Consider the following 57,233-nt stretch of genomic DNA (forward strand, 5'->3'; position numbering starts at 1 on the left):
GTCGATCAGCCGGGCCATGCACTCGATCACCTCGCCCGAGCACCAGACCCGCTCGCGCCACCTGAAGCAGCTGTTCTCGCGCTACGAGCGCAGCCGCGACCTGATCAGCGTCGGCGCCTATGCGCCGGGCAGCGATCCGGTGCTCGACCAGGCCATCCAGTTGCATGACCGGATAGAGAATTTCCTCCAGCAACAAATCAGCGAACGGGTGACCATGGGCGAGAGCTTGGCCCAACTTACCTCTCTATTCGACTGATTGAAGCGGGCAACCGCCTCCTATAATTGAGTCACCATGGCTTCCAAAGCGCAACTTGAAACACTGATGGACCTGGCGCGCCGGGAATCCGACGATGCCGCCAAGCGGCTGGGCGTTGCGCTCAAGGCCATCGACGAGGCCAAGCAAAAGCACCAGATGCTGGTCGGCTATCGCGACGAATATGCGAAACGCTTCGAAGCGGCGCAGGCGGCCGGCATCACGCCCATGGCTTACCGCAATTTCCAGGCCTTCATGGAAAAGCTGGACGTGGCGGTCAAGGGCCAGCTGGACATGATCAAGCACGCGGAATACCGCGGCGAGCAGGAAAAGGCCGCCTGGCAGGCCAGCGAACGCAAGCGCATGTCCTACTCCACCCTGAACGACCGGGCGGCGGCCGAAGCGCTCAAGCTCGAAAACAAGCGCGACCAGAAGCAGATGGACGAACACGCAGCACGGCAGGCCTACTACAAACGCTGACCCATTTAGACGCAACCAACCGACACGGCGCGATCATGCAAACCCAGAATCTCCAAATTCCTACTCTGAACGCCAACGCAGTGGCGGCGCCCAAGGTGAACCTGAATCTGAATGCCGGCGGCGCCGACAATTCCTTCCAGCGCGCCCTGTCGCGCGAGATGGACCAGCGCCAGGCCAATGCCAACGACAACGCCAACAACGGCCCCAACCTCGGCGCCAAGGCGCCCGAGCGCCCTGCCGCCTCGCGCCCGTCCGCGCCCAAGCAGGCGGAGCAGGCCAAACCGGCCCAGCCGCAAAACCAGCAAGCCGACGCCGCCGATAACAACCAGGCCGTCGCCAAGAACGACACCCAGGCCGCGCCCGCCGCGCCGGCGCCCGCCAAGAGCACCGCCAAGGACAGCAGCGCCGACGAGAGCGCGGACAGCGCCGCCAGCGACGCCCAAGCCGCCGCCCAGGCCGATCCGGTCGCCGACATGCTGGCCCTGGTGGCAGCGTTCAACCAGCCGGCAACGCCAGTGGCCGCACCGGTCGCCAGCGCAGCCGACACCTCGGCAGCCGCCACCGGCGCCGTCAGCGCCGCCGAGCTGGCCGCCCAAGCCGCAGCAGCAGCGGCCGCAGCAGCAACATCTGCCGCCAGCGCGGCCACCGACGAGGCCAGCACCGCAGTGGACGCCAACGCGACCGCCACCCTGCCCGCCGCCGCCACGCTGGATGCGAACAAGCTGGCCCCCGACACCTTGAAAACCGCCCAGAGCGGCGCCGACGACCATGCCGCCGCCGATTTCAAGGCCGCCCTGACGAAAGCCGGCTCGACCGTTCAAACCGCCGCCGACGCCGCAGCTGCCGCCGCCGCAGCAGCCGCCAAGGCCGCCACCACCGCCAGCACCACGGCCGCCGCCACCGTCGCCGTGAGCGCCGCCCCGGCCAAGCCGGCAGCGGCCGACAGCAAGCCGGTCAGCGCCATACCGGACGGCCCGGTCATCGATACCCTGTCCGACACCACCGACGCCGCGCCGGCCACCCCGGCCGAACCGGCCGCGCCGATCAAGGTCGGTCCCGGCATGGAAAATCCGGACAACGTGGCGCGCGCCACGCCGCGCCAGTCCGATCCGCTGCAACCCGTCTTCAACGGCAAGACCACGCAGCCGACCGAAGCGGCGCCGGTGCTGAAGGAAGCCGCCCCGGCCATCACCATCGCGCCGACCGCGCAATCGGCGCTGGAAGCGGCCAAGGCCGCCGTCACCGCCGTGCCGACGGACAAGCTCAGCAGCCGTGTCGGCACCCAGGCCTGGGATCAGCAACTGGGGCAGAAGATCATCTTCATGGCCGCCGGCGGCGAGCAAAGCGCCACCATGGAATTGAATCCGCCCGACCTCGGCCCGCTGCAAGTGGTGCTGAGCGTGAACAAGGACCAGGCCACCGCCGCCTTCAGCTCGGCCCAGCCGGAAGTCCGTCAGGCGCTGGAAGCGGCCATGCCCAAGCTGCGCGAAATGATGAGCGAAGCCGGCATCCAGCTGGGCAACGCCACCGTCTCGGCCGGCATGTCCAACCAGAGCAACGGTTTTAACCAGCAGGCCAGCTCGGCCCAGAACGGCGGCGGCAACCGCTCCTCCGGCGCCAGCTTAGTCGGCGACAGCGGCGGCACCATCGAGGCGCCGCGCAGCGCCCCGCCGGCGCGCCGCGTGCCGGCCGGCGCGGTCGACACCTTCGCCTGATCCCGCCGCGGCCACGACGAAAACCGGGATCGGCCACCCTGCCTCCCGGTTTTGTTGTTTGTTTCACTACGGAAACCTCAAGCAGCACCCGGATCGCCCTTCTTTTCGACGTATGCTATGCCGCAGTCCCAACCGATAATGACATAATGGCGTCATGATCCACTTCCGCACCGTGCAAGGGCAATTTTGAAAGCGAACCCAAAAATGAAAGCCGATCAGAAAGTTGAAGCAGCGCCTGCGGGTGGCGGCAGCAAAAAACTGATCATCATCATCCTGGCCGTGGTCCTGGTATTGGGCGCGGCCGGCGGCGGTGCGGCCTGGTTCTTCTTGCATGGCAAGGCCGACGCCGGCGAGGAAGAAGCGCCGGTCAAGAAGGGCAAGAATTCCAAGAAGGTCAAGGCCGGTCCGCCGGAATACGTGCCGGTCGAGCCGTTCACGGTCAACCTGCAACCGGGCGACAGCGGCGCCGACCAGTACCTGCAGATTGCCTTCACGCTGGAAGTGGGCGGGCTGGAAGAGAAGGAAAACGTCAAGAACAATATGGCCAAGGTGCGCAGCCGCATGCTGTTGCTGTTGTCGAGCAAGCGCGCCATGGACATCAATACGCCGGAAGGCAAAGTCCAGCTGGCCAAGGAAATCATCACCCAGCTCAAGGAGCCCTTCGAAGACCGCGGCTCGTCGCAGGACATCGAAGATGTGCTGTTCACCTCGTTTATCATTCAGTAAGTAGATCGTCATGGCTGATAATTTTCTCTCCCAGGAAGAAGTCGATGCCCTTCTGAAGGGCGTCAACGGCGACCAGGACGACGTCCAGGCGCAGGAAGATGTCGCGGGAGTACGAACGTATAACCTGGCCACCCAGGAACGTATCGTCCGTGGGCGCATGCCGACGCTGGAAATTATCAACGAGCGCTTCGCCCGCCTGTTGCGCGTCGGCCTGTTCAACTTCCTGCGCCGCAGCGCCGAGGTATCGGTCGGTTCGGTGCGGGTTTCCAAGTATTCCGAGTTCATCCGCAACCTGGTGGTGCCGACCAACCTGAACCTGGTGCACATGAAGCCGCTGCGCGGCACCGCGCTGATGGTGTTCGACCCGGGCCTGGTGTTCCTGCTGGTGGACAATCTGTTCGGCGGCGACGGCCGCTTCCACACCCGCGTCGAGGGCCGCGACTTTACCCAGACCGAGCAGCGCATCATCCTGCGTATCCTGGACATCGTGTTCGAGGCCTATACCAAGTCGTGGGAACCGGTCTATCCGGTCGAGTTCGAATACATCCGCTCGGAAATGAACACCCAGTTCGCCAACATCGCCACCCCGAACGAAGTGGTGGTGGCGTCGACCTTCACGGTGGAGCTGGGCTCGGTCTCCGGCCAGATCCACTTCTGCATGCCGTACTCGATGATCGAGCCGATCCGCGATTCGCTGACCTCCAGCCTGCAGGGCGAGGCGCTGGAAGTGGACAAGCGCTGGATCCGCCTGATGACGCAGCAGATCCAGATCGCCGAGGTGGAAATCGTCGCCTCGCTGGGCACGGCCAAGGTCAATTTCGACGAAATCCTCAATATGCGCGTGGGCGACATCATCCCGCTGACCATCCCGGAACTGCTGTCGGCCACGGTCGACGGCGTGCCGGTCATGGATTGCAGCTACGGCGTGATGAACGGACAATACGCGCTCAAGGTGGAGAAATTGCTCGCCAATGCCGATAACATCAAATAACACCGGCGCAACCGCCGCCGGCGACCGCAATACAGGAGAGAAGCATGTCGGATAATCAAGACGATACGATGGACGACGACCCATGGGGCGCGGCGATTGCCGAGCAAGCCCAGGCGGAAGCGGCCGCGTTGGAAAAACAGCAGTCGCAGGCGGCCAGCGCCGCCGTGTTCACGGATTTTTCCAGCACGCCGAGCAAGACCGAAACCCATAACGATATCGACTTCATCCTCGATATCCCGGTGCAGCTGACGGTCGAACTGGGGCGCACCAAGATCGCCATCAAGAACCTGCTGCAATTGGCGCAGGGCTCGGTGGTCGAGCTGGACGGCCTGGCCGGCGAGCCGATGGACGTGCTGGTCAACGGCTGCCTGATCGCCCAGGGCGAGGTGGTGGTGGTGAACGACAAGTTCGGTATCCGCCTGACCGACATCATCACGCCGTCCGAACGTATCCGAAAACTGAATAAATGAAGCACGGACTGACCTTCCCTCTGATCCTCGCGGCGGCCTTGGCCGCCGCGCCTGCAATGGCCCAGCGCAGCGTGTCGGGCACCATCGGCGGCCAGCATGCGGCCAGCGCGCCGGTTGCGGCCACGGCGGCACCAGCGGCCACGCCGCCGGCCGCCGAAACGCCTGCCGCCGCAACCGCCACCACGGCAATGGCAGCCCCGGCCGAAGCGCCCGCCGCTGCGGCCCCGGCGGCTACGGCTGCTACTGCGCCTCCCGCCCCCGCCGGCCCGCTGGCGATGACCATCCCCACCCCGCAACCGTCGGCCACGTCGGCCGGCGGCGGCCTGCTGCAAACCACCTTCGCGCTGATCTTCGTGCTGGCCCTGCTGATCGGCCTGGCCTGGTTCCTGAAGCGCTTCGGCCCCAAGAACTTCGGCGGCGGCAACAGCAACGTCAAGCTGGTCGGCGCGCTCAGCGTCGGCGCGCGCGAGCGCATCCTGGTGGTGGAAGTGGGCGAACAATGGATCGTGGTCGGCGCCTCGCCGGGCCGCATGAACGCGCTGGCCACCATGCCGCGCCAGGAAAGCAGCGAGCCGGCCGCCACGGCCGCGCTGCCGACCGCCAACTTCGCCGAATGGTTCAAACAAACGATCGACAAGCGCAATGGCAAATAAGCAGGCCGGTTTCACCCAGGCTACGGCCATCAAATCCCTGTTGATGCTGGCCGCGCTGGCGTTGCCGCTCGCGGCCGGCGCCGACTCCAGCATCGGCATCCCGGCCTTCAACGCCGCGCCGGCGCCGGGCGGCGGCACCAGCTACACGCTGCCGATCCAGACCATGCTGCTGATGACGGCGCTGACCTTCATCCCGGCGGCGCTGTTGTTGATGACCAGCTTCACCCGCATCATCATCGTGCTGTCGCTGCTGCGCCAGGCGCTGGGCACGCAGTCGGCGCCGCCCAACCAGGTGATGGTCGGGCTGGCGCTGTTCCTGACCCTGTTCGTCATGGGCCCCACCTTCGACAAGATCTACACCGAAGCCTACCTGCCGCTGCAGGAAAACAAGATCAACATGAGCGTGGCCATGGACAAGGGCGCGGCGCCATTAAAAACTTTCATGATGAAGCAAACCCGGCAGGCCGACCTGGCCTTGTTCGTGAAATTGTCGCGCAGCCCTGCGCTGCAAGGGCCGGAAGACGTGCCGCTGCGCATCCTGGTGCCGGCTTTCGTCACCAGCGAGCTGAAAACCGCGTTCCAGATCGGCTTCGCCATCTTCATTCCATTTCTGATTATCGACATGGTGGTCGCCTCTGTACTGATGTCGATGGGGATGATGATGATGTCGCCGGCCGTGATCTCGCTGCCGTTCAAGCTGATGCTGTTCGTGCTGGTGGACGGCTGGCAACTGCTGCTCGGTTCGCTGGCCCAGAGTTTTTACTAGGAGAGCGCCATGACACCCGAAAGCGTGATGACCATGGGCCGCCACGCCATGGAGGTGACCCTGATGATCGCCGCCCCCATGCTGCTGGTGGCGCTGATCATCGGCCTGGTGGTCAGCATCTTCCAGGCCGCCACCCAGATCAACGAGGCGACGCTGTCCTTCATCCCCAAGCTGGTCGGCATCTTCGTGGCGCTGGTGGTGGCCGGGCCGTGGATGCTGGCGGTCATGCTCGACTACATGCGCGAAGTGTTCGGCGGCATCCCCGGCCTGGTCGGCTAGACATTTTGCCAATATGTAACAATTTACGATTCAATAAGAAGTTGACTTAAAATAAGAAGGTTGATGCTCGGTGGAAATAAATAGGGAAAACGCCTCATGATTTCGTTCTCCACTGCCGATATCAATCTGTGGATCGCCGGTTTGCTGTGGCCGTTGACGCGCATCCTGGGCCTGCTGGCGGCGTCTCCGCTGTTCGGCAATTCCAGCGTGCCCACCTCGGTCAAGATCAGCCTGGGCGTGCTGCTGGCCATGGTGGTGGCGCCGGCCGTGCCGCTGCTGCCGGGTGCGGACCCGATGTCGCTGGCCGGGCTGCTGATCCTGGTGCAGGAAATGCTGATCGGGCTGGCGATGGGCTTCAGTATCCGCATCGTGTTTGCCGCGGTGGAGATGGCGGGAGAAATCTCCAGTCTGACCATGGGCCTGGGGTTCGCGACGTTTTTCGACCCCAACACCCAGGGCCGGTCGTCGGCGATCAGCCAGTTCCTGGCGCTGGTGGCGACCATGACGTTTTTGGCGGTGAACGCCCACCTGGTGCTGCTGTCGGTGCTGGTGGAAAGTTTTTACACGCTGCCGGTGTCGGCCTCGCCGGTCTACGGCGGCGGCTTCAAGCAACTGGCCGACTGGGGCGGCAAGATTTTCAGCACCGGTGTGCAGCTGTCGCTGCCCATCGTTGCGGCTTTACTGATTACCAACGTTGCGCTGGGCATACTGACCCGCGCGGCGCCGCAACTGAATTTGTTTGGCATCGGGTTTCCGATTACTTTAGGTGTAGGTTTGCTGGTCATCGCCATGACGCTCCCGTACTTGGCGACGCCCGTGCAAAACCTGTTTTTGGAAGGCGTGGAACGCGCGCGGCTGATGCCGCGCACCTGGTCGCAGCGCCCTGACGCGGTCAAACCGGCAAACTTGCCGGTTCGGCCTCCGGGGCCGCGCCCATAGCGAAATTCAATAGCCAACCAGTGTTTTTTGGTTTCCATGAGGCAATTACGAGCGTATCATGGAAGCTCCCCGGGAGAACAATGCAATGACTTCGATCGTTACAGATTTCACAACAGACCAGATCGTCAGCCTTTCGACTGCGCAGATCGGCCTGTTCACGACCGAAGATATGCAGGCCCTCAATTCCGACCAGCTCGGCGTGATGAGCAGCACCCAGGTGCGCGCGCTGACCACCGCCCAGCTGGACTTCCTGAACACCGACGCCCTGCCCGGCCTGACCACCGACAACGTGCCGCTGCTGACCTTGCAGCAGGTGGGCGCGCTCAACACCGGCGTCATCGCCGCGCTCAACACCGCCCAGCTGGTGGCGCTGACCACCCGCGAAATGCAGGTGCTGACCAGCGTCCAGCTCAACCGACTCAATTCCGACCAGGTGCAGGCGCTGGAAACGGCCGATGTGCGCGCCCTGCTGACGGCGCAGGTGGCCGTGCTCGGCTCCGACCAGGCCGCCAGCCTGAGCAGCGACCAGCTCGCTGGGCTGAGCTCGGCCCAGCTGCGCGCGCTCAGCACCGGCGCGCTGGCCGCCATCGCCACCGGCCAGATCCTGCTGCTGCCGACGCTGTCGCTGGCGCAGCTGACCACCGACCAGGTCAACGCGCTGACGCCGGACCAGCTGGCGGCCATCACCACCGACCAGATCGCCGGCTTGAATTCGCTCCAAGTGAGCGGCCTGTCGACCACCGCGCTGGCCGGCCTCGGCAGCGACCAGATCGGCGCGCTGGAAACCCGCGACCTGGTCTGGATGACCAGCACCCAGATCGCCACGCTCAGCGCGACCCAGCTGGGCGGCCTGAACTCGGACCAGATCCGCACGCTGCGCAGCAACGAAGTGGCCGCGCTGACCACCGACCAGATCCCGGTGCTGAGCACCGACCAGATCCTGGCGCTGCCGACGCTGGCGGCGCTGACCTCGGCCCAGATCGCCGCGCTGAGCACCGAACAGCTGGCGGCGCTGCGCACCGCCACCGTGGCCCAGCTGACCAGCTCGCAGCTGGCGGCGCTGCAGGCCGGCCAGGTGGCGGCGCTGACCACCGACCAGATCGTCGGCCTGAACACCGCCCAGGTCGCCACGCTGACCACCGCCGTCATCGCCGCGCTGACCACCGAACAGCTGCTCAACATGGAAACGCGCGACTTCGCCGCGCTGACCACGCGCCAGGTCCGCGCGCTGGGCAGCGACCAGCTGATCGCGCTGACCACCGCCGAGATGGCGGCCATGAGCACCGCCGCCGAAGCCGCGCTCTCGAGCGACCAGCTGTCCGTGTTCAGCTCGGACCAGATCGCCGGCCTGAAATCGCTGGCGCCGCTGAGCGCCGGGCAGTTGCAGGGCTTGACCAGCGACCAGGTCAGCACCCTGGAAACCAAGGACGTCGCCGCGCTCAGCAGCACCCAGCTGGCGGCGCTGCGCATCGACCAGCTGCAAGTGCTCAACAGCGACCAGATCATCGCGCTGTCGACCGCGCAATTCGCCAGCCTCAACACGGCCACGCTGAACCTGCTCACCACCGACCAGATCCAGCAGATCGAAACCCGCGACATCGCCGCGCTGCGCTCGACGCAGGTGGCGCGGCTGGACACCGACCACCTGGCCGCGCTGACCAGCGACCAGTTCAACGCCCTCACCAGCAGCGCCATCGGCTCGCTCACCACCGACCAGATCGGCGCGCTGACCACCGACCAGCTCAATTCCATGGCGACCCTGGCCGGCATGAGCAGCAAGCAGATCGGCTCGTTCACCACCATCCAGCTGTCCTCGCTGTCGACCCACAACCTGGTCACCCTGGCCAGCAGCCAGCTGGGCGTGCTCAACGCCACCCAGATCCAGTCGCTGACCAGCGCGCAGATCGTCGCGCTGAGCGGCGCCCAGTTCCGCGGCATCAACACCACGGCGCTGGCGGCGCTGACCACCGACCAGATCAGCTGGATCGAGACGGCCGACATCGCCGCGCTGACCACCAAGCAGATCGGCAAGCTGACCACCAGCCAGATCATCGCGCTGTCGACCGACCAGATGGCGGCGCTAACCTCGGCCGAGACCGCCTCGCTGACCAGCGACCAGGTCGCCGTGATGAGCTCGGAGCAGATCGACGCGCTGCGCAGCCTGACCGCGCTGACCACGCCGCAGATCCGCGCGCTGAGCACCTACCAGATCGGCACGCTGAGCACGGCCGACATGAGCAGCCTGACCACGCGCCAGTTCGCCGCGCTGACCAGCGACCAGTTGCTGGCGCTGACCACCGACCAGATCGTCGCGCTCAACAGCGCCCAGATCAGCGCGCTGAGCACGGCCGCGCTGGCCACGCTGAGCACCGACGCCATCGCCGCCATCGAAACGCGCGACATCCGTTTCCTGCGCACCGCGCAGCTGGTGCGCCTGAGCACCGCCCAGGTGGCGGCGCTGACCACGGCGCAGCTGGCCGCCTTCACCACGGCCGAGATCCGCTCGCTGACCAGCGACCAGATCAGCGTGCTCAACAGCGACCAGATCAACGCCCTCAGTTCGCTCGCCCCGCTGATCTCGCGCCAGATCGGCGCGCTCACGACCGACCAGATCGCGCAACTCACGACCGACGACTTCGCCGCGCTGCAGACCAGCCAGATCGCCGCGCTCAACGCCGCCCAGGCCGCCGCGATCAGCACCGACCAGATCGTCGCGCTGAGCCCGGTCCAGGTGCGCGCCCTGAACACCGACGCGCTGGCCGCGCTCAACACCGCCCAGATCGCCGCGCTGACCGTGGGCGACGTCGCCGGCCTGAGCACGCGCCAGATCGGCGTGCTGAGCACGCAGCAATTGCTGGGCCTGAGCACGGCCCAGCTGGCCGCGCTGACCTCGGCCGAGGTGGCCGCGCTCAACACGCTGCAGGTGGCCGCGCTGAACAGCGACCAGATCGACGCGCTGACCGCGCTGAGCGCGCTGGGCAGCAAGCAGATCGCCGTGCTCACCACCGAACAGATCGTCACGCTGAACACGCTGGACCTGCGCTCGCTCAAGACCAGCCAGATCGCCGCGCTCAATTCGCGCCAGGCCGGCGCGCTCACCAGCGACCAGTTGCGCGCGCTGAGCGTGGCCCAGCTCAACGCCATCTCGACCGCCGTGATCGCCACGCTGACGACCGACCAGATCGCCGGCCTGAGCAACGCCGAAGTGGCCGCGCTGAAGACCGCGCAGCTGAAGGCGCTGACCACCGACCAGATCGCCGCGCTGACGACCGCCCAGATCAGCAGCCTGAACACGCAGGAAATCGCCGCCCTGACCACCGACCAGAAAACCGCGCTGACCACCGCGCAGCTGGCCGCGCTCAGTTCGCTCGCCAGCTTCAGCACGGCGTCGATCGCCGCCCTCACCACGGCCCAGATCGCGTCGCTGCCGCTGGCCATCCTGGCCGGCCTCACCAGCGCCCAGATCGCCTCGATGACGACCGACCAGATCGCCGCGCTGACCACCGATGAAATCGTCGCGCTGACCAGCGTGCAGGTGCGCGCGCTGAGCACGCTGCAGCTGGGCGCGCTGACCTCGGACCAGGTGCCGGCAATCGAAGTGGTCGACCTGCAGGCGCTGAACACGCGCCAGATCGTCGGCCTGAGCACCGACCAGCTGGGCGAGCTGACCAGCACCCAGTTCGGCGCGCTGAGCACGCTCGCCATCGCCAGCCTGACCACCGCCCAGATCGCCGGCCTGTCGACCGACCAGGTGGCCAGCTTCGCCACGCTGGCGCCGCTGACCAGCCGCCAGATCGCCGCCCTCACCACGGCCCAGATCGCCAGCCTGGCGCTGGCCAAGATCGCCACGCTGAAAACCAGCCAGATCGCCGGCATGACCAGCGCCCAGGTGGGCGCGCTGACGACCGACCAGATCGTCGCGCTGAGCACGGCCCAGGTGCGCAGCCTGAAGGCCGCCACCCTGGCCGCCATGTCGACCGACCAGATCGCCGCGATCGAAGTGGTGGACGTGGCCGCGCTCGGCTCCAGCCAGATCAACGCCCTCACCAGCGACCAGCTGGCCGCGCTCACCAGCGACCAGTTCGCCGGCCTGAGCACCAAGACCCTGGCCGCCATGGCCAGCAACCAGATCGCCGCGCTGTCGCTGGCGCAGATCGACAGCCTGGCCACGCTGGCGCCGCTGACCACGCGCCAGGTGACGGCGCTCACCACCGCCCAGATCGCCAGCCTGGGGCTGGCGCAGGTCGCCACCCTGAAGACCAGCCAGCTCGGCGCGCTCAACAGCGTGCAGGCGCAAGCGTTGACCACCGACCAGGTCGTCGCGCTGGAAACGTCGCAGGTCAAGGGCCTGGCCACCAGCGTGCTGGCCGCCCTGACCACCGACCAGACCGTCGCGATCGAGCTGGTCGACATCGCCGTGTTGCGCAGCAACCAGATCGCCGCGCTGCGCACCGACCAGGTGGCGGCGCTGACCCTGGCCCAGCTGGGCGCCTTCACCTCGCAGGAAATCGCCGCGCTGACCACCCGCCAGCTGGGCGTCATGAGCACCGCCCAGATCGCCGCGCTGGGCAGCCTGGCCGGCCTGGGCACCAAGCAGATCAGCGGCCTGACCAGCGACCAGATCATCGCGCTGACGCCGGGCCAGATCGCTGCCATGAAGACCGCGCAGATCGCCGCCTTCAACAGCCTGCAGATCCAGTACCTGACCAGCGACCAGGTGCCGGCGCTGACCACCGCGCAGGTGCGCGCGCTGTCGAACGCCGTGATCGCCGCGCTGACCACCGACCAGCTGCTGGAACTGCCCGGCGCCGACCTGATCGCGCTCAAGACCAGCCAGCTGATGGCGCTCACCAGCGACCAGCTGGGCGCGCTGTCGCTGAGCCAGTACGGCACGCTGATCTCCAGCGAGGTCGCGGCGCTGACCACCAAGCAGCTGAGCTACCTGACCAGCGACCAGATCGCCGCGCTGGCCAACCTGACCGCGCTGACCACGCTGCAAATCGCCTCGCTCAGCACCGACCAGCTGGTCACGCTGCAGCCGGGACGCTTCGCCTCGCTCAGCACCCGCCAGCTGCAGGCGCTCAACACCCGCCAGCTGAACGGCATCAACAGCGACCAGATCATCGCGCTGTCGAGCACGCAGATCCGCGCGCTGAGCACCAGCCTGCTGGCCGGCATGAACACCGACCAGATCGACGCCATCGAAGCGCTGGACTTCGCCGCCATGACCACCGCGCAACTGCGCTCGCTGACCACCAGCCAGATGGCGGCGCTGCTGACCGACCAGCTGCATGCGCTGAGCAGCGCGGCGATCGCCGCCTTCTCGCAGAACCAGCTGCTGGCGCTGAGCACCGCCCAGGCCTCGGCGCTGGGCAATCTGTCGGACTACACGACCTTGCAGATCGCCAGCATGTCGACCGACCGCATCCAGGCGCTGACGGCGACCGACTTCGGCGTCATGAACACCAAGCAATTCGCGGCGCTGACCTCGATCCAGCTGTCGGTGCTCAACAGCGACCAGATCGTCGCGCTCAGCGGCCCGCAGGTGGGCGCGCTCGGCACCGCCGCGCTGCGGGGCTGGAACAGCGACCAGATCGCCGCCATCGAACTGGGCGACATCCCCTCGATGAAGACCGAGCAGCTGCTGTCGCTGCGCAGCGACCAGCTGCTGGCCTTGACCACCGACCAGATGGGCATGCTGACGACGCGGGAAGTGGCGGGCCTGTCGGCCAACCAGATCGCCCTGCTGACGCCGGCGCAACTGGCCGCCATCACCAACATCCGCGGCCTGACGACGGACCAGGTGCGCGCGCTCGGCAGCGCCCAGCTCGTGGTGCTGACGCCGGACCAGATCGCCGCGCTGAGCACCCGCCAGATCGGCGCGCTGAGCAATACCCAGGTGACCGCGCTGACCAGCGACCAGATCATCGCGCTGACCACCGGCGAGATCCTGGCGCTGAACACCCGCACCCTGGCCGCGCTGACGTCGGACCAGATCGCCGTGCTCGAGGCGGCCGACCTGGCCGTCATGAAGTCGATGCAGATGACGGCGCTGACCACCGACCAGATAGTCGCCCTCACGACCGACCAGATCGGCAGCTTCAACACCGGCGCCATCAGCGCGCTGACCCTGAACCAGACCCGCGCGCTGAACACCGCCCAGATCGTCAACCTGAGCGACGTCCAGGTGCGCGCGCTGAGCACGCGCAGCATCGCCGGCCTGAGCACCGACCAGCTGGACGCGATGGAAGTGGGCGATTTCGCCGGCCTGCGCACCACCCAGATCCGCGCACTGACCACCGACCAGCTGGTGTCGCTGACCACCGACCAGCTGAGCGCGCTGAACACGCAACAGGTCGCCGCGCTGAGCTCGGCCCAGCTGAACGCGCTGACGCCGGCGCAGTTCCTGCTGCTGGGCAAGCTCGGTTCGCTCAACACCAGCCAGGTCTCGGTGCTGACCACCGACCGCATCGCCGCGCTCAGCGACGACCAGCTGGCGGCGCTGACCACCATCCAGATGGGATCGCTGAACAGCCGCCAGATGGCCGCCTTCGACACCCACCAGATCCAGGCGCTGACCGTCAACCAGTGGCGCGCGCTGAACACCTCGGCGCTGCGCGGCCTGTCCAGCGACCAGCTGGCGGCGATGGAGGTGGAAGACCTGGCCGGCCTGAAGACCAACCAGGTCGCCTCGCTGAGCACGCTGCAGATTTCGCAGCTGAGCATCGACCAGATGGGCACGCTGACCACCGCCGAGCTGGGCGCGCTGACGGACGTCCAGATCCGCGCGCTGGCCACCGAACAATTGAACGCCCTGAGCACCCTGGGCAACCTGCGCTCGCAGCAGATCGCCGCCATGTCGACCTACCAGCTCAGCATGCTCGACGTCGACCACCTGGGCACGCTGAAAACGTCGCAGATGGCGGCGCTGAGCAAGCTGCAGGTGCAAAACCTGAGCACCGACCAGATCGTCGCGCTGACCGGCGCCCAGCTGCGCGGCATCAGCCTGGCCGGCCTGGGCGGCCTGACCTCGGACCAGATCGCCGCCATCGAGCTCGACGACGTGGCCGGCCTGAGCAGCGTCCAGCTGAACGCGCTGACCAAGTCGCAGTTCGCCAGCCTGACGCTGGCGCAGATCGGCAGCCTGGTGACGCAGCAGATCGCCACGCTGAGCGCGAGCGAAGTGTCGGCGCTGTCGACCGCCCAGATCAACGCGCTGCAGACGCTGGGCGTGCTGACCGCCGGCCAGATGGCGGCGCTGACCTCGGACCAGCTGGCCGGCATCGACGTCGACCACTTCGGCAGCCTGCGCTCGGCGCAGATCGCCGGCCTGACGCTCAAGCAGCTGACCCTGCTCAACACCGACCAGCTGGGCGCGCTGACGGCGCCCCAGGCGCGCGGCCTCAACGTGGCCTCGCTGAGCACCGACCAGATCAAGGCGCTCAGCGTGGACGCGGTCTCGATCCTGAACTCGGCCCAGCTGCAATCGCTCAAGACCAGCCAGCTGGGCGCGTTGACGGGCGACCAGTTCGCCGCGCTGTCGACCAAGTCCCTGTCGACCCTGGCGGTGTTGCAGATCCGCGGCCTGGGCACCGACCAGCTGGCCGCGCTGGGCACCCTGGCGGCCTTCACCACGGCGCAGATCGGCGGCTTCACCTCCGACCAGATCAACGCCATGTCGGCCGACATGGTGACCGGCATGCGCACCAACCAGATCGCCGCGCTGGGCGCGGTGCAGGCCGCCGGCCTGACCACCGCCCAGATCTCGACGCTGGACCCGACCCTGGTGGCGGCGATGTCGCTGGCGGCGCTCAACGCGCTGAGCTCGGACCAGATCCAGGTCATGGACGGCAACGATATCGTGGCGCTGAAAACGGCCCAGCTCAACGGCCTGACGGTGGCCAGCATGGCCAAGTTCAGCGCCGGCCAGATCGCCCTGCTGTCGACCCAGCAAATCCGCTCGCTGAAGACCACGCTGATCAAGGCGCTGACGGTGGAGCAGATCGCCGCGCTGAGCATACCCGACGTCGCCGCGCTGGCCGCGACGCAGGTGTGCGCGCTCAGCACCGACCAGCTGGCGGCGCTGACGCCCGACCAGCAGGCGGTGCTGCCGCTGGGCAGTCCGCTGATCCTGGACCTGAACGGCGACGGCATCCACACGCTGGGCATCGGCGCCGGCGTCAAGTTCGACCTGTATGCCGACGGCGAGAAGATCAACACCGGCTGGGTCGGTTCCGGCGACGGCTTGCTGGCGCTCGACCGCAACCACGACGGCACGATCAACGATGGCAGCGAGCTGTTCGGCACCGCCACCAATAGCAGCGGCGGCAAGGCCAAGGACGGCTTCGCCGCGCTGGCCGACATGGACAGCAACCACGACGGCGTGGTCGACGCCAGGGATGCGCAGTTCGGCGACTTGCGGGTGTGGGTCGACGCCAACGCGGACGGCGTCAGCCAGGCCGGCGAGCTGAAGACGCTGGCCGAGCTGCACATCGCCAGCCTGACCGTGGGCGCCACCAAGGTGAGCGAGCTCGACAACAACAACTGGGTCGGCCTGCGTTCCGGCTACACCAGCGACGACGGCACGGCCGGCCAGATGGCCGACGTCTGGTTCCTGGCCAGCCGGGCGGCGCGCACCAGCGCGCTGACGCAAGCCATCAGCGGTTACGGCCAGCAGGCCGGCGCGGTGGATGGCAACGGCGCGACCGGCCAGCTGACACCGGCGGCCGCGCCCGGCCTGGCCGGCAATGTCGCCGCGCTGGCCGAGCAGATGAAGCACTACGACGCCACCACCAGCCTGAGCGGCAGCGCCACGGCGGGCGAGCAGGACTGGTTCCGCAAGCAAAACACCGCAAGCGGCATCCTGGCGGCGAAATAACCCAGGGACCTGACCCCGGATGTAAAAAGCCCCATCGGCACTGAGCGCGATCTTGAGCGCATTCAGGCTGATGGGGCTTTTTTTCGTCTGCGCCAGCGGCGCCGGAATCAGGTGATGTAGTTGAACAGCGACAGCCCGGCCAGGCTCTTGAACGATTTCTGCGCCGCGTCCAGCGTGGTCTGCTGCTGGGTGAACAGCGAGATCGCCTTCACCGTGTCGACATCCTGCAGGTTCGACAGCGTGGTGGCGTACTGCAGATTCAAATCGTCGCCGGAGCTGTCCAGGTAATCCAGCTCCTTCAGACGCGACCCGACCTCCGACTGGATCGACAGCATATTGTCGGTGGCGTTGTCGATATCCACATGCGCCTGGTTGAGCTTGTTGTTCAGGCTGGCCTGCCCCGCCGGGCCGTCGCCCGCCGCGCGCAAGGCGGCGATCAGGTCGGTCACGGTGGTGAAGATCGATTGCTTGGTGCTGGGCTGCACCGTGAAATTATCCTGGTCGGCGGGGTCGCCCTTGACGTCGAACTGCACGCCGTCGAAGGTGATGTTCTGGCCGCTGACATAGGGCTGCGGCACGGCCGGCACCGGCGCCGCCGGCACCGGCTGGTTCAGGGTCAGGTCGGTGACGGTGTAGGTGGTGACCTTGGGCACGCCCGGCGTGCCCGGCACCACCTGGAAGTCGACCTGGTATTTGTGGCCGGTCAGCTGGGTCGCGTCCTTGACCGAGCCGGCGCTGATGATGCCGGAACCGCCGCGCGTAAAGTTGGCCGGGTCGGCGCCGGTGACAAAGGTGCCGTTGCCGGTCGCATTGTTTTCAAACACCGACGAGCCGGAGTCGCTGATCGGCAGCTTGCGGGTCGAGCCCACCTGCAATTCGCGCTGGCCCTGGTCACCCTGGTAGGCGGCGCCGGTGGCGGTCTGGGTGAACGGCAAGGTGGTCGACTTGTAGCCCGAGAACACATAGCCGCCAGTGCCGTCGGCGGTGTTGGCCTGGCCCAGCAGATCGGCCAGCCGGCCTTCCAGCTCGGTCGCCAGCGACTCGCGATCCTTCTGCGTCATGCTGCCGTCGCCGGCGTTGACGGCCAAGGTCTTGATGTCCTGCAAGATCGAGGTCGAGCTGGCCAGCGCCACCGTCTCCATCGACAGCGTGCCCTTGGCGTTGGAACGGTTGGTGACCAGCTGGGTGTTGATCGACTGCGACTGCGTCACCTCCAGCGCGCGCGCGGTGGCGATCGGATCGTCGGCGGCGGTCAGGTTCTTGCGGCCGGTCGAGAGCTGCTGCTGGGTGCGGGCGAGCGCGGTTTGCAGACTGCTGATCTGCCCTACGCCGACGTCGTAGATCGTCTGGGAGCTGATGCGCATGGACATGATAATTACCTAAGGTTGAGCAATACATCAAACAGGGTGCTGGCCACTTGCATGACCTTGCCGCTGGCCTGGTAGGCCTGCTGGTAGCGTAACAGATTTGCCGCTTCCTCATCCAGGTTCACACCGGAGACACTCTGCTGCTGGGTGGTGGCCTGGGCCACGGCGGCGTCGGCGGCAGAGCCGCTGATCTGCGCCTCGCGCGCCTTGTTGCCGACGAAGTTGACCATCTGCGCGTAGGTGGTCTGGTAGGTGGCGTTGCCGTTGTCCAGGATGTTCTTGGTTTGCAGGCCGGCCAGCAAGGCGCCGTTGCGGCTGTCGCCGACGCCGCTGACATTGGGGCCGACGGTGAAGGTGTCGAGGTCGGCCGGCGTGCCGCTGATGTTGAAGTTGACGCCGCCGAAGCTGATCGCCGCGCCGTCGGTGTACGGCACCGTCGGCGTCCCGGCCGGATACACGGTGGCCACGCCGTTGACCGTCACCGTCACGTCCTGCGCCGGCGGGAAACCCGACAGCGAACCGGTCGCCTTGTCGTAGGTCAGCGTGACCGGCGCGGCCAGCGCGTTGCCCGGCGTCAGGTAATTCGGATCCACGGTGCCGGCGCTGATCTTGGCGTTGCCGGCGTTGGTGGTCGGCGCGGCGGTGGCGATCGGCGCCGCCAGCGCGATCTTGGTGCGGTCGGTGATGGCGACGCTGAACTGGTCGGCCGCGTTGTAGGTCGGCCGCACCAGGAAGTTATCCTTGGTCACCGGCGCGCCGGTGATGGTGTAGTCGACGCCGTCGATGGTTTGCGGCACCGCCTGCGGGAAGGGATTGATCTGCGTGATCTGGCCGTCGCTCAGGCGGGTGACGTTGAAATTGGTGCCGTCGTAGTCGACGCTGTAATCGCTGGCGGTCAGCTTGCTGGCGTCGGTGACCACGGCGGTGACGCTGGCCGTGCTGACCGGCGAGTTGTGGCTGTTGGGGCCGACATAGGCGTTGATCGGGTTGAAGAACGGCGTGCCCTGCGCACCGTTCTGGTCCTGGCCCAGCACGTGCTGGGCGTTGAAGCTGACCGCCAGCCCGGCCGCCACCTGGCCCAGCGAGTTTTGCGCGCGGTCCATGGCGCCGTTGCGGAACGAGACCAGGCCGCCCAGCTGGCCGCCGGTCAGCACGCTCTCCGGCAAGGCGCTGAAGACGCCGCTGTCGCTCTGGTAGCCCACCGTCACGCGGCTGGCGTCGGTCGGCGAGGTGGAGGTCGCCAACTGGAAGGCGGTGCCGCCCACCACCAGCGGCTGGCCGGTGCCGAACTCCACCGTCAGGGTGTTGTTGTCGCCCGGGATGACGGTGGTCTTGATCAGCTTGTTGAGCTCGGTCAGCATCTGGTCGCGGTGGTCCAGCATGTCGTTGGGCGCCTTGCCGTCCGTGGTCAGGCCGGCGATGGTCTTGTTCAGCGCGGCGATCTGGGTGGCGTAGGAATTGATTTCGCCGACGTTGGACGTGATCTGGCCGTTGACGCCGGAGGCGATTTCCGACAGGCGCGCGCTCAGGCCCTGGAAGCGCGACGCCAGCGATGAGGCGGTCGACAGCATCGCCTGGCGCGACGCGGCCGAGGCCGGATTCGAGGTGGCGTCTTGCACGCCGTTGAAGAAGTCCTGCAAGGCCGGCGACAGGCCGGCGGTGGGATCGGCCAGCAGGTTGTCGATCTGGCTGATCTGCTTGGTGTAGGCGTCGAGCGAGGCCTGGTTGGACTCGGCGTTGCGCAGCTGCACCGCCAGGAAGTTGTCGTAGTAGCGGCGCACGGCCGTCACCTCGGTGCCGGTGCCGACGAAGCCGAAGCCCTGGTCCAGGGTCGCGGTATCGGACTGGATGGCGCCCTGGCGGTTGTAGCCAGCCACGCCGGCGTTGGTGATGTTGTTGCCGGTGGTCGACAGACCTACCTGGGCTGCCAACAAACCGCTTTTGCCGATACTGAGAAGACTGGACATGATGTTTTTACTCTATCTGTAAGGTGGTAACGGCAGGCCGTCGCCAAACTTGATTAGCCCGCCAACGAACGCTTGATGATGCTGGTGAGCTTGTTCGCGTAATTCGGGTCGGTGGCGTAGCCGGCCTTCTGCAAGCCGTGGGCGAAGCTGCTGGCGTCGCCTGCGCTGGCCAGCACTTTTTCGTAGCGCGGATTGCTGGCCAGCAGCTTGGCGTAATCCTTGAAGCTGTCGCTGTAGCTGTCGTAGGCGCGGAAGCGCTCGACCTTGGTCTGCGCCTTGCCGTTGACGTATTCGGTGGTGGTGGCCTCGACCACCTTGCCCTTCCAGTCGCCGCCGGCCTTGATGCCGAACAGGTTGTGGCTGTTGCTGCCGTCGCGGCCCTTGATCTCGCGCTTGCCCCAGCCGCTCTCCAGCGCAGCCTGGCCCAGCATGAACTTGGCCGGGATGCCGGTGGCGCGGCTGGCCTCCTCGGCGTCGGCGCCGAGTTTTTGCTGGAAGCTGCGCACATGCGGTGCCTGGCTGCCCTTGTTGGCGTTGGTGGCCGGTACAGCGCTGTTGTCGTCGACCGAGCCGACAGCACCGGGGCCGCCGGCCGCCGCGATGGCGCGCTGCAATTTGGCGTCCATCAGGCTGGACAGGCCGCCGAAGCTGCCGCCGTTGGCGCCGCTGCTGCTGTCGCCGGCCTCGTTGCCGATCGCCAGCGCCTGCTTGTCGGCGGTCTTGGACAGCTGGCGTATCAGCATGTCCGACAGGCCGATGCCCTTCTTGGCGATATTCTGGCTGGTCTGCTGGTCCAGCATGGTGGTGAACATCTTGGTCTGCTGGCTGTCCATCATGCCGTCCTGCGGCGTCGCCTCGCGCATGCTCTTCATCATCATGTTGACGAACATGGCTTCGAACTGCGTGGCGGCCGTCTTCAACGCCTCCGGGCTGCCGGCCTTGGCCGACTGGCGCAGGCTGCCCATGTCCTTGAGGTCAAGGGCGAACTTGCTGCTGAGGTCGTTGGAGGTGTTTGGACTGGTCATGGCGCGCCTCGCTTAGATGATTTCCAGCTCGGCGCGCAGCGAACCGGCCGCTTTCATCGCCTGCAAAATAGCCAGCAGATCCTGCGGCGTGGCGCCGATGGCGTTGAGCGCCTTGACCACCTCGGCCAGCGAGGCGCCGCCCTTGACCATCATCACCTTGCCGCTGTCGGCCTTGATGCCCACCTGCTGGTTCGGCGCGACCACGGTGCGGCCGCCGGACAGCGGGTTCGGCTGACTGATCTGCGGATCGGCGGTCACCGAGATCGACAGGTTGCCGTGCGAGATGGCGCAAGTGTCCAGCGTGACGGCGCGGTTCATCACCACCGAGCCGGTGCGGGCGTTCATGATGACCTTGGCCGGCTGCTCGGCCGGGTTGACCTGCATGTCCTGCAAGGTGCCGATGAAGCTGACGCGCTGGTCGCTGCTGCTGGGCGACTGCACGCGGATCACGCGGCTGTCCAGCGCGTAGGCGATGCCGGAACCGTATTTGTCGTTGATGGCCTCGACCACGCGGCTGGCGGTGGCGAAGTCGGCGGTGTTCAATTCCAGCTTGATGAAGTTGCCCTCGCCCAGGCTGGAGGCGACCGCGCGCTCGACGGTGGCGCCGGCCGAGATCTTGCCCACGCTGAGGTGATTGACCGTCAGCGAGCTGCCGCCCGCGCCGCCGGCGGCGACGCCGACGCCGCCCACCAGCACATTGCCCTGGGCCATGCCGTAGACCTGGCCGTCGGCGCCTTTGAGCGGCGTCATCAGCAGCGTTCCGCCGCGCAGGCTCTTGGCGTTACCCATCGACGAGACCGTGATGTCCAGCGTCTGGCCCGGCTGCGCGAACGGCGGCAGCGAGGCCGTCACCATCACGGCGGCGACGTTTTTTAATTGCAGCGACGTGCCTTGCGGCAGGTTCACGCCCAGCTGTTGCAGCATCGAGACCACGCTCTGCACGGTGAACGGGGTTTGCGTGGTCTGGTCGCCGCTGCCGTCGAGGCCGACGACCAGGCCATAGCCGATCAGCTGATTCTGCCGCACGCCGGCGATGCTGACCAGGTCGCGCAGGCGCTCGGCGTGGGCCGGCTGCACCAGCAGCCAGGCCGCCGCCAGCAGCAGCGTCATGGCCGTCAGCTTGCCCAGGCCGGCAAAGCGGCGCGTGGCGTCGATGATGTGTTGGGAGCTGTCCATGATCGCCATCAGAAAGGTAACAGGCTTTGGAAGAAGCGCGAGGCCATCGACGTCATCTCGGCGCGGTCGATCTGGCTGTTGGTGCGGTACTCGACCTTGGCGTCGGCCACGGCGGTCGACTGCACGGTGTTGCCGGTGGCGATATTGTCGGGATTGATCATGCCGGAGAAGCGGATGAATTCCACGCCCTTGTTCATCGCCACCTGCTTCTCGCCGGCCACGATCAGGTTGCCGTTGGAGAGCACCTCGACCACCGTCACGCCCATGGTGCCGGTGAAGGTGTTGCTGGCCGACTGGTTGTCGCCGTCGGCGTACTTGCTGGCGTTGTTGGCCGCCAGCGTGGCGCCGAAGGTCGATTGCAGCGGATGCGGCACGCTGGCGCTGACGCTGCCGGACTTGTTGCCCGAGCTGGCGCCGGCTTTCACGGCCGAGGTTTTCTCGGTGATGACCAGGGTCAGCACATCGCCCACCTGGCGCGCGCGGCGGTCTTCGAAGATCGGCCGGAAGGCGGCGTTCTGGTAGATCGCGCCGTTGGTCGGCGCCGCCTGCAGCTGGGCGCTGGTCAGCGGACGGGCCGACATCGGCATCTGCACGATGGAGGTCGGCGTGGTCATGCAGCCGCTCAGGGCGACTGCTGCAGCGGCGGCAATGATGATGGCGTATTTCATGTTCGACTCCTTACATCTGCGACAGCTTGGCCAGCATCTGGTCGGAGGTCGTGATGGCCTTCGAGTTGATTTCATAGGCGCGCTGGGTCTGGATCATATTGACCATTTCCTCGACCACGTTGACGTTCGAGGTTTCCACATAGCCTTGCAGGATGACGCCGGTGCCGTTGGTGCCGGGGGTATTGGTTTGCGGGTTGCCGGAAGCGCCGGTTTCCACGTACAGGTTCTCGCCCTTCGATTCCAGCCCGGTCGGGTTGATGAAGGTCGACAACTGGATGCTGCCGATCTGCTGCGGCGCCACCTGGCCCGGCAAGGTGACCGAGACGGTGCCGTCACGGCCCACGGTGATCGATTGCGCGGTGATCGGGATGGTGATGGCCGGTTGCAGCACGAAGCCGCTGGAGGTGACCATCTGGCCGTTGTTGTCGCGCTGGAAGGAGCCGTCGCGGGTGTAGGCGGTGGTGCCGTCTGGCAGCAGCACGTTGAAGAAGCCGTTGCCGTTGACCATCAGGTCCTTGTCATTACCGGTCGACTGCGGATTGCCCTGGGTGTGCACCCGTTCGATCGCCACCGGCCGCACGCCGGTACCGAGCTGCATGCCCGACGGCAGGTTGGTCTGCTGCGACGACTGGCCGCCAGGCTGGCGGATGTTCTGGTACAGCAGATCCTCGAACACCGCGCGCGACTTCTTGAAGCCGTTGGTGCTGACGTTGGCCAGGTTGTTGGACGTGACATCGAGCGCGGTCTGTTGCGCTTCCATGCCGGTCTTGGCGATCCACAGTGAACGTATCATGATGCTTCTCCCGTTGCTCGGATGGGAGCCGTCAAAACCGACAGCTACTCATCCCACGCAACCATTATGCGGGAGAGGTCATCAACTCAAAGCGAGGATCTGGGTGGCTTTTGCGGCGTTATTCTCGGCGTTCTTCAGCAAACTCATTTGCATCTCGAACTGCCTTGCCAGGCTGATCATGTTGACCATGGAATCGACCGGATTGACGTTGCTGCCCTCCAGCGCGCCGTCGACCACGCGCACCGCCGGGTCGTTGTCGGCCGGCGTGCCGCTGACTTGCCGGAACAGGCCGTCGTCGCCGCGCACCAGGGCCTTGGGGTCCGGGTTGACCAGCTTGATCCGTCCCAGCACATTGGCCGGGCCGGGCTTGAAATCGGTGGAGATGGTGCTGACGGTGCCGTCGCCGGCCACCATCACCGTGGTGTCGGGCGGGATGGCGATCGGGCCGCCGTCGCCCACCAGCGTCTGGCCGCTGGTGGTTTGCAGCAGGCCGTTCTCGCTGACCTTCAGGCTGCCGTTGCGGGTATAGGCTTCCGAACCGTCGGCCGACTGCACCGCGATCCAGCCCTGGTCGCGCACCGCGATGTCCAGCGCACGGCCGGTGGTCTGGATCGGGCCGGCGCGCATGTCCGCGCCCACCGTGGAGTTGACCACGAAGGCGCGCGTCTGCAAGCCGTCCGACACCACCGGCACCGCCCGAAACGTATCGAGCTGCGCGCGGAAGCCGGTGGTGGTGGCGTTGGACAGGTTGTTGGCAACGGTGGCTTGCTGATCCATCACGTGCCGCGCACCTGTCATCGCGGTATAAACCAGGCGGTCCATGGCTTACTCTATTAACGGAGATTGACGAGGGTTTGCAACACCGAATCCTCGGTCTTGATGGTCTGCGCATTGGCCTGGTAGACGCGCTGCGCGGTGATCATGTTGACCAGTTCGGCCGTCAGGTCGACATTCGACACTTCAACCGAGCTGGCGCGCAAGGAGCCCATCGAGCCGGCGTTCGGCACCCCAACCTGCGGCGTGCCCGAAGCCGAGCTTTCCGCCCAAGCGTTGTTACCCAGCGGAGTCAGGCCGTCGACGCTGGAGAAGTTCGCCATGGCGATCTGTCCCATCGGGCGCGATTTGCCGTTGCTGTACTGACCCAGGATCACGCCGTTGGCGTCGATGGCGTAACGCTGCCACGAGCCGGCCGAGTAACCGTTCTGCACTGAACCCAGGTCGTTGGTGACGCTGCCGTACTGGGTGGTCTTGTCGAAGGTGGTGGCGACCGTCATCGGCTGCTGGGCGCCGGTGTCCGGGAAGATCGGCAGCTGGATATTAAACGGCAGCGTTTGCGGCGTCGGTTGCATCAAGGCCATCGCCTCCGGGTCCAGCACGCCGGTCTTGGTGAACAGCAGCGTACCGGCCTTGACGGCTGGCACGGTGATGGCGGCGGCCAGCTTGGCGTTGATCTGATCCGGCGTCATGCCGGTGATGGAACCGCTGCTGGTCGGATCGAGCGCGGTGATGGCGGCGGCCAGAGCATCCAGCTGCGCCTGCGAGGCTGCGGCGGGCGGGGTGCTGGCGGCGGTGGTCATCACGGCGCCGGCCGCGGTCGCATAGGATCCCGCCGCCTGGGCGATGAGCAGCGGGTCCGGCGGCGTCGCGCGCACCTGATCGTTATAGGCCAAACGGGCAGCGGCCACAGTCGGATCGCTGTTGATCGCGGCGGCCACGCCGGCCGAGACGATTTCCTTGTTGTCGGCGGCGGCGTACACGTCCCAGGTATTGGCGTCGGTCTTGACGTAGTAGGTCGTCATGATGTGCGAGGTGCCCAGGCTGTCGTACACGTTCAGCACGGTCTGCTTGTTGTAGCTGGTCGGATCACCGGCGTCGAACGGAATGGTGGCCGGCACCTTCTCGGCCGAGCTCAGGTTCAACTGGAAATTGGCGGTGGTGGTTTGCACCGGCGTCAGGTCGGACTTGTCCAGGGTCAGCGGCACCGGAGCGCCGAGCTGGATCACTCCGGCCGAGTTCGACAGATAGCCGGTCAGCTGCGCGCCCTGGGCATTGATCAGCGTGTGGGTGTTATCTTCGTGGAACTGGCCGTTGCGCGAGTACTGCACCGCGCCGTTGACCACTTCGCGGAAGAAGCCGCCACCGTTGATCGAGATGTCCAGCGGGTTGTTGCTGGTCTCGATATTCCCCTGGGTGAATTGCTGGGCCAACTTGGCCGTCGTCACACCGATGCCGGGATTGTTGCCCGACACGCCGTTCAGCGAGTTGGCGTACAGGTCCGCAAACTGCGCCTGCGAGCCCTTGAAGCCAACCGTGCTGGCGTTGGCGATGTTGTTGCCGATAACGTCCAGCGATTTGGATGCTGCGTTCAGGCCGCTAAGTCCTTGTTGGAACATGGTATTCCCCTATGCTAGGTGTGACGTGTGAACTGCGTTACAAAACTTCTTTAACATCGGACATGGCGAACTGTCCGAGCGAGGTATTCAATTTGACGCCGCCGCTGCCGGTCGACACGCTGGCCACGGCCGCCAGTTGCAGCGCGGTCGAGTCGGTCAGCGTCTTGCCGGCGCTCACCGCCTTGACGGTGAAGGTGTAGGCGCCGGCCGGCGCGGCGGTCTTGCCGTCGGTGGTGCCGTCCCAGGTGATCGGGTAGGTGCCGACGTCGGTGCTCTTCATGCTCATGGTGCGCACCGTGGCGCCGCTCTTGTCCTGGATCGAAATCGTCACGCTCTCGGCGGGCGAGGCCAGGTCGACGCCGAACACGCTGGTGCTGGTGCTTTTGCCGGCGTCGTCGGTGCTGGTCGACAGTTGAATGCCGGCGCCCGCCACCAGCACGCCCTTGCCGATCAGGTTGGTGGCGGTCAGCGATTGCGACGCGGCCTGGTCGGTGCGCAGCGATTCCAGCGTGGCGTTGACCTTGTTGATGCCGGTCACCGTCGACAGCTGGGCCAGCTGGCTGGTCATGGCCGCGTTGTCCATCGGGTTCAGCGGGTCCTGGTTCTGCAGCTGCGTGACCAGCAGCTTCATGAACTTGTCCTGGTCCGCGCCGATGTCGTTGGACGTGCTGGTGCTGGAACTGCTGGTGTTGCTGGTGGTGTTGAGCGCCGCCGTTACCGGCGTGTCGATCACTGAGCTGATAGTCATGATTGCCTCTTAAAAATTACTGGCCGATGGTCAGGGTTTTGAGCAGCAGCGTCTTGGCCGCGTTCATGGTCTCGACGTTGGTCTGGTAGGAACGTGAGGCCGACAGCATGTTGACCATCTCGTCCACCACGTTCACGTTGGGCATGGTCACGTAGCCCTTGTCGTCCGCCATCGGATGCCTGGGATCGTACATCTGCTTCATCGGCGACTGGTCTTCCACTACCTGCTTGACCCGCACCCCGGTCGAGGCGCCGCCGTCGGCCGGCGTGGTCGCTTCGAACACCACCTGGCGCGCGCGGTAGGCCTCGCCGCTGGCGCTGGTGGCGCTGTCGGCATTGGCCAGGTTGGAGGCCACCACGTTGAGCCGTTGCGCCTGGGCGCTCATGGCCGAACCTGAAACATTGAAAATATTAAACAGCGACATGATCAGTTACCTCCCTGTATCGCCGCCATCATGTTCTTGATCTGGGCGTTGATTGCGGTGATGCCGGCCTCGTAGCGGATGGCGTTGTCGGCGAACTGGTTGCGCTCGACGTCCATGTCGACCGTGTTGCCGTCGACCGCGCCCTGCACCACGCCGCGGTACAGCAGCGGCGTGCCGTCCGCCATGCTGGTGCCGTCTTGTTGAGGGTTGGGGTAATGCTTGCTGGCGGTGGTCTTCAGCGTGGCGTTGGCGCTCGGGCTGGCCTTGTCCAGCGCGGCCTGCATGGCGCTGGAGAAATCGATGTCGCGTGCCTTGTAGTTGGGCGTATCGCCGTTGGCGATATTCGAAGCGAGCACGCTCTGCCGCTGAGAGCGCAGGCCCAGCGCGGCTTCGTTAAAGCGCAGATAATCGTCGAGTTTCCCAACCATGGCAGCTCCCAATGGACGTACTTGTTATGACAGGATCGATGATACGGAGTTGCCGGTGGTAACCATCGAGCGATAAGACAGCGCTTTTCGGTCCTATTCAAGGCTTCAAGTCCAGGCCGCCAAACTATGATGGCAATATTGAAGGGGACTCTCACACCATGAAACGACTGCTCATCACTGCCGCCCTGCTGGCCCTGCTGCCGGCGGCCCAGACTCAGGCTCAGCAAGCCGCGCCCCTGCGCCAAGACGCGGCCGCGCTCAAGCGCAGCGTCGAACAGTTCCTGCAAGTACAAAGCGGCGGCCTGCCCGGCCAGGTCACGGTCGCCGTCGGCGCCGTCGATCCGCGCATGAACCTGGCCGCCTGCCCCGATCCGCAAGCCTTCTTCATGCCCGGCGCACGCGCCTGGGGCAAGACCACGGTCGGCGTGCGCTGCGTGGCGCCGGCGGCCTGGACGATCTATATCCAGGCCACCGTCACCGTGGTCGGCGAATACATCGCCAGCGCCGCGCCGCTGGCCCAGGGCCAGGCCATCGAGGCCGGCCAGCTGGTGACCCTGAAGGGCGATCTGACAACATTGCCGGCCGGGATAGCCACCGACATGGGCCAGGTGATCGGCCGCAGCACCAATATTTCACTGCCGCCGGGCACGCCGCTGCGCCTCGATACGCTGCGCAGCAAGCCGGTGGTGCAGTCCGGCCAGCTGGTGCGGCTGGTTTCCAGCGGCAACGGTTTCAGCGTGTCGGCCGAGGCGCGCGCCATGAGCACGGCGGGCGACGGCCAGGTAGTCCAGGTAAAAACTTCCGGTGGGCAACAAATCACGGGGATCGCCAAGGCAGGCGGGCTGGTGGAGGTGGCGTTTTGATCGAACGCCAGGGGTCTTGAGGTACGGCAACGCTAAAGTTTTGGCGTCAGCCGCCGTTACATACTCAGATCCCGGAGTTTCGTACTCCTACCAGAGAAGGATAATGCTGTGAAAATTAACGATACATTGAAGAGCACGACCGGCTTGCCGTCGTCGACTCCGGCTTCCACCTCGACTGCGCGCGGCGCAGACAAGGCGGCAGCCCCGGCGACGCCTGCAACGTCCGACAACGTGCGCCTGTCGCCGCAAGGCCAGGCATTGGCGGCCAGTGCGGCCGGCGGCGCCAACGCCGTGTTCGACACCAAAAAAGTCGAGCGCATCAAGCTGGCAATAGCCGACGGTCAGTTCCAGGTCAACTCGGAAAAAGTAGCGGATGGCTTGCTGGATACAGTCAAGGATCTGCTGCACTCTCGCAAACGATAGGTCTACCATGTCAACCGCTACCCCGCTGAACAGCCTGCGCGAAGAAGAACACATCATGACGACCCTGCTGGGCGTTTTGAAACAGGAGCAGCAACATCTGGTGGCGGCGGAAATCGACGGCCTGACGGCGGTCACCACGAAGAAATCGGCACTGGTCACGCAGATGACCCTGTTGTCGGCCCAGCGCCACCGCGCCTTGGGCAAGGCCGGCTACCCGGCCGAGGAAGCCGGCATGGATGCCTGGGTTGCCGCCAGCGGCGCCGACGCCGCCGAAGCTTCCGTCCTGTGGCAGGCACTGCAGCAACACGCCCGCGAAGCTAAGGAACTGAACCGCATCAACGGCATGCTGATCAACAAGCAAATGAACCACACGCAAGGAGCGCTGCAAGCGCTGCGTCCGCAATCGGCGGGCGCGAACAACTTCTACGGCCCTGGCGGCCTGTCCACTTCCCTGCCCCGCAGCCGCGGCTTCCTGGCCGGCTGATTACTGCGCCGGCGCCTGCGTCGGCACTTCCGTTACCGTATCCGGGATACCGGACAAGATCGTGACCGCCACGCGGCGATTGCGCGCGCGGCCGATCGGGTTGTCGTTCGGCGCCACCGGCACGTTCGAGCTGAAGCCCACCGCCGTCAGGCGTTCCGGCGCCACGCCGGCGTCGATGAACAAGCGCACCACGCTGCTGGCGCGCACCGCCGACAGTTCCCAGTTGGACGGGAACAGCGTGTTGCGGATAGGCTGGTTGTCGGTGTGGCCTTCGACCTGCACCTTGTGATCGTCGTTTTTCAGCAGGCCGGCGACGGCGCGCAGCGCTTCGGTCGATTCGTTGGTCAGCCGCGCCTCGCCCGGATCGAACAGCACCGAGGCATTGATCTCGACGCTGACGCCGCGACTGTTTTGCGTGACGCGCACCTTGCCCTCCTTGACCAGGGGCGCCAGCGTGGACAACAAGTCCTGCGCCAGCTTGGTCATCTGGGTTTTTTCCTTGCGCAGCAATTCGGCGTGGCGCCGCAGGTTGGGATTGGGGATCGGCAGGTTGGGCACTTCGGTGTTGACCGGCTTGGCCGAACCGGCGCCGCCGAAGGCGTCGCCCAGCGCCACCGACAGCACCTTGTAGCGGCCGATATTGACCACGGAAATCGCGTACATGACGACGAAGAAGGCGAACAGCAGCGTGATGAAGTCGGCGTAGGAGATCAGCCAGCGCTCGTGGTTCTCCGGTTCGTCGTCGAACTTCCTGCGGGCGCGCCGGTTCTGCATGTCAGTGTTCCCGCAGCAGCGTGGCGATGCGCTCGTCGATGACGCGCGTGTGGTCGCCGGTGGCGATGTCGTAGAACACGGCGGCGGCGATTTCCTGCTGGTGCACGGCCTGCGTGACGATGGCCTTGAGCTTGTTGGCGATCGGGTAGAAGAACAGGTTGGCCAGGCCGACGCCGTAGATAGTCGAGACGAAGGCCACGGCGATGCCGGAACCGAGCTTGCTGGGATCGGTGAGGTTTTCCATCACATGGATCAGGCCCAGCACCGCGCCCAGGATGCCGATGGTGGGCGAATAGCCGGCCGCCGATTCCCAGATGCGCACCGCCTGGCGTTCTTCCGTTTCATAGGCGGTGATTTCGGTGTCGAGGATCTGGCGCAGCTTGTCGGGATTGATGCCGTCGACGATCAGGCGCAAGCCCTTGATGTTGAACTTGTCCTTGGAGGCGAGCATATAGCGCTCCAGCGACAGCAGGCCGTCGCGGCGCGCCGCCAGGTTCCAGGCGTTGATGTCGCGCGCCAGCAGCACGCGGGTGTCGGCCGGCGGCGCGAACACCAGGCGCAGCATGCGCAGGCCGCGCACGAAGGTCTGGAACTTGGTCTGCAACAGCACCGCGCCGAACGTGCCGACCACGACGATCGCGAACGCCGCCGGCTGCAGCAGCGACGCCAGCTTGCCGCCCTCCAGCGTCTGGCCGACGACGATGCCGGCCAGCGCCAGCAGCACCCCGGCTACGCTGGCCCAGTCCAAGACCGCTCCCGAAGTGAGGCGCGCAAGCGCGCCACGGCCTGCGTATGCAGCTGCGATACGCGCGATTCCGATACGCCCATCACGGCGCCGATTTCTTTCAAGTTGAGCTCCTCTTCGTAGTACAGCCCCATCAGGATCTTTTCGCGCGGCGGCAAGGCGTCGATGGCGTCGATCACGGCCTGGCGGAAGTCGCCATCCAGCAGCGAGCGCAACGGATCGCTCTCCTCGTCCGAACAGTAACGGTCGAGGAAGCTGTCGTTGCCGTCGTCGTCGTGAAAATCTTCGTAGTACACCAGCTGGTGGCCGCCGCCGTCGGACAGCATTTCCTGATAGTCGGCCAGCGACAGCTTGAGCATCTTGGCCACTTCCGACTCGGTCGGCGGATGGCCGAGGCGCTGCTGCAGCGTGCTCATCGCGGTTTCGATCTTGCGCATGTTCTGGCGCATCGAGCGCGGCAGCCAGTCGCTGTTGCGCAGCTCGTCCAGCATGGCGCCGCGGATGCGCAGCACGGCATAGGTTTCGAACTGGGCGCCATGGGTATCCTCGTAACGGCTGATGGCGTCGAGCAGGCCGATCATCCCGGCTTGCACCAGATCGTCGACTTCGACGCTGGGCGGCAGTTTCGCCTTCATGTGATGGGCCAAGCGCTTCACCAACGGCATATGCTCCGTCAGTAAAGAATCCTTGTCCACTTTCCCTTTGACCGTGTACATAGCCGTTTATTATTGATTAAGCGCTAAAATTGTGATGCTCCCTTAACGGAAAGATGGCGAGCCGGCCAGCGCGAAGCGCCCCGCCAGTTGACGAAACGCGACCGAAGCCCCGGCCAGCGGAAACGCATCGACCACCGCACGCCCCAAGCGTGCCGCGCGTTGCAGGTATTCATCCGCCGGCACCGACCCCATCGAAACAAGGTTCACCGCCAGGTATCGGCTAGCTGCCTGTGCCATATTATCGTATACCACCTTTGCTTCCGATTCGGAAGCCCCGGTGACCAGAATTCCAAACGGCCGGCGACCCAGCTCCTGGTTCAGGCGCTTGATCATACTGTACGCGGCCTTGATCGAGGTAGCGCTATTCGATACCTGCACCACGATTTCCGAGCTGGCCATGACCGGCACCGGGAAGGCCACGCCGTCGAACTCGCCGTCGACGATGACGATGCCGGTCTGCTTGGCCAGCACGTCGAAGGCCTTGGCCAGGCGGCGCGTCTCGTCCGGGCCGCTGCGCGCCACGCCGCGTGTCATCGACGCCACAGCGAAGCCTTGCGGCACCTGGTGGATCACCTGGTTCAACGCGCATTCCTGGCGCGCCACGTCGAGCAGGCTGGCGCCGCCGTCCACGCCCAGGCGCGAGGCCACGCCGTGGGCGCTGGCGCAGGCGTCCACCAGCAGCACGTCGTTGCCGGCGCGCGCCAGCGAGGCGCCCAGGTTGACCAGCATGGCGCCCTTGTCGTCCTGCGGCGTGGCCGACAGGAAGGTGACGATGCGGGGCTTGGGCCCCGCCAGCATGCGGCGCAGTCCCTCCGCCTGGTCGAAATCGAAATTAGCCAAGGTGCACCTCGCGCATTGCTTGCTCGTGCTGGCCGTTGCTCATCAGCAGCGGCAGTTCGGCGTCCAGGTACTGGGTGTTGACGACATCGCGTTTCAATTTGAAAGCGCGGTCGATCAGGTAGGCCGGATCGGCCAGGTGCAGGTCTTCCGGCACGCGCTGGCCGTTCGACACATAGAACAGATTGAGTTTTTGGCGGATCACCACGTCGAGCACGTTGCCGATGGCGGCCGCTTCGTCCAGCTTGGTCATGATGCAGCCGGCCAGGCCGCTGCCCTGATAGGCGCGCACCACTTCGTTCAGGGTTTCCTGGGTGGCCGTGGCGTTCAGGCACAGCAGGCGCTTGACGTCGGAGCCGGCGCCTTGCAGCATCGACACCTGTTCGGTGACCATCTGGTCGCGCTGGCTGACGCCGACCGTGTCGATCAGCACCGTGTGCTTGTTCTTCAATTCCTTCAAGGCGATGCGCAGGTCGGCTTCGTCCTTCACCGAGTGCACCATCACGCCGAGGATCTTGCCGTAGATGCGCAACTGTTCGTGGGCGCCGATACGGTAGGCGTCGGTGGTGATCAGGGCCAGCTTGTCCGGGCCGTGGCGCATCACGCAGCGCGCGGCCAGCTTGGCGGTGCTGGTGGTCTTGCCGACGCCGGTCGGGCCGACCAGCGCGAACACGCCGCCCTGTTCGATCAGCGCGTCTTCGTTGGCCATGGTTTGCAGGTTGCGGGTCAGGACGTTCTTGATCCAGCGCAGGCTGTCGGCGGCGTCGCGGTTGGCCGGCAGTTTTTCGATCAGGTAGCGCGCCAGGCTGGCCGAGAAGCCGGCCGCCAGCATCTCGCGCAGCACGGCGGCTTTCTGCGGCTCGCGCGCTTGCGTGGTGCCCCAGGAGATTTCGGCCAGCTGGGTTTCCATCATGCCGCGCATGGCGCGGATTTCGCTCATCATGCCCTGCATTTCGGCGGCGGCGTTCTGCTTGGCGCTGGCGATGGCGGCGCTGACCATGGCGGCGATCTGGTCGACGTCCAGTGCAGCCTGGGCCTGAACCGGGGCCGGCGCCGGCGCGGCGGCTGCGGCCTTGGTGACGCTGGCGAACGACGCGGCGGACGCCACTACACGGCGCACCGGTTGCGCTGGCAGGGCGGCTGGCGCCGGGGTTGGGGCTGGGGTGTTCGATTCGAAGCGCGGCTCCATGCGCTGTTCCAGGCGTGGCTCTTGACGCTGATCGGCGCGGCCTTGCGGCACGGCGGTGCTCAGGTCGAGCGACGGCGCTGGTTCAGCCATCGGCGAGTGCGGCGCCGGCATGGCCAGCGAGGCGGCATCGTCGTTGGCGAGGGCGAGGATTTCAACGCCGCCATCGGCCTGGCGGTTGGACAGGATCACGGCGTCGGGGCCGAGCGATTCGCGCACTTTGCGCAGCGCCTCGCGGGAAGTCGGTGCGGTAAATTTTTTGACGTTCATGGCCGGCTCTCAGGAGTCTAAGTCGAGCAGTGCGTCTTCCGGATGAGACGCCTTTACTCTGACAGTGCCATTATTGACGATGCACTCTGGAAACGATCCGACGAACAGGGGGGCAAATGGGCCGCATTTCGCCATTGCGGCCGAGGCGGCTTAGTTGTCGCGAAAAACCTCGTCCAGCGTAGCGGCGCTGACGAAGTTTTTAGCCCAGGCCAGAAGTTGGGACACATCGGCCGCGCCCCCAACGCTTGCGGCAAGCGCATGATCCAGTCGATCACCCGATATAAATTAATAATACGCTGCCTGTCCCAATTGCGCAGGTACACACTGACCAGCTTGTCCAGCAAGCACTTACCGAGTTCGGCATCGCCAGCCAGCGCGGAAAATTCCTGGTCGAGAAAAGTATGCGGCCGCGACCAGTCGATCGCGGCATGCGCTAGGGGGAAGTAGAACGCCATGAACTCCGGAAAGTGCTGCATGAGCACGTCCTTCCACGGCGTATCGAAATCGTCGTCATCCATGCGAGCAGTCTAGGCCGCCCGCATGGATGCATGCGCGATCCGCTCAAACTTATGCCGGCTGCTGGCCCACCAGCGCCGTCACGCGGATGGTCTTGGTCTCCGGGATCTCGGCATGCGACAGCACCTTCAGCTGCGGCAAGGCGCGGCGCAGGAAGCGCGACAGCAAGGCCCGCAGCGGGCCCGGCACCAGCAGCACCGGCGTCAGGCCCAGCGCCTCCTGCTGCTGCGCCGCCTGCTGCGCCTGCTGGGCGATGGTGTCGGCCAGCCCCGGCTCGATGCCGGCGCCGTCCGGACCGCTGGCCGCCAGCGCCTGCATCAGCAAGCGTTCCAGGCGATTGTCCAGGGTCATCACCGACAGCTCGCTGGCGCCGGGGAACAGCTGCTGCACGATGGCGCGGCCCAGCGAGATGCGCACCAGCGCCGTCAGGTCGCTCGGATCCTGCGTGTGCACGGCATGCTCGGCCAGCGTCTCGATAATGGAGCGCATGTCGCGGATGTGCACGCCTTCCATCAGCAGGTTCTGCAAGACCTTCTGCAAGGTCGACAGCGACACCATCTTCGGCACCAGGTCTTCCACCAGCTTGGGCGCATCCTTGCCCAGGTGATCCAGCAGCGACTGCACCTCGGCCCGGCCCAGCAGCTCGGAAGCATGGGTCGTGATCAGGTGATTCAAATGGGTCGCCACCACCGTGCCGGCGTCGACCACCGTGTAGCCCATGCCCTGCGCCTGGTCGCGCAGATTGGCGTCGATCCAGGTGGCGGGCAGGCCGAAGGCCGGATCGGTGGTCACCATGCCCGGCAAGGTGCCGCTGGCCATGCCCGGATTGATCGCCAGGAACTGGCCGTTGAAAGCCTCGCCCGTGCCCACTTCCACGCCCTTGAGCGTGATGCGGTAGGCCGACGGCTTCAATTCCAGATTGTCGCGGATGTGCACCGGCGGCGCCAGGAAACCCACCTCCTGCGCGAACTTCTTGCGGATGCCCTTGATACGCTTGAGCAGCTCGCCGCCCTGGGTCTTGTCCACCAGCGGGATCAGGCGATAGCCCACTTCCAGGCCCAGCGTATCGACCGGCATGATGTCCTGCCAGCTGGCCTCTTCCTGCTCCGGCGCGGCGGCCGGCGCGGCTGCCGCTTCAGCCGCCGCCACTTCGGCGGTCTTGCCGGCTTCGGCTTTGCGCGTCATCAGGTAGGCCGAGCCGGCCAGCACGCTCGCCAGCAGCAGGAACACCAGGTTGGGCATGCCCGGAATCAGGCCCATGCCGCCGATGATGGCGGCGGTAATGTACAGCACCTGCGGCTTGGCGAACAACTGCCCCACCACCTGGGTGCCGATGTCCTGCTCGCTAGCCACGCGCGACACCACGATACCGGCCGCGGTCGAAATCACCAGCGACGGGATCTGCGCCACCAGGCCGTCACCGATGGCCAGCAGCGTGTAGTTCTTCAGCGCGTCGGCAAAGGTCAGGTCGTGCTGCAGCAGGCCGACCAGCAAGCCGCCGACCACGTTGATCACCGTGACCAGGATGCCGGCCACGGCGTCGCCGCGCACGTATTTACTGGCACCGTCCATGGCGCCATAGAATTCCGCTTCCTGCGCCACTTCGCTGCGGCGCTTGCGGGCGTCTGCCTCGCCGATCAGGCCGGCGTTGAGGTCGGCGTCGATCGCCATTTGCTTACCCGGCATCGCATCCAGGGCGAAACGCGCGCCCACCTCGGCGATACGGCCCGCACCCTTCGTCACCACGGTAAAGTTAATGATCGTCAAAATAATGAACACCACGATACCGACCGTGTAGTTACCGCCGATCAGGAAGTGGCCGAAGGCCTCGATCACCTTGCCGGCGGCGTCGGCGCCGGTGTGGCCCTCGGTCAGCACCACGCGGGTCGAGGCCACGTTCAGCGACAGACGCAGCATGGTCGACACCAGCAGGATGGTCGGGAAGGCCATGAAGTCCAGCGGCTTGACCGTGTACAGGCTGGTCAGCAGCACGATCACCGCCAGCGCGATATTGAAGCTGAAGAAGATGTCGAGCACGAAAGCCGGCAGCGGCAGCACCATCATCGCCAGCAGCATGATGATCAGGATAGGCGCGGCCAGGCTGCTCTTGTTGCGGCTGTTGGCGATGCCTTGCAGCCATGGCGGCAGTTTCAGGTTGCTCAGGGCGTTCATGCGGGTGCTCCGTTATTCAAGTCGGGTTTCTTCTTTTGCGATGCGGGGTTGAGCGGATCGAGCTCAGGCGGCACATCGAGTGTCTTCGGTATATCCGGGCGGTTGCCGTTGCCCTTGCTGAACAGGCGCAGCTGGAACACATAGGCCAGCACTTCGGCCACGGCCGAGTACAGCGCTTCCGGAATCTCGTCGCCGATCTCGGTGTGCTTGTGCAGCGCGCGCGCCAGCGCCGGCGCTTCCAGCATGATCACCTTGTTCTCTTTGGCGATCTCGCGGATCTTGGCGGCCACTTCGTCGGTGCCCTTGGCCACCACCTTCGGCGCGCCGCGCATGCCGTCGCTGTACTTCAGCGCCACCGCGTAGTGGGTCGGGTTGGTCACCACCACGTCGGCGGTCGGCACGTCGGCCATCATGCGGCGCTTGGCCATCTCACGCTGCAGCTGGCGGATCTTGGCCTTGATTTGCGGATTGCCGTCGGATTCCTTGGATTCCTGGATCAGCTCCTGGCGGGTCATCTTCAGCTTGTTCGCGTAGTGCCACATCTGGTAGGGACCGTCGATGGCGGCGATCAGGCCCAGCGCGCCGACGATGAACAGGAAGCTGCTGCCCAGCATGTTGAGCGTGTGCGTCATGCCCAGCTTGAGCGGCTCCACCGCCAGGCCGATCACGGCGTCCTTCTGCTTCATCACCACCAGCCAGGCCACCATGCCGACCACCAGCGCCTTGGCCACCGCCTTGAACAGCTCGACCAGCGAGTTGGACGAGAACATATTGCCGAGGCCGTTGGCGGGATTGAGTTTGTTGAAGTTGGGCGCGACCGCCTTGCCGCTGAACAGCCAGCCGCCCACCAGCAATGGCGAGGCCAGCGCGACGATCATCACCGCGATGCCCAGCGGCAGGCAGGCGAGCATCACCCGCACCACATCGACCCCGATGCGGTTGAGCAGGATGTCGGCATCGAAGATTTGTTCCTGGTTCAAGGTCAGGCCGGACACCAGGGCGGAATTGAGCTGGCGTACCAGCCCGTCGCCGGTCATCCACAAGCCGGCGCCGGCCGCCATCAATACGGTAAAGGTCGCCACTTCCCGCGATCGGGGAACGTCGCCCTCTTCTCGCGCCTGCTCGAGGCGCTTCGCTGACGCGGGTTCGGTCTTTTCTGCGTCGCTGTCTTCTGCCATGGAATCTGCCTGCTGCGGGGTTTATCTCGACAGTGCCATTATCGGCCGCGGCAGGACCGGGCCATCGCCGGAATACGGCGGTATTTCCGGCCCTGCTCGTAGATTCCTTACGGCAATTTCCGGCCGCTCGGCTCGGTGACGGCCTGCTTGACGGCCTGCTCGATGGCGCCGAACACGGATTTGCCGTCGCCGCCCAGCATTTCGATGCGGATGGTGTCGCCGAACGCCATGTAGGGCGTGAGCGGCGCGCCGCCGGCGATGGTTTCCAGGCAGCGCTGCTCGGCGATGCAGGAATAGCCGCGCTTGGCGTCCTTGTTGGACACCGTGCCCGAGCCGATGATGCTGCCGGCCCGCACATTGCGCGACTTGGCCAGGTGGGCGATCAGTTGCGGGAAGTTGAACACCATGTCGACGCCGGCCTGCGGCTTGCCGACCAGCTTGCCGTTCCAGGTCGACAGCAGCGGCAAGTGGACCTTACCGCCCTTCCAGGCGTCGCCCAGCTCGTCCGGCGTGACCGCCACCGGCGAGAAGCTGGTGGCCGGCTTGGCCTGGACGAAGCCGAAGCCCTTGGCCAGCTCGTCCGGAATCAGGTTACGCAGCGACACATCGTTGACCAGCATCAGCAGGCGGATGCGCTGGTGCGCCTGGTCCGGCGTCACGCCCATGGGCACGTCGTCGGTGATGACCGCCACTTCGGCCTCGAAATCGATGCCCCACTCCTCGTGGAACAGTTCGATGTCATCCTGGGGGCCGAGGAAATCGTCGCTGCCGCCCTGGTACATCAGCGGATCTTCCCAGAACGACGGCGGCAGCTCGGCGCCGCGCGCCTTGCGCACCAGCTCGACGTGGTTGACGTAGGCCGAGCCGTCGGCCCACTGGAAGGCGCGCGGCAGCGGCGCCATGCAGTTCGCCGGCTCGAACTCGAAGCTGCGGCGGGCGCGGCCCTGGCTCAGTTCCTGGTAGATGGCATCCAGCTGCGGCGCGATGAAAGTCCAGTCGTCCAGCGCGCGCTGCAGGGTGCGCGCCACGCCGTCGGCCAGTTGCGCGGTCTTCAGGTCGCGCGACACCACCATCAGCTGGCCGTCGCGGGTGCCGTCCTTCAGCGTTGCCAGCTTCATGCGGCGGGCGCCAAGGCGGGAGCCAACAATGCCAGTTGTTCCGCCGTCAGGTAGCACCACTCGCCCTCGGCGATGCCCAGCGACTCCAGCGTCAGCGCGCCGATGGCGGAGCGATGCAAGGCGCTGCAATGGTTGCCGGCGGCCGCCAGCATGCGCTTGACCTGGTGGTACTTGCCCTGCTCCAGCACGATTTCCAGCTGGTGCTCGCCACGCTTGACGCAGGTCTGCGCCGCCAGCGGGGCCGGCTCGTCGTGCAGCTGCACGCCGGACAGCAATTGCGCCACCAGCTCGTCGGTCACCGCTTCCTGCGTGGTGGCCTGGTAAATCTTCGGCACATGGCGCTTGGGCGACGATTGCGCGTGGATGAACGGGCCGTCGTCCGACATCAGCAGCATGCCGGTGGTGTCATGGTCGAGGCGGCCGACCGGCTGCACTTCGCGCCAGCTGAACTGCTCGGGCAGCAGGGTCAGCACGCCGGGATGGTGGCTGGGCTTGCGCGAGCATTCGAAATTGGCCGGTTTGTTGAGCGCGATGTACAGGTGTTCGCGGTAGACCCATTCTTCGTCGAAGATGGTCAGCACCAGGCCATCGGTCTCGATGCTGGCTTTGTAGTTGTCGTGCACGACGCCGCCGATGCTGACTTCGCCATCCTCGATGAGGGAGCGGCAATACTTGCGGGTGCCATAGCCCTGCGATTGCAGGATGCGGTCTAGGGATAGTTTACTCATGGCCGGATTTTACAGGATGCCGCTGGCAGCGGGAAGGCGCAACTTGTTGCGGCGCAGCATTCATTCTAGATAGTCAACAACCTTGATACATATCAAGTCCCGCGCCAAATCCATTGATAGACTGAAACTGCACTAGGAATCCGCCTAGTGCATTAGGAAAGCTCAGCAGGACTTACCATGTCTACCTCACTCTCCGTTACAACAGCGGCGCAAGAACAGGCCGCCATGCACAGAACCGAACTGCTGCTGGCGCGTTGCAGCAGCTGCACGCCGCCCACCGACACACCCGGGGGGGCGCTGGAACGGTGGCATGCCGCCCGCCAGGCGCACTTCCTGGCCTGGCTGGACGCCGGCGGCTTCGCGCAAAGCGACGCCGCAATTGAAAACAGCGGCATTGCGCCGCTGTTTTCAGCCCCATTACAGGACTCTTTACGAGGAATCGAAATTCTCTCTACTCCGCATCAATGATGCAGCTGAGTAGTTCCATCAAACTGAACAAGATCGTGCTGACAACAAGATAAACTGTTTATATCGGCCCCCCTTGGAAAGAACTACAACACCACTATAGTCCACTGGGTCGGATATGCAAGCTTGAATAAGGCTGGATTGATAATGTTAATCGGTAGTCCAGTGATGCTATCACTACGACTAACGGCCAGCCTGCCTCCCCGCCTGCTCAGCGCAGGCTGGGCTTGACGTTATCCATCGCCGATTTGACCGCGCCGGCGCCCATCGCCGCGCCGAATTTCTTCAACACGCGTTCCGGCAAGCCTTCATGCTGGGTGTAGTCGATGATGTCTTCGGCCTTGACCACGTCGCGCGCCACGCTGTCGACCGTGCCGAAGGCGTCGGCCAGACCCATGTCGATGGACTTGGCGCCGGTCCAGAACAGGCCGGAGAACATCTCAGGGGTTTCCTTCAGGCGCTTGCCGCGGCCGTTGCGCACCACCTGGATGAACTGCTGGTGGATCTCGTTGAGCATGGTTTGCGCGTATTGCTTGTGCTTTTCGGTCAGCGGGCTGAACGGGTCCATAAAGCCCTTGTTCTCGCCGGCGGTCAGCAGGCGGCGCTCGACGCCGACTTTTTCCATGATGCCGGTGAAGCCGAAGCCGTCCATCAGCACGCCGATCGAGCCGATGATGCTGGCCTTGTTGACGTAGATGCGGTCGGCGCCGGCGGCGATGTAGTAACAGCCGGAGGCGCAGATTTCATCGACCACCACGTACAGCGGCTTGGCCGGATAGCCCTTGCGCAGGCGCACCATCTCGTCGACGATCATGCCGGCCTGCACCGGGCTGCCGCCTGGACTATTGATGTGCATCACCACCGCCACCGAGCCGCTGTCGGAAAACGCCTTGTTCAGTGCGGGAATCACCACCGAGGCGGCGCCGCTGCCTTCGGACTCGATCGCGCCTTCGATCTCGATCAGCGCAGTGTGGCGGCCCAGGGTTTCCTCCGAACCGGTCCAGCTGATGTCGAGGTAGGCGCTCAGCCCGACCACGATCACCAGCAAGGTCACGGCCTTGAAGAAGATGCCCCAGCGGCGCGCCGCCTTTTGCTCCTTGAGCGTGGCAAACACCAGCTTTTCCAGCACCTCGCGCTCCCAATTGGACGCGGCGACGGGCGCCTTGACCGGCGCAGGAGGCGCCGATGCTGGTTTTTCGGCGCCGTTACCGCCATTTTCGCTAGTGTTATCGCTCATAGTTCTCGTCTAATATCAGTCAGGCGCGCGCGGGGCGCACGTAGTCATCCGGTTGCCAGAAAATCTGCTGATCGCGCTCTACGACGCTGATCGGGCGCAAACGTCCGCCTTTGCATGGCCCGCCGGCGCAGAAACCGCTTTCCGGCGCATAGATCGCGCCGTGCGTGGAACACATCAGGTACAGCCCGCTGGACTCGAAGAACTCGCCTTCGGCCCAGTCCAGTTCGATCGGCACGTGGGCGCAGCGATTCAGGTAGGCATACGCCTTGCCGCCGTAGCGCACCACGAAACCGGTGCCGTCGTCGCCACCGGCGGTCACCAGGAAGCGCACGCCCTTGCCGCCCTCCAGCACGGCGTCGGCGGCGCAGATCAGGATATCTTCGTCAGCCATTACGCGTGCTCGCTCAACCATTGATGCAGCTCGGCCACCGTGGCGGCCGAGTACAGCGGGTTGCAGGCCGCCAGCTGGTCGACCGGATGGGCGCCGTATTGCACCGCGATGGCGGACGCGCCGGCATTGTTCGCCATCAGCAAGTCATGCGAAGTATCGCCGATCATCACGGTACGGCGCATATCCTGCCCCAATTCCCGCGTCAACTCCTGCAACATGGCGGGATGGGGCTTGGAGAAGGTTTCGTCCGCACAACGGGTGGCGTCAAACATGGACAATAGTTTGACGTCGTTCATGGCGCGGTTCAGGCCGACCCGGCTCTTGCCGGTGGCCACCGCCAGAAAATAGCCGTTTTGCGACAGCTCCGTCAGCATGTCGTGCACGCCGGGGAACAGGGTCAGCTCGTGATCGCGCGACAGGAAGTGATAGCGGTAACGTTCCACCATGCGCGGATAGTAGGACGGATCGATCTCCGGCAACACCGCCTGCATGGCTTCATGCAGGCCGAGGCCGATCACATGGGCGGCAACGTCGTCGCGGGGTATCGGCAGGGACAAGTCCCGGGCCGCCGCCTGTATGCACTTCACGATCGTTGACGTTGAATCCATCAACGTTCCATCCCAATCGAAGACGATTAAATCAAATTGCTTTCTTGCCATGTGTTCCGGCCTGCTACCGCGGGCCGGCTCCTTCAATAATATTTGCGATTAGTTAAGAGGTTTCCCCAAGCTTACCAAGAATCGCTCACATTCGGCAGCCAATGGCGCGTTCAGCGTCATGATTTTGCCGGAATCTGGATGGGTAAAGGTAATCTGATGGGCGTGCAGGAACATGCGCTTGAGCGCGCCGCGCGTGGCGTCGGCTTTCAGCAAAACGCGGTTCAAGGCGAAATCGCCGTATTTGTCATCACCTAGGATGGCGAAGCCGGAAGATGACAGATGGACACGGATCTGGTGGGTGCGTCCGGTCTTCAGTTCGGCTTCCAGCAGGGCAAAGTCCTTGAATTTCTTCAGCAGCGAAAATACCGTGTGCGACGGCATGCCCTCGGCCTGCACGGCCACGCGGCGCTCGCCGTCGGCCGTGGTGTATTTGTGCAGCGGCAGCTTGACGTGCTGGCGCGCATTTTTCCAGTCGCCCGCCACCATCGTCAGGTAACGCTTGTCGGTATGGCCGTCGCGCATCTGCTCGTGCAGGTTGGTCAGCGCCGAACGTTTCTTCGCCAACAACAGCAAGCCGGAGGTGTCGCGGTCCAGGCGGTGCACCAGCTCCAGGAACTTGGCGTCCGGGCGGGATGCGCGCAGCTGCTCGATCACGCCGAAGGACACGCCGGAACCGCCGTGCACGGCCACGCCGGCCGGCTTGTCGATCACCAGCAGGTGGGCATCCTCGAAAATCACCTTGAATTCAGCGGCCGGCACGTGGGTGGTGTCGGCCTTCTCGGCGATGCGGATCGGTGGAATACGGACGACATCATCCTGTACCAGACGGTACATCTGATCGATGCGTCCTTTGTTAACCCGCACCTCCCCCGAGCGCAGAATGCGGTAGACGTGGCTCTTCGGCACACCTTTGCAAACACGCAATAGGTAGTTGTCGATACGCTGACCGGCTTCTTCTTCAGTAATGGTGACGAATTGCGCTTGGAGCGGAACATCCTGGGGTGTTGAAGGTGGGATAACATCTTTTTGTTGCTTCATTTGCTCTGTCTTCCCAGAAATCTCTCTAAGTCCTTCATTTTGAATATATAATTGTTTCGCTGCGGTTCCATCTGCTGCAAGTGTAAGAATAAAAGCACATTTTACACAGGGGCGTCTCCACTGGCCTCGCCAAATTGCAAATTCAGAGGAAAAAATGTATACGCACCACCCCTGCCGGAATCAAGGTTGCACCGTTGTTGTAATCGGATGTCAGCGGGGATGCTGAATTAATATGGTTGGATTGTAAGGATAAAGTCCGGCCAGCTCGGTCTTAGTGTCGAGCTGGCCGGTTGATGAAGTTGATAACGCTTGCCGTTTTCGCCAAACCCCATGCTTTGCTGCAAGCTCGACGGAAGGCTGAAACAAGCCTGGTTACCGAAGTTGCAATACTTGTAGTACGTAAGCCTGGTCAGGATTTGGCTCTCAACGACGTTGCTCACCGCCTGCATTTCTCTGCCGTCCGTTAGGGGCCGCATGGATGAGTTGCAGGTGATGCGAGCACTCGGCATGTCGATCGACCTCATGCGCCCAGTTGCGGCCGCAATGCGAACGGTTTCGTCCGCGTTGCTGCGCCGCACAGGATGGGCATACCCACCGCAATCACATTAATTCTCGCGTATATCCCTGTACCACGCTGCCTCGGTCCTAAGAAACCGAGCGGCACAGAGATGACCTACGGGTCGCGGAGTTAATAAAAATGAAACGCATGTTGTTTAATGCTACGCAGCAAGAAGAACTGCGCGTAGCGATCGTCGACGGTCAGAAACTGATCGATATCGACATCGAAACCGCCGGCCGCGAACAGCGCAAATCCAACATCTACAAAGGCGTGATCACCCGCATCGAGCCGTCGCTGGAAGCTTGCTTCGTCAGCTACGGCGAAGATCGCCACGGTTTCCTGCCTTTCAAGGAAGTAGCACGCACTTACTTCCGCGAAGGTGTGGATGTCCGTAACGCCTCCGTCAAGGAAGCGCTGCGCGAGGGCCAGGAAATCATGGTCCAGGTGGAAAAGGAAGAGCGCGGCAACAAAGGCGCCGCCCTGACCTCCTTCGTCTCGCTGGCCGGCCGCTATCTGGTCCTGATGCCGAACAACCCGCGCGGTGGTGGTGTATCCCGCCGTGTCGAAGGTGAAGAGCGCCAGGAACTGCGCGAAACCATGGACAAGCTGGACTTGCCGCCAGGCATGTCGGTGATTGCCCGCACCGCAGGTATCGGCCGCAACGTCGACGAACTGCAGTGGGACTTGAACTACCTGATGCAACTGTGGCGCGCGATCGAAGGCGCCGGCAAGTCGGCATCGGGCGCATTCCTGATCTACCAGGAATCGTCGCTGGTGATCCGCGCCATCCGCGATTACTTCCAGCCTGACATCGGCGAAATCCTGATCGACACCGACGACATCTACGAACAAGCTCACCAGTTCATGAGCCACGTGATGCCGGACATGGTGCACCGCGTGAAGCGCTACAGCGACGACGTGCCGCTGTTCTCCCGCTTCCAGATCGAACACCAGATCGAAACCGCGTACAGCCGCACCGTGCCGCTGCCATCGGGCGGCGCCATCGTGATCGACCACACCGAAGCCCTGGTTTCGGTCGACGTCAACTCGGCCCGCGCCACCCGCGGTTCGGACATCGAGACCACCGCCTTCAACACCAACTGCGAAGCCGCTGAAGAAGTGGCCCGCCAGCTGCGCCTGCGCGACTTGGGCGGCCTGATCGTGATCGACTTCATCGACATGGAAGTGGCCAAGAACCAGCGCGAAGTCGAACAGCGCCTGAAAGACGCGCTGCACCACGACCGCGCCCGCGTTCAGATGGGCAAGATTTCCCGCTTCGGCCTGATGGAACTGTCGCGTCAGCGCCTGCGTCCGTCGCTGTCGGAAGGTTCGCACGTGACCTGCCCGCGCTGCTCCGGCACCGGCCATATCCGCGACACCGAATCGTCGGCCCTGCAAGTCCTGCGCATCATCCAGGAAGAGGCGATGAAGGAAAACTCGGCCACCATCCACGTGCAGGTTCCGGTGGACGTGGCGGCCTTCCTGCTGAACGAAAAGCGCGGCGAAGTGCTGAAGATCGAGACCCGTCACCGCATCAGCATCATCCTGGTGCCGAACAAGCACCTGGAAACCCCGCACTACAAGCTGGAGCGCATCAAGCACGACGATCCGCGTCTGGAAGAAAGCCAGGCGAGCTATTCGCTGGCCGAGCAAGCCGAAACCGACATGGCCTACAGCAAGCGCCAGAAGGAAGAAGCCAAGCCGCGCCAGGAAGCCATGGTCAAGACCATCACCCCTGACCAGCCTGCACCGCTGGTCGAGCGCAAGCCGACCGAAACCGTCATCAAGCCAGCGCCGGCCCCAGTGCCAGCGCCGGCCGAGCAAGGTTTCTTCGCCAAGCTGTTCAGCTTCCTGAGCCCGAAACCGGCGCCGACGGCCCTGCCGCAGCAGCCGACCATCGTGGTCAAGGCACCGTCCGGCGACCGTGGCGACCGCAACGCGCGTGGCCCACGTGGCCGCAACCGTAACGGCAAGGGCGCAGGCCGCGGCGAGCGCGAAGAGCGCGAAGAGCGCGAACCAGGCGCAGCCCGTCCGGCGGCGGACGAAGCGAAGGCAACCGACGCCAATGGCCGTCCGGCACGCCCACCGCGTCCACCGCGCGAGCCACGCGAACCGCGTGAAAACCAGGCAGCAGAAGGCCAGGCGCCACGCGAACGCGCAGAACGTCCGGAGCGCGCCGAGCGTACCCCGCGTCCTCCGCGTGAACCACGCGGCGAGAAAGCTCCAGTCGAAGCCAAGGTTGAAGAGTTGGCGCTGAACGTCGGCGTGCCGTCGACCGGCCCGGTAACCGAAGCAACCACCAGCATCCTGAAAACCGCGCCGAGCACCGGCCCGGAAGGTGATGAAAACGAAGCAGCGGTGGACGGTGAAGAGCCGCGTCGTCGTCGTCGTCGTGGTGGCCGCAACCGCAATCGTCGCGACCGTGACGGTAGCGAAGGTGTCGAAGGCGCGGAAGGCCAGGAATCGGCAGCAGGTGAAGCTGGTGAGCAAGGCGAGCAGATCGCCCTGAGCTTCAGCGCACCAGCCGCCGAGGCAGCAGTTGCTCCGGCAGCAGCCGTCGCGGTGGAAGCACCGGCCGTGGTTGCGCCAGTCGCCGCCGCGCCAGTGGTTGCCGAAGCACCGGCCGCAGAGCCAGTCGTCGCAGCAGTCGTGACGCCGGAACCAGCGCCAGTCGTTGAAGCGCCTGTTGTCGAACCTGTCGCCGCAGCCGTAGTGGCCGCACCTGTCGTTGAAGCCGCACCAGTCGTCGCCGAGCCAGTAGCTGTCGTGGTGGAAGCACCAGCAGCGCCGGTCGAAGCGCCAGTGGCCGAGCCAGTCGTCGCGGAAGCGCCGGCCGTGGTGGCGGAAGTTGCCGCACCAGTCGTGGTGGAAGCCGCGCCGGTCGCAGCAGCACCGGCACCTGCTCCAACGCCAGCTCCAGTTGCAGCGCCAGTGGTTGCCGAGCCAGTCGCTCCGGTCGCCGCAGCGCCTGCACCGGTCGCCGCTCCGGCACCAGCACCAGCGCCGGTCGCACCATCGGCCCCGATCGACCTGCAAGCAGTGCTCGGCTCCGCCGGCCTGACGCTGGCAGCCACCGATCCAGCCAAGCTGCGCGCCGCGCAGGAAGCAGCCGCCAACGCGGTAGCACCGGCCCGCGTTCCACGCGAACGCAAGCCGCTGCCACCGCAAAATGACGAGCCGCTGGTCCAGGTAGACACCCGCCGCTAACCGCAGCGGATAGCCACACCAAAAAGCCCCGCCGGCACCGAGCGCGCTCTTGAGCGCGTTCAGTGCCGCGGGGCTTTTTTAATGGAACCCTGCCCCACCGATTTGGCGGCGGCGTGCTATCGTAGCTTCTTGTAGTTGCCCAAATGTCGTCCCGAATTTCAAAAACAGCAAGATTGTAGAGTCATGGCAGAGAAAATTATCATGATGGCCAGCCAGCGCCCCGCGCCGCCCGCCGTCCCCGCTATCCTGGAAGCGCCAACCGGCCTGTTGAGCGATCAGCTGGCCCGTCCGTTGCACGACCTGCGCATCTCCGTCACCGACCGCTGCAATTTCCGCTGCGTCTACTGCATGCCCAAGGCGGTGTTCGACAGCGACTATCAATACCTGCCGCACACCTCGCTGCTGTCGTTCGAAGAGATCACCCGCCTGGCGCAAACCTTCATCGCCCACGGCGTCGAAAAAATCCGCCTGACCGGCGGCGAGCCGCTGCTGCGCAAGAACATCGAAAAACTGGTCGGCATGCTGGCCGAACTGAAGACCGTCCACGGCAAGCCGCTGGACCTGACGCTAACCACCAACGCCTCGCTGCTGGCCCGCAAGGCGCAGTCGCTCAAGGACGCCGGCCTGCAACGCATCACTGTCTCGCTCGACGCGCTCGACAACGCCACCTTCCAGAAAATGAACGATGTCGACTTCTCGGTCGACGACGTGCTGCACGGAATAGATGTTGCACATCAAGTCGGCCTGGGCCCGGTCAAGATCAACATGGTGGTCAAGGCCGGCATGAACGACCAGGAAATCCTGCCGATGGCGCGCCATTTCAGGAACACGCCTTACATCCTGCGCTTCATCGAATACATGGACGTCGGCGCTTCCAACGGCTGGAAAATGGACGAGGTCATCCCCTCGGCGGAGGTGGTAAGCCGCATCCACGCTGAGATGCCGCTGGAACCGCTATCCGCCAACTACACCGGCGAGACCGCCGCGCGTTGGCGCTACGCCGACGGCGCTGGCGAGATCGGCCTGATCTCAAGTGTATCCCACGCCTTCTGCGGCGACTGTACCCGCGCGCGCCTGTCGACCGAGGGTAAGCTGTACACTTGTCTGTTCGCCACCAGCGGCCACGATCTGCGCGCCCTGCTGCGCGACGGCCGCAGCGACGCGGAAATCAGCACCGTGCTGGCGCAGCTGTGGCGCGCGCGCGGCGACCGCTACTCGGAGCTGCGCACCAATAACACCGACGGCCTGCCACGCAGCGCCAACAAAGTGGAAATGTCTTACATCGGAGGATAGTTTGTCTTTGAAGAGCAAGGTCACCGGACTGATACTGGCGGGTGGACGCGGCACGCGCATGGGCCGTGTCGACAAGGGTCTGCAGCCATTCCGCGGCGCCACGCTGGTGGAACATGTGATGCGCCGCCTGGCGCCGCAAGCGGCCACCGTCGTCATCAACGCCAACCGCAACCTGCCGCAGTACCAGGCCGTAGCCGGCGAAGCGCCGGTGCTGCCGGACTACCTGGACGGCTTTGAAGGCCCGCTGGCCGGCTTGCAGATCGGCCTCCAGTACTGCCCCACCGAACTGCTGCTGACCGCTCCCTGCGACTCCCCTTTCCTGCCTGAAGACCTGGCCGAACGCCTGTACGCTGCGATGCAGGCGCAGGACGCCGACGTCGCGCTGGCGGTGACCATGGAATCCGAAGCAGGCGCCGAACCACATCGCCAGCCGCATCCGGTGTTTGCCCTGCTCAAAGCCAGCCTGCTGCCGCAGCTGGACGCCTACCTGGACACCGGCGCGCGCCGCATGGAAAGCTGGTTCAAATCGCTGCGCGTGGCCGAGGTGATGTTCGACGACGCCGACGCCTTCCGCAACATCAACACGCTGGCCGAGCTGCAGCAGCACGAACGCGCACCCGCACCCGTAGCCATCCGTGCGGCCGATCCCGGCGCGCTGCCCGTGGCCGAAGCGCAGCGCATCATCTGCGAACGCGTGACGCCAGTCGCCGCCACCGAGCGGCTCGCGCTGCGCGACGCCCTCGATCGCGTGCTGGCAGAAGACATCATCTCGCCGATCAACGTGCCGGCCTATGACAACTCGGCGATGGACGGCTACGCGCTGCGCGGCGCCGACCTGCCTCCAGCCGGCGCGCCCGACGCCACATTCAAAGTGATCGGCATCGCCTACGCCGGCCGCCCGTGCGCGCAGGCGCCGCAAGCCGGCGAGTGCATCCGCATCATGACCGGCGCCGCCATGCCGCCCGGCTGCGACAGCGTGCTGCCGCAGGAACTGGCCGCGCACATCGGCGACGACACCGTCACCATCCGCCACGGCGCCATCCGCACCGGCGCCAACCGCCGCTTCGCCGGCGAAGATTTGAAGGCCGGCGGCGTCGCACTGGCCCGGGGCAAAATCATCCGCCCCGCCGACCTGGGCCTGGTGGCCTCGCTCGGCATCGGCGAAGTCGCCGTGCGGCGCAAGCTGCGCGTGGCCTTCTTCTCCACCGGCGACGAACTGCGCTCGCTGGGCCAGCCCCTCGACGACGGCTGCGTCTACGACAGCAACCGCTACACGCTGTTCGGCATGCTGACGCGGCTGGGCTGCGACGTCATCGACATGGGCATCGTGCGCGACGATCCGGCCGCGCTGGAAGCGGCGCTGCTGGATGCCTGCGCCAACGCCGACGCCATCATCACATCCGGCGGCGTCTCGGAAGGCGCGGCCGACTACACGCGCGACATCCTCGGCCGCATCGGCGACGTCGCCTTCTGGAAGCTGGCGATGCGTCCCGGCCGTCCGCTCGCCTTCGGCCAGGTCCGCAGCGAGGCAGACAGCGCCTGGCTGTTTGGCCTGCCCGGCAATCCGGTGGCGGTGATGGTGTCGTTCTACATGTTCGCCCGTCCCGCGCTGCTGCGCATGATGGGCACGCAGGCGACGCAACAGGCGATGCAGGCCCGCACCACGGAAGCGATCCGCAAACGCCCCGGCCGCACCGAATACCAGCGCGGCATTGTCAGCACCAGTGCCGACGGCGCGCCGCAAGTGCGTCTCACGGGAGCGCAGGGCTCCGGCATCCTGAGCTCCATGACGGAGGCGAACTGCATCGTCGTGCTGCACGAAGCGCAGGCGGACATCGCCGCCGGCGAAATGGTCGAGGTGCTGCTGTTCGATGGCTTGATCTGAGCAGATGATCCAGCCCAACGGAACCGCCCTCCTGCGCATCCGCAACCTGCAATCACCGCTGGCCGGTCCGTTTTCCTTCGACCTGGCAGCGGGTGAATGCCTGACCATCTCCGGCCCATCGGGCGCGGGTAAAAGCCTGCTGCTGCGCATGCTGTGCGATCTCGACCCCAACACCGGCGAGGCCCTGCTGGACGGCCTGCCGCGCTCCGGCATGAGCGCGCCCGCGTGGCGCGCCGGCGTGGTCTACCAGCCCGCCGAAGCCGCATGGTGGCTGCCGACCGCCGGCGACCATTTCAAGCCCGCGCAGATGGCGCGCGTGCGCGAGCTGCTGCCACAACTGAACCTGTCGCCGTCGCTGCTGGCGGCAGACATCAGCCGCCTCTCCACCGGCGAGCGGCAACGCATGGCCCTGGTGCGCTCACTGGCCTGCAAGCCTCGGGTGCTGCTGCTCGACGAGCCCACCGCCGCGCTGGACCCGGCCGCCGTCGCCGCCACCGAACAACTGCTGCAAAAGGAGCTGGCTGCGGGCCTCGCCATCATCCTGGTCACCCACTCCGAAGCGCAGGCGCAAACACTGGGCCACCGCAGCATGACGATGTGCAAGCGCCGCCTCACCGAAAACGGGACCACGCCATGAGCGCCGGCATGACGCCAATCCAGCCAGGTGCCATCGACCTCGCCATCGCCTCCTCGCTGGTGCTGCTCAATGCCGGCATTTCCGCTTACCTGGGCCTGCGCATGCAGCGCAAGATACTGTGGTCCGCCACGCGCATGGTGGTGCAGTTGCTGCTGGTCGGACTGGTGCTGCGCTGGGTGTTCGCGCTGGCTTCGCCGGCCGCCACGCTGGCCGTGGCGCTGCTGATGATCGTCGCCGCCGCGCGCGAGGTGGCGATGCGGCCCGCGCACGGTTTGCGCGGCTGGCCCGGCGTGTGGCTGGCCACCGCCAGCGTCGGCCTGTCCAGCGTCGCCACCGCGATGCTGGCGCTGCTGACAGTGCTGCATCCGACGCCTTGGTACGAGCCGCAATACGCGATCCCGCTGATCGGCATCGTGCTGGGCAACGTGCTCAATTCGGCCAGCCTGGGATTGGACACCTTCTACGGCGGCGTGATCAACTCGCGCAACGCCATCGAAGCGCAACTGGTGCTGGGCGCCACCCGCACCGAAGCGCTGGCGCCGCTGATCCGCGAGTCGGTGCGCAAGGGGCTGATTCCGCTGATCAACCAGATGTCGGCCGCCGGCATCATCACCCTGCCCGGCATCATGACCGGCCAGATCCTCGCCGGCATGGACCCGATGGACGCGGTGCGCTACCAGATCCTGCTGATGTTCCTGCTGGCCGGCGGCAGCGGGCTGTCGGTCACGCTGGCGGTCTACCTGGCGGCGCGCAGCGTCACCGACGAGCGCCACCGCCTGCGGCTGGAGCGCCTGGCCAGTCGTTAGCAGGACACTAGCCCGCGCTCCGCAGCGAGGCCACGCCCATGCGGGCGCTGGCCGCCACCAGCAACATGCCGCAGGCGAGACCCGCAAACGCCAGCTGCAATCCAAACGCATGCGCCACAAATCCTATCAGTCCCGGCCCGGCCAAAATACCTGCATAGCCGATGGTGGTGATGGCACTGATGGCCAGGCTGGCAGGCATGTCCTGCTGACTCCCCGCAGCGCTGAACAGCACCGGCACGATGTTCGATGCGCCGGTGCCGATCAAGGCGAAACCGGCCAGCGCAATCCATGGCGACGGCGCCAGCACCACGCTCAGGAATCCCAACGCCGCGCACAAGCCGCCCAACAGCAGCAACCGCGCGCCGCCCCAGCGCTGCACCAGCTTGTCGCCATTGAGCCGTCCGACTGTCATCGCCACCGCGAAGGCTGCATAACCAAGTCCTCCCTGCCCGGCCGTGAAGCCGCCGCCGCTGGTCAGGAACACTGCGCTCCAGTCCAGCACCGCGCCTTCGGCCAGGAACACCAGCGAGCATAAGGCGCCGATCAATACCACCGCACCACGCGGCACGGCGAACAAGGGCGCATCGCGCTCCGACGGCGCAGGATCGCGCAACAGATGCGGGCCGGCGTAGACCAGCACCAGCGCAACGGCGGCCGCCAGTATCAGCGATGATGCGACCAGGTCCAGTCCCACCCACAGCATCAGCGTCATGCCACCTGCGCCCACGATGCCGCCCACGCTGAACAAGCCGTGAAAGCCCGACATCAGCGCGCCGTCGTATTCCTTCTCGACGATCACGGCCTGGATATTCATCGCCACGTCCAGCGTGCCTATCGTCGCGCCGAACAGGAACAACACCAACGCCAGCGACCACGCCGTCGGCGCCATCGCCAGGAAGGGAAACACCAGGCAGCATCCGAGGCCGGACAGCAGGATGATGCGGCGGCAGCCGAAGCGCGCGGCCAGCACGCCGGTCACCGGCATCGCCAGCAGCGAACCTATGCCCAGGCAAAGCAGCAGCAGGCCAAGCTGGCCCGGCTCGACGCCGGTGCGCGCCTGCGCAAACGGCACCAGCGGCGCCCAGGCCGACATCGCCATGCCCGCAGCCAGGAAGGCCAGGCGGGTTGAAATTCGTTGTTGTAAGCCGGTGCTCATCTGGTCCGCTTTCATTATTCGGCGCGCAGCAGGCGGGTGCCGGCTGCGGAATAGGCATCCATCAACCGCGCATCGGTATCCTGTTCGACCACCAGATGCGTCAATTCGGCGATCGGCAACACCAGGAAGGACGCGACCGCGCCCAGCTTCTCAGCGGTTGCGACGACGGCGGTGGCCTTGCTATGCGCTGCCAGACGGCGCTTGAATTCGGCCTCTTCGAAATCGACGGCGGTGATGCCGGCATGCAGATCGACGCCGCAAGCGCCGATGAAATACAGGTCCGGCCGCAGCAGTTCCACCTCGCGCAGCGCGGTCGCACCAACGCTGCCGCCCAGGCCCTGCTTGACGCGGCCGCCGATCATGATCAGTTCTATGTGGGGACATTCCAGCAGCCGCGCCGCAATTGAGGGCGCGTTGGTCAGCACCGTCAGCGGCACCTTCGGCAAAGCTTCTGCAATGGCGAGGTTGCTTGAACCCGCATCGAGGAAGACCACACTGCCCGGCTTCACCAGCGTGGCGGCAGCGGCCGCCAGGCGCGATTTGCCGGACTGCTGGCGGCCGAGGCGCTGGGTCAGCGTGCCGGATTCCGGCGCGGCGGCGATGCGCACGGCGCCGCCATACACTTTCTGGCACAAGCCGGCGGCGGCCAGGTCGCGCAGGTCGCGCCGTATCGTATCTTCGGTGACGTTCAGGTCCAGTGCCAGCACGGCAGCAATCACACGGCCATCGGCCTCCAGTTGCTTCAATATCAGGTCATGGCGCTCTTGCAGCAGGAGGTTTTCTCGTTTCATGCGCAAAAGTGTACACACTCATGCACAAAGTGTAAACAAATACGCACAAACAAGCACAAATATGGACTCAGGGCTCTTGCAAACGCAGCAGCGCCTCGGCCGAGTTGGCGAACAGCGCCGCGTCCTTCTCGATGCGGCGGAAGGCGCGCCCCAGGCTGGCGCGCATGAAGGTGCTGTGCGCGTAGCGCGTGACCTTGCTGTAGTAGCGTTCCGCCAGCTGGTTCACCGCCGCCACGTATTGGTCCATCAAATCCGGCGCGATCGAGAAGTTATCGTAGTTGATCACCGCCGGCACCTTGCGGCCCAGCGGCGCCAGGCGCTCCGCCACCATCGTGCAAATCGTGGCGATGGTCTCGGCATCGCTGATTTCGAAGCCTTCGAAGTTGACGAAAAAGAGCTCCTGCTGTGCGTCGTACACCAGCCGCTGGTCCAGCGGCAGCGCCAGGAAGTCGCCGCGCCAGTTCATCGCCAGCGGCGCGAAGATGCGCGCGTCCATCACCTTCAACTGCGCGCTGATCGCCGGCTTGAAATCCATGTGCGCCAGGATGTCGCGCTCCACGTCCACGCCGGGTGCGATCTCGATCAGCTCCAGCCCGGACATGCCGCCGTCCAGCACCAGCCGCAACACGCAGCGCTCGGTGATGAACAAGGCCTCCTGCCCGCGCCGCGCCGCATACTCGCCGCTGTAGGTGCGGTGCTCCACCTCGTTGATGAATTTGCGGGTCGCGCCCTTGTCCGCCATGAAGGTGCCGACAAACACCACCTTGCGCGCGTTCTGGCTGATGTTGATGAAGCCTCCGGCGCCGGCCAGCTTGCTGCCGAATTTGCTGACGTTCAGGTTGCCGTGGCGGTCGGCCTGCGCCAGCCCGAGCACCGCCACATCCAGCCCGCCGCCGTCGTAGAAGTCGAACTGGTAAGGCTGGTCGATAACCGCGTCGGCGTTGGTGGCCGCGCCGAAGTTCAAGCCGCCGGCCGGCATGCCGCCGATCACGCCTGGCTCCGCCGTCAACGTGACCAGGTCGAGCAGTTTCTCTTCCGCCGCCACCGCCGCCACGCCTTCCGGCATGCCGATGCCGAGGTTGACGACGTTGTTCGGCCGCAGCTCCATCAGCGCGCGGCGGGCGATGATCTTCCGCTCCGACATGGCCATCGGCGCCACCGCCGACAAGGGCACGCGCAACTCGCCCGAGTAGGCCGGGTTGTACGGCTCGGCGAAAGTCTGCATATGGTATTCGGGCTTTTCCGCCACCACCACGCAATCGACCAGGATGCCGGGGATCTTGACCTGGCGCGGATTGAGCGTGCCGCGCTCCGCGATGCGCTCGACCTGCACGATGACGATGCCGCCCGAATTATGCGCCGCCATCGCGATCGCCAGCGCCTCCAACGTCAACGCCTCGCGCTCCATGGTGATGTTGCCCAGCGCGTCCGCCGTGGTGCCGCGGATGATCCCCACGTGCACCGGTTGCGTTTTGTAGAACAGGTATTCCTTGCCGCCCAGCGTCAGCAGCTCGACCAGCTCCTCGGTGGTGCGGGCGTTGATCTTGCCGCCGCCGTGGCGCGGATCGACAAAGGTGCCCAGACCGACGTGCGTCAGCAAACCGGGCTTGCCGGCGGCCGTGTCGCGGAACAGCTGGCTGATGACGCCCTGCGGCAGGTTGTAGGCTTCGATCTTGCCGGTCATGGCCAGCTGCTGGAGCTTGGGCACCAGGCTCCAGTGGCCGCCGATCACGCGCTTGAGCAGGCCCTCGTGGCCGAAGTGATTCAGGCCGCGCTCCTTGCCATCGCCCTGCCCTGCCGCGTAGAGCAGCGTCAGGTCGCGCGGATGGCCGCCGCTGTCGGCGGCCAGGAAGCGCCGTTCCAGCGCCACCGCGATATTCTCCGCGAAGCCGACGCCGACAAAGCCGCCGGTGGCGATGGTGTCGCCGTCGCGTATCAGGCCGACCGCATCGGCCGCGCTGACGATCTTGTTGCGCTGGACGGCTGGTGTGCCGACCGTGGAAAAATCGAGAGTGCGACCTGGCATATCAGCCTCCGTTCTAGTCTATGTCGAGATCCTGCTTTTCAATCTCAGGGCCCAGCAGCAGCTGCGCCGCCTCGCTCGGCAGCGCCTCCACCGACTTCAGCTTGCGCGCCATCTGACGGCTGCGGGTCTCGGCCGATTCGATGTTCTTGGCGGCCCGCTCCAGCGCCAGCTTGGTGGCCGACAGCACGTCGCCGAACTTGCCGAACTCCGTCTTCACCGCGCCCAGCACCTGCCACACTTCCGACGAGCGCTTCTCCAGCGCCAGCGTGCGGAAGCCCATCTGCAAGCTGTTGAGCAGCGCCGACAAGGTCGACGGCCCGGCGATGCTGATGCGGTGCACGCGCTGCAGCTCGTCGGCCAGGCCGGGACGGCGCATCACTTCCGCGTACAGGCCTTCGGTCGGCAGGAACAGGATGGCAAAATCGGTGGTGTGCGGCGGCGACACGTATTTTTCCGAGATGGTCTTGGCCTCGCCGCGCACCGCGCGTTCCAGCTCGCGACCGGCCTGCGCCACGCCTTCCGCGTCGGCGCGGTCGGCGGCGTCCAGCAGGCGCTCGTACTGCTCCTTCGGGAACTTGGCGTCGATCGGCATCCACACCGGCGCCCCGCCCTCGACCTGGCCCGGCAGCTTGAGCGCGAACTCCACCCGCGCGCCGCTGCCGGCGATGGTCTCGACGTTCTTTGCGTACTGCTCCGGCGTCAGCACCTGCTCCAGCAGCATCTCCAGCTGCACCTCGCCCCAGGTGCCGCGTGTCTTCACATTGGTCAGCACCCGTTTCAGGTCGCCCACGCCCAGCGCCAGCTGCTGCATCTCGCCCAGCCCCTGGTGCACCCGCTCCAGGCGCTCCGACACCTGCTGGAACGAGGCGCTCAGGCGCGCCTCCAGCGTCGCGTGCAGCTTCTCGTCGACGGTCTTGCGCATCTCTTCCAGCCGCGCGCCGTTGTCCGTTTGCAGATCCTTGATCTTGGCTTCCAGCGTGGCGCGCACCTCCTGCATGCGTGCGGCATTCGATTCGGTCAGCCGCGCCAGCGTTTGATTCATGCTGTCGGCGAACTGCTTCAGGCCGCGGCCCTGCTCATCGCGTCCGACCAGCCCTTGCGCCTCCAGCTGGCGGCGCATCGCTTCGAACTGCTGCACGCTGGCCGCGTGCGTGGCTTGCGCCGTGGTCTGCAACTGCATGCGCACTTCGCGCTCGACGCGCTCGATGCGTTCGGCCAGGTCCCCGCCGCCGCCCGCCGGCCCGCGCGCGCGCAGCAGCGACAGCGCCTGCAAGACGAGAACAACCGCAAGCGCGGCCAGCAGCACATAGAATTCGATCTGGCTCATAGGGTCAATCCGGCTTGTTGCGCATCCAGTCGGCGGTTTGATAGAAGGACTCCATCAACCGCAAACGCAGCGCCTCGTCGATGCCGACATCTTCCATCGCCCACGCCATCGCGCGCAGCCACTGGTCGCGCTCCTGGGTGCCGATGGCGAACGGCATGTGCCGCATGCGCAGGCGCGGATGGCCGTGCGCTTCGATGTACAGGTCCGGCCCGCCCATCCAGCCGCTCAGGAACATGAACAGGCGCTCGCGCGCATTGTCCAGCGTGGGAGGGTGGGCGGCGCGCAGCAGCGCAAACTCCGGTTCCAGTTCCATCAGGTCATAAAAACGGTCGACCATCTCGCGCACGCGCGATTCGCCGCCGATAACTTCGTAGAGAGTTCGGGATTCAGTCATAAGCTCCATGATAGCGTACCAGGCGGCGATCGGAGGGGATCACACCAGCGCAAGCCGGCGCATGCGCCGGGTCGACGACCAGTTTTCCAGGTCGGCCTCGTCGCGGATGTCGTCGCAAGCCTGGATGATGCGCGACAGCTGCATCCGGTCCAGGCCCGAATTCAGCGTCAGCCGCACCAGCGAGCGGTTCTTTGGCGTGGCCGGTGCGCAGAA

Annotated in this window: 51 protein-coding genes (2 of these 51 running past the window's edge); 20 read left to right on the forward strand and 31 right to left on the reverse strand. The window is 65.4% G+C overall.

The features are described from left to right. The 11 genes from fliI to D0T21_RS14930 form a co-directional block, all read left to right on the forward strand. Positions 1-256: the final stretch of a flagellar protein export ATPase FliI gene (gene fliI / locus D0T21_RS14880; RefSeq protein WP_116990390.1), read on the forward strand. The gene continues 1,169 nt to the left of window position 1, outside the view; 256 of the gene's 1,425 nt are visible here — the last part of the coding sequence; its start codon lies beyond the left edge, outside the window; the stop codon is at positions 254-256. A 36-nt stretch (positions 257-292) separates the two neighbouring features. Beyond that, positions 293-733, forward strand: a complete 441-nt coding sequence (gene fliJ, locus D0T21_RS14885; RefSeq protein WP_116990391.1) for a flagellar export protein FliJ — start codon at positions 293-295, stop codon at positions 731-733. A 35-nt stretch (positions 734-768) separates the two neighbouring features. Beyond that, positions 769-2,448, forward strand: a complete 1,680-nt coding sequence (locus tag D0T21_RS32740; RefSeq protein WP_116990392.1) for a flagellar hook-length control protein FliK — start codon at positions 769-771, stop codon at positions 2,446-2,448. A gap of 204 nt (positions 2,449-2,652) precedes the next feature. Further along, complete coding sequence (fliL, locus tag D0T21_RS14895) at positions 2,653-3,174, forward strand: flagellar basal body-associated protein FliL (RefSeq protein ID WP_116990393.1); 522 nt, start codon at positions 2,653-2,655, stop codon at positions 3,172-3,174. 10 nt (positions 3,175-3,184) lie between these two features. Then, complete coding sequence (fliM, locus tag D0T21_RS14900) at positions 3,185-4,165, forward strand: flagellar motor switch protein FliM (protein WP_008451348.1); 981 nt, start codon at positions 3,185-3,187, stop codon at positions 4,163-4,165. 44 nt (positions 4,166-4,209) lie between these two features. Continuing rightward, entirely contained in the window at positions 4,210-4,635 is a 426-nt protein-coding gene (gene fliN, locus D0T21_RS14905) for a flagellar motor switch protein FliN (protein ID WP_026334169.1), read from the forward strand. Further along, positions 4,632-5,288 carry a flagellar biosynthetic protein FliO gene (fliO, locus tag D0T21_RS14910; protein ID WP_116990394.1) on the forward strand — a complete coding sequence of 219 codons (657 nt, stop codon included), beginning with the start codon at positions 4,632-4,634 and terminating at the stop codon, positions 5,286-5,288. Before fliN ends, fliO begins: the two co-directional genes overlap by 4 nt. Further along, positions 5,278-6,054: a flagellar type III secretion system pore protein FliP gene (gene fliP / locus D0T21_RS14915; protein ID WP_116990395.1), complete on the forward strand. Its 777-nt coding sequence runs from the start codon at positions 5,278-5,280 to the stop codon at positions 6,052-6,054. The genes fliO and fliP overlap by 11 nt, the downstream gene beginning before the upstream one ends. 9 nt (positions 6,055-6,063) lie before the next feature. After that, the gene (gene fliQ, locus D0T21_RS14920) at positions 6,064-6,333 is read left to right on the forward strand and encodes a flagellar biosynthesis protein FliQ (protein WP_116990396.1); all 270 of its coding nucleotides are present in this window, start codon (positions 6,064-6,066) and stop codon (positions 6,331-6,333) included. A gap of 96 nt (positions 6,334-6,429) precedes the next feature. Next, positions 6,430-7,272 (forward strand): flagellar biosynthetic protein FliR, encoded by an 843-nt coding sequence (fliR, locus tag D0T21_RS14925; protein WP_116990397.1) that lies wholly within the window; start codon positions 6,430-6,432, stop codon positions 7,270-7,272. A gap of 85 nt (positions 7,273-7,357) precedes the next feature. Beyond that, on the forward strand, positions 7,358-16,150 hold the full coding sequence (locus D0T21_RS14930; protein ID WP_116990398.1) for an iron-regulated protein frpC: 8,793 nt from the start codon (positions 7,358-7,360) through the stop codon (positions 16,148-16,150). A gap of 107 nt (positions 16,151-16,257) precedes the next feature. Here the strand turns inward: D0T21_RS14930 and flgL are convergent, their stop codons facing one another. From flgL to flgB, 11 genes are all read right to left on the reverse strand, one after another. Beyond that, on the reverse strand, positions 16,258-17,520 hold the full coding sequence (gene flgL / locus D0T21_RS14935; RefSeq protein WP_116990399.1) for a flagellar hook-associated protein FlgL: 1,263 nt from the start codon (positions 17,518-17,520) through the stop codon (positions 16,258-16,260). Between the two features lie 5 nt (positions 17,521-17,525). Beyond that, on the reverse strand, positions 17,526-19,484 hold the full coding sequence (gene flgK, locus D0T21_RS14940) for a flagellar hook-associated protein FlgK (protein WP_116990400.1): 1,959 nt from the start codon (positions 19,482-19,484) through the stop codon (positions 17,526-17,528). Between the two features lie 53 nt (positions 19,485-19,537). After that, complete coding sequence (flgJ, locus tag D0T21_RS14945; RefSeq protein ID WP_116990401.1) at positions 19,538-20,509, reverse strand: flagellar assembly peptidoglycan hydrolase FlgJ; 972 nt, start codon at positions 20,507-20,509, stop codon at positions 19,538-19,540. A gap of 12 nt (positions 20,510-20,521) precedes the next feature. Continuing rightward, positions 20,522-21,619 (reverse strand): flagellar basal body P-ring protein FlgI, encoded by a 1,098-nt coding sequence (locus D0T21_RS14950; protein ID WP_199538482.1) that lies wholly within the window; start codon positions 21,617-21,619, stop codon positions 20,522-20,524. A gap of 74 nt (positions 21,620-21,693) precedes the next feature. Beyond that, positions 21,694-22,353, reverse strand: coding sequence for a flagellar basal body L-ring protein FlgH (locus tag D0T21_RS14955; RefSeq protein ID WP_116990403.1), 660 nt, complete (start codon positions 22,351-22,353; stop codon positions 21,694-21,696). Between the two features lie 10 nt (positions 22,354-22,363). Continuing rightward, positions 22,364-23,146 (reverse strand): flagellar basal-body rod protein FlgG, encoded by a 783-nt coding sequence (flgG, locus tag D0T21_RS14960; RefSeq protein ID WP_008451365.1) that lies wholly within the window; start codon positions 23,144-23,146, stop codon positions 22,364-22,366. An 81-nt stretch (positions 23,147-23,227) separates the two neighbouring features. Then, positions 23,228-23,968: a flagellar basal-body rod protein FlgF gene (gene flgF, locus D0T21_RS14965; RefSeq protein WP_116990404.1), complete on the reverse strand. Its 741-nt coding sequence runs from the start codon at positions 23,966-23,968 to the stop codon at positions 23,228-23,230. 11 nt (positions 23,969-23,979) lie between these two features. Beyond that, positions 23,980-25,539, reverse strand: coding sequence for a flagellar hook protein FlgE (locus tag D0T21_RS14970; protein WP_116990405.1), 1,560 nt, complete (start codon positions 25,537-25,539; stop codon positions 23,980-23,982). A gap of 37 nt (positions 25,540-25,576) precedes the next feature. Then, on the reverse strand, positions 25,577-26,287 hold the full coding sequence (locus D0T21_RS14975; RefSeq protein WP_116990406.1) for a flagellar hook assembly protein FlgD: 711 nt from the start codon (positions 26,285-26,287) through the stop codon (positions 25,577-25,579). Positions 26,288-26,303: 16 nt separating this feature from the next. Continuing rightward, on the reverse strand, positions 26,304-26,711 hold the full coding sequence (gene flgC / locus D0T21_RS14980) for a flagellar basal body rod protein FlgC (protein ID WP_116990407.1): 408 nt from the start codon (positions 26,709-26,711) through the stop codon (positions 26,304-26,306). 2 nt (positions 26,712-26,713) lie between these two features. Further along, positions 26,714-27,139, reverse strand: a complete 426-nt coding sequence (gene flgB, locus D0T21_RS14985) for a flagellar basal body rod protein FlgB (protein ID WP_116990408.1) — start codon at positions 27,137-27,139, stop codon at positions 26,714-26,716. A gap of 158 nt (positions 27,140-27,297) precedes the next feature. Here flgB and flgA point away from each other — a divergent pair, with 158 nt between their 5' ends. The 3 genes from flgA to D0T21_RS15000 all read left to right on the forward strand — a co-directional run bounded on the left by flgA (position 27,298) and on the right by D0T21_RS15000 (position 28,909). Beyond that, positions 27,298-28,002 (forward strand): flagellar basal body P-ring formation chaperone FlgA, encoded by a 705-nt coding sequence (flgA, locus tag D0T21_RS14990; protein ID WP_116990409.1) that lies wholly within the window; start codon positions 27,298-27,300, stop codon positions 28,000-28,002. Positions 28,003-28,110: 108 nt separating this feature from the next. Continuing rightward, on the forward strand, positions 28,111-28,425 hold the full coding sequence (flgM, locus tag D0T21_RS14995) for a flagellar biosynthesis anti-sigma factor FlgM (protein ID WP_116990410.1): 315 nt from the start codon (positions 28,111-28,113) through the stop codon (positions 28,423-28,425). 7 nt (positions 28,426-28,432) lie between these two features. Then, a complete protein-coding gene (locus tag D0T21_RS15000; RefSeq protein WP_116990411.1) occupies positions 28,433-28,909 on the forward strand; it encodes a flagella synthesis protein FlgN in 477 nt (158 codons plus the stop codon). Here D0T21_RS15000 and motD read toward each other — a convergent pair whose 3' ends face one another. From motD to D0T21_RS15050, 10 genes are all read right to left on the reverse strand, one after another. Next, the gene (gene motD / locus D0T21_RS15005) at positions 28,910-29,683 is read right to left on the reverse strand and encodes a flagellar motor protein MotD (RefSeq protein ID WP_116990412.1); all 774 of its coding nucleotides are present in this window, start codon (positions 29,681-29,683) and stop codon (positions 28,910-28,912) included. 1 nt (position 29,684) lies between these two features. Continuing rightward, positions 29,685-30,431: a flagellar motor protein gene (locus D0T21_RS15010; protein WP_116990413.1), complete on the reverse strand. Its 747-nt coding sequence runs from the start codon at positions 30,429-30,431 to the stop codon at positions 29,685-29,687. Next, positions 30,413-31,144 carry an RNA polymerase sigma factor FliA gene (locus D0T21_RS15015; protein WP_116990414.1) on the reverse strand — a complete coding sequence of 244 codons (732 nt, stop codon included), beginning with the start codon at positions 31,142-31,144 and terminating at the stop codon, positions 30,413-30,415. Before D0T21_RS15015 ends, D0T21_RS15010 begins: the two co-directional genes overlap by 19 nt. A gap of 42 nt (positions 31,145-31,186) precedes the next feature. Then, the gene (locus D0T21_RS15020; protein ID WP_116990415.1) at positions 31,187-31,984 is read right to left on the reverse strand and encodes an antiactivator of flagellar biosynthesis FleN protein; all 798 of its coding nucleotides are present in this window, start codon (positions 31,982-31,984) and stop codon (positions 31,187-31,189) included. After that, positions 31,977-33,437, reverse strand: a complete 1,461-nt coding sequence (flhF, locus tag D0T21_RS15025) for a flagellar biosynthesis protein FlhF (RefSeq protein ID WP_116990416.1) — start codon at positions 33,435-33,437, stop codon at positions 31,977-31,979. The genes D0T21_RS15020 and flhF overlap by 8 nt, the downstream gene beginning before the upstream one ends. 53 nt (positions 33,438-33,490) lie before the next feature. Next, positions 33,491-33,955, reverse strand: coding sequence for a hypothetical protein (locus D0T21_RS32445; RefSeq protein WP_229211482.1), 465 nt, complete (start codon positions 33,953-33,955; stop codon positions 33,491-33,493). Positions 33,956-34,004: 49 nt separating this feature from the next. Next, on the reverse strand, positions 34,005-36,125 hold the full coding sequence (gene flhA, locus D0T21_RS15035) for a flagellar biosynthesis protein FlhA (RefSeq protein ID WP_116990417.1): 2,121 nt from the start codon (positions 36,123-36,125) through the stop codon (positions 34,005-34,007). After that, entirely contained in the window at positions 36,122-37,303 is a 1,182-nt protein-coding gene (flhB, locus tag D0T21_RS15040; protein WP_116990418.1) for a flagellar biosynthesis protein FlhB, read from the reverse strand. Before flhB ends, flhA begins: the two co-directional genes overlap by 4 nt. Before the next feature lie 107 nt (positions 37,304-37,410). Continuing rightward, complete coding sequence (locus D0T21_RS15045; RefSeq protein ID WP_116990419.1) at positions 37,411-38,421, reverse strand: fumarylacetoacetate hydrolase family protein; 1,011 nt, start codon at positions 38,419-38,421, stop codon at positions 37,411-37,413. After that, positions 38,418-39,149: a pseudouridine synthase gene (locus D0T21_RS15050; RefSeq protein ID WP_116990420.1), complete on the reverse strand. Its 732-nt coding sequence runs from the start codon at positions 39,147-39,149 to the stop codon at positions 38,418-38,420. Before D0T21_RS15050 ends, D0T21_RS15045 begins: the two co-directional genes overlap by 4 nt. Positions 39,150-39,326: 177 nt before the next feature. Here D0T21_RS15050 and D0T21_RS15055 point away from each other — a divergent pair, with 177 nt between their 5' ends. Further along, positions 39,327-39,617, forward strand: coding sequence for a hypothetical protein (locus tag D0T21_RS15055; protein WP_116990421.1), 291 nt, complete (start codon positions 39,327-39,329; stop codon positions 39,615-39,617). A 208-nt stretch (positions 39,618-39,825) separates the two neighbouring features. Here the strand turns inward: D0T21_RS15055 and D0T21_RS15060 are convergent, their stop codons facing one another. Genes D0T21_RS15060 through D0T21_RS15075 form a run of 4 tightly spaced genes read right to left on the reverse strand, consistent with a single transcriptional unit; the run spans position 39,826 to position 42,939 of the window. Then, the gene (locus D0T21_RS15060) at positions 39,826-40,851 is read right to left on the reverse strand and encodes a S49 family peptidase (RefSeq protein WP_116990422.1); all 1,026 of its coding nucleotides are present in this window, start codon (positions 40,849-40,851) and stop codon (positions 39,826-39,828) included. Positions 40,852-40,870: 19 nt separating this feature from the next. After that, the gene (locus D0T21_RS15065; RefSeq protein WP_020701587.1) at positions 40,871-41,242 is read right to left on the reverse strand and encodes a Rieske 2Fe-2S domain-containing protein; all 372 of its coding nucleotides are present in this window, start codon (positions 41,240-41,242) and stop codon (positions 40,871-40,873) included. Further along, the gene (locus tag D0T21_RS15070; protein WP_116990423.1) at positions 41,242-41,901 is read right to left on the reverse strand and encodes an HAD-IIIA family hydrolase; all 660 of its coding nucleotides are present in this window, start codon (positions 41,899-41,901) and stop codon (positions 41,242-41,244) included. The genes D0T21_RS15065 and D0T21_RS15070 overlap by 1 nt, the downstream gene beginning before the upstream one ends. A 48-nt stretch (positions 41,902-41,949) precedes the next feature. Further along, the gene (locus tag D0T21_RS15075; RefSeq protein WP_116990424.1) at positions 41,950-42,939 is read right to left on the reverse strand and encodes an RluA family pseudouridine synthase; all 990 of its coding nucleotides are present in this window, start codon (positions 42,937-42,939) and stop codon (positions 41,950-41,952) included. A gap of 697 nt (positions 42,940-43,636) precedes the next feature. Between D0T21_RS15075 and D0T21_RS15085 the strand changes: the two genes are divergently transcribed. The 5 genes from D0T21_RS15085 to fetB all read left to right on the forward strand — a co-directional run bounded on the left by D0T21_RS15085 (position 43,637) and on the right by fetB (position 51,326). Continuing rightward, positions 43,637-46,705, forward strand: coding sequence for an Rne/Rng family ribonuclease (locus tag D0T21_RS15085; protein WP_116990426.1), 3,069 nt, complete (start codon positions 43,637-43,639; stop codon positions 46,703-46,705). A gap of 183 nt (positions 46,706-46,888) precedes the next feature. Beyond that, complete coding sequence (gene moaA / locus D0T21_RS15090; protein WP_116990427.1) at positions 46,889-47,998, forward strand: GTP 3',8-cyclase MoaA; 1,110 nt, start codon at positions 46,889-46,891, stop codon at positions 47,996-47,998. Between the two features lies 1 nt (position 47,999). Further along, complete coding sequence (gene glp / locus D0T21_RS15095) at positions 48,000-49,883, forward strand: gephyrin-like molybdotransferase Glp (RefSeq protein WP_116990428.1); 1,884 nt, start codon at positions 48,000-48,002, stop codon at positions 49,881-49,883. Between the two features lie 4 nt (positions 49,884-49,887). After that, positions 49,888-50,520: an ATP-binding cassette domain-containing protein gene (locus D0T21_RS15100; RefSeq protein ID WP_116990429.1), complete on the forward strand. Its 633-nt coding sequence runs from the start codon at positions 49,888-49,890 to the stop codon at positions 50,518-50,520. Positions 50,521-50,528: 8 nt separating this feature from the next. Continuing rightward, positions 50,529-51,326 (forward strand): iron export ABC transporter permease subunit FetB, encoded by a 798-nt coding sequence (fetB, locus tag D0T21_RS15105; RefSeq protein WP_116990669.1) that lies wholly within the window; start codon positions 50,529-50,531, stop codon positions 51,324-51,326. A gap of 7 nt (positions 51,327-51,333) precedes the next feature. Here the strand turns inward: fetB and D0T21_RS15110 are convergent, their stop codons facing one another. The 6 genes from D0T21_RS15110 to cqsA all read right to left on the reverse strand — a co-directional run. Then, positions 51,334-52,482, reverse strand: a complete 1,149-nt coding sequence (locus D0T21_RS15110; RefSeq protein WP_199538472.1) for an MFS transporter — start codon at positions 52,480-52,482, stop codon at positions 51,334-51,336. 14 nt (positions 52,483-52,496) lie between these two features. Beyond that, positions 52,497-53,273 carry a DeoR/GlpR family DNA-binding transcription regulator gene (locus tag D0T21_RS15115; RefSeq protein ID WP_116990670.1) on the reverse strand — a complete coding sequence of 259 codons (777 nt, stop codon included), beginning with the start codon at positions 53,271-53,273 and terminating at the stop codon, positions 52,497-52,499. Positions 53,274-53,340: 67 nt separating this feature from the next. Then, complete coding sequence (locus D0T21_RS15120) at positions 53,341-55,299, reverse strand: acyl CoA:acetate/3-ketoacid CoA transferase (RefSeq protein ID WP_116990431.1); 1,959 nt, start codon at positions 55,297-55,299, stop codon at positions 53,341-53,343. Positions 55,300-55,312: 13 nt separating this feature from the next. Next, positions 55,313-56,626, reverse strand: coding sequence for a DNA recombination protein RmuC (locus D0T21_RS15125; protein WP_116990432.1), 1,314 nt, complete (start codon positions 56,624-56,626; stop codon positions 55,313-55,315). 4 nt (positions 56,627-56,630) lie between these two features. Beyond that, positions 56,631-57,029, reverse strand: coding sequence for a group II truncated hemoglobin (locus tag D0T21_RS15130; RefSeq protein ID WP_116990433.1), 399 nt, complete (start codon positions 57,027-57,029; stop codon positions 56,631-56,633). A gap of 30 nt (positions 57,030-57,059) precedes the next feature. Further along, a protein-coding gene (gene cqsA / locus D0T21_RS15135; RefSeq protein WP_229211513.1) for an alpha-hydroxyketone-type quorum-sensing autoinducer synthase crosses the window boundary here: on the reverse strand, positions 57,060-57,233 show its final stretch. Its footprint extends 1,047 nt past the window's final position; only the last 174 of its 1,221 coding nucleotides appear in the window; its start codon lies off the right edge, out of view; its stop codon occupies positions 57,060-57,062.

Origin of the sequence: Duganella sp. BJB476, assembly GCF_003416895.1 — a bacterium.
Lineage (GTDB): Bacteria > Pseudomonadota > Gammaproteobacteria > Burkholderiales > Burkholderiaceae_D > Rugamonas.

Excerpts from the sequence above, each read along its gene's own strand:
- D0T21_RS15075 (WP_116990424.1), bottom strand. The coding sequence starts at position 42,939 with ATGAAGCAACAAAAAGATGTTATCCCACCTTCAACACCCCAGGATGTT.
- D0T21_RS15115 (WP_116990670.1), bottom strand. The coding sequence starts at position 53,273 with ATGAAACGAGAAAACCTCCTGCTGCAAGAGCGCCATGACCTGATATTG.
- D0T21_RS14930 (WP_116990398.1), top strand. The coding sequence starts at position 7,358 with ATGACTTCGATCGTTACAGATTTCACAACAGACCAGATCGTCAGCCTT.
- D0T21_RS15100 (WP_116990429.1), top strand. The coding sequence starts at position 49,888 with ATGATCCAGCCCAACGGAACCGCCCTCCTGCGCATCCGCAACCTGCAA.
- motD (WP_116990412.1), bottom strand. The coding sequence starts at position 29,683 with ATGCAGAACCGGCGCGCCCGCAGGAAGTTCGACGACGAACCGGAGAAC.
- flhB (WP_116990418.1), bottom strand. The coding sequence starts at position 37,303 with ATGGCAGAAGACAGCGACGCAGAAAAGACCGAACCCGCGTCAGCGAAG.
- D0T21_RS32445 (WP_229211482.1), bottom strand. The coding sequence starts at position 33,955 with ATGGATGACGACGATTTCGATACGCCGTGGAAGGACGTGCTCATGCAG.
- D0T21_RS15000 (WP_116990411.1), top strand. The coding sequence starts at position 28,433 with ATGTCAACCGCTACCCCGCTGAACAGCCTGCGCGAAGAAGAACACATC.
- D0T21_RS15130 (WP_116990433.1), bottom strand. The coding sequence starts at position 57,029 with ATGGAGCTTATGACTGAATCCCGAACTCTCTACGAAGTTATCGGCGGC.
- D0T21_RS15060 (WP_116990422.1), bottom strand. The coding sequence starts at position 40,851 with ATGAGCGATAACACTAGCGAAAATGGCGGTAACGGCGCCGAAAAACCA.
- D0T21_RS15015 (WP_116990414.1), bottom strand. The coding sequence starts at position 31,144 with ATGTACACGGTCAAAGGGAAAGTGGACAAGGATTCTTTACTGACGGAG.
- fliQ (WP_116990396.1), top strand. The coding sequence starts at position 6,064 with ATGACACCCGAAAGCGTGATGACCATGGGCCGCCACGCCATGGAGGTG.
- D0T21_RS14970 (WP_116990405.1), bottom strand. The coding sequence starts at position 25,539 with ATGTTCCAACAAGGACTTAGCGGCCTGAACGCAGCATCCAAATCGCTG.
- fliJ (WP_116990391.1), top strand. The coding sequence starts at position 293 with ATGGCTTCCAAAGCGCAACTTGAAACACTGATGGACCTGGCGCGCCGG.
- D0T21_RS15070 (WP_116990423.1), bottom strand. The coding sequence starts at position 41,901 with ATGGCAAGAAAGCAATTTGATTTAATCGTCTTCGATTGGGATGGAACG.
- fliL (WP_116990393.1), top strand. The coding sequence starts at position 2,653 with ATGAAAGCCGATCAGAAAGTTGAAGCAGCGCCTGCGGGTGGCGGCAGC.
- flgJ (WP_116990401.1), bottom strand. The coding sequence starts at position 20,509 with ATGACCAGTCCAAACACCTCCAACGACCTCAGCAGCAAGTTCGCCCTT.
- fliM (WP_008451348.1), top strand. The coding sequence starts at position 3,185 with ATGGCTGATAATTTTCTCTCCCAGGAAGAAGTCGATGCCCTTCTGAAG.
- D0T21_RS15065 (WP_020701587.1), bottom strand. The coding sequence starts at position 41,242 with ATGGCTGACGAAGATATCCTGATCTGCGCCGCCGACGCCGTGCTGGAG.
- flgC (WP_116990407.1), bottom strand. The coding sequence starts at position 26,711 with ATGTCGCTGTTTAATATTTTCAATGTTTCAGGTTCGGCCATGAGCGCC.
- flgG (WP_008451365.1), bottom strand. The coding sequence starts at position 23,146 with ATGATACGTTCACTGTGGATCGCCAAGACCGGCATGGAAGCGCAACAG.
- D0T21_RS32740 (WP_116990392.1), top strand. The coding sequence starts at position 769 with ATGCAAACCCAGAATCTCCAAATTCCTACTCTGAACGCCAACGCAGTG.
- D0T21_RS15085 (WP_116990426.1), top strand. The coding sequence starts at position 43,637 with ATGAAACGCATGTTGTTTAATGCTACGCAGCAAGAAGAACTGCGCGTA.
- flgF (WP_116990404.1), bottom strand. The coding sequence starts at position 23,968 with ATGGACCGCCTGGTTTATACCGCGATGACAGGTGCGCGGCACGTGATG.
- D0T21_RS15120 (WP_116990431.1), bottom strand. The coding sequence starts at position 55,299 with ATGCCAGGTCGCACTCTCGATTTTTCCACGGTCGGCACACCAGCCGTC.
- flgB (WP_116990408.1), bottom strand. The coding sequence starts at position 27,139 with ATGGTTGGGAAACTCGACGATTATCTGCGCTTTAACGAAGCCGCGCTG.
- fliO (WP_116990394.1), top strand. The coding sequence starts at position 4,632 with ATGAAGCACGGACTGACCTTCCCTCTGATCCTCGCGGCGGCCTTGGCC.
- D0T21_RS14955 (WP_116990403.1), bottom strand. The coding sequence starts at position 22,353 with ATGAAATACGCCATCATCATTGCCGCCGCTGCAGCAGTCGCCCTGAGC.
- D0T21_RS15110 (WP_199538472.1), bottom strand. The coding sequence starts at position 52,482 with ATGAGCACCGGCTTACAACAACGAATTTCAACCCGCCTGGCCTTCCTG.
- D0T21_RS15125 (WP_116990432.1), bottom strand. The coding sequence starts at position 56,626 with ATGAGCCAGATCGAATTCTATGTGCTGCTGGCCGCGCTTGCGGTTGTT.
- flhF (WP_116990416.1), bottom strand. The coding sequence starts at position 33,437 with ATGAACGTCAAAAAATTTACCGCACCGACTTCCCGCGAGGCGCTGCGC.
- fliP (WP_116990395.1), top strand. The coding sequence starts at position 5,278 with ATGGCAAATAAGCAGGCCGGTTTCACCCAGGCTACGGCCATCAAATCC.
- flgK (WP_116990400.1), bottom strand. The coding sequence starts at position 19,484 with ATGTCCAGTCTTCTCAGTATCGGCAAAAGCGGTTTGTTGGCAGCCCAG.
- D0T21_RS14950 (WP_199538482.1), bottom strand. The coding sequence starts at position 21,619 with ATGACGCTGCTGCTGGCGGCGGCCTGGCTGCTGGTGCAGCCGGCCCAC.
- D0T21_RS15055 (WP_116990421.1), top strand. The coding sequence starts at position 39,327 with ATGTCTACCTCACTCTCCGTTACAACAGCGGCGCAAGAACAGGCCGCC.
- D0T21_RS15050 (WP_116990420.1), bottom strand. The coding sequence starts at position 39,149 with ATGAGTAAACTATCCCTAGACCGCATCCTGCAATCGCAGGGCTATGGC.
- D0T21_RS15045 (WP_116990419.1), bottom strand. The coding sequence starts at position 38,421 with ATGAAGCTGGCAACGCTGAAGGACGGCACCCGCGACGGCCAGCTGATG.
- D0T21_RS14975 (WP_116990406.1), bottom strand. The coding sequence starts at position 26,287 with ATGACTATCAGCTCAGTGATCGACACGCCGGTAACGGCGGCGCTCAAC.
- moaA (WP_116990427.1), top strand. The coding sequence starts at position 46,889 with ATGGCAGAGAAAATTATCATGATGGCCAGCCAGCGCCCCGCGCCGCCC.
- fliR (WP_116990397.1), top strand. The coding sequence starts at position 6,430 with ATGATTTCGTTCTCCACTGCCGATATCAATCTGTGGATCGCCGGTTTG.
- flgL (WP_116990399.1), bottom strand. The coding sequence starts at position 17,520 with ATGTCCATGCGCATCAGCTCCCAGACGATCTACGACGTCGGCGTAGGG.
- fliN (WP_026334169.1), top strand. The coding sequence starts at position 4,210 with ATGTCGGATAATCAAGACGATACGATGGACGACGACCCATGGGGCGCG.
- fetB (WP_116990669.1), top strand. The coding sequence starts at position 50,529 with ATGACGCCAATCCAGCCAGGTGCCATCGACCTCGCCATCGCCTCCTCG.
- flhA (WP_116990417.1), bottom strand. The coding sequence starts at position 36,125 with ATGAACGCCCTGAGCAACCTGAAACTGCCGCCATGGCTGCAAGGCATC.
- flgA (WP_116990409.1), top strand. The coding sequence starts at position 27,298 with ATGAAACGACTGCTCATCACTGCCGCCCTGCTGGCCCTGCTGCCGGCG.